This is a genomic window from uncultured Halomonas sp. (genome assembly GCF_947501415.1).
GTDB lineage: Bacteria > Pseudomonadota > Gammaproteobacteria > Pseudomonadales > Halomonadaceae > Halomonas.
On the sequence record NZ_CANMVL010000002.1, the window covers coordinates 1 to 57671 of the forward strand.

General features: G+C 55.8%; 47 protein-coding genes and 8 pseudogenes (1 of these 55 running past the window's edge). 12 read left to right on the top strand and 43 right to left on the bottom strand.

Annotated features, from left to right (window positions below; all coding sequences use genetic code 11):
- Positions 1-74: 74 nt before the first annotated feature.
- From Q0894_RS00775 to Q0894_RS00840, 14 genes and pseudogenes are all read right to left on the bottom strand, one after another.
- A complete protein-coding gene (locus tag Q0894_RS00775) occupies positions 75-422 on the bottom strand; it encodes a curli assembly protein CsgF (RefSeq protein WP_299230617.1) in 348 nt (115 codons plus the stop codon).
- A gap of 102 nt (positions 423-524) precedes the next feature.
- Positions 525-911 carry a CsgE family curli-type amyloid fiber assembly protein gene (locus Q0894_RS00780; protein WP_299230619.1) on the bottom strand — a complete coding sequence of 129 codons (387 nt, stop codon included), beginning with the start codon at positions 909-911 and terminating at the stop codon, positions 525-527.
- A 146-nt stretch (positions 912-1057) separates the two neighbouring features.
- On the bottom strand, positions 1058-1762 hold the full coding sequence (locus Q0894_RS00785) for a LuxR C-terminal-related transcriptional regulator (RefSeq protein ID WP_299230620.1): 705 nt from the start codon (positions 1760-1762) through the stop codon (positions 1058-1060).
- A 383-nt stretch (positions 1763-2145) separates the two neighbouring features.
- Positions 2146-4170: a nucleoside-diphosphate sugar epimerase/dehydratase gene (locus Q0894_RS00790; protein WP_299230622.1), complete on the bottom strand. Its 2025-nt coding sequence runs from the start codon at positions 4168-4170 to the stop codon at positions 2146-2148.
- Between the two features lie 227 nt (positions 4171-4397).
- A complete protein-coding gene (gene tviB / locus Q0894_RS00795) occupies positions 4398-5675 on the bottom strand; it encodes a Vi polysaccharide biosynthesis UDP-N-acetylglucosamine C-6 dehydrogenase TviB (RefSeq protein ID WP_299230624.1) in 1278 nt (425 codons plus the stop codon).
- A 281-nt stretch (positions 5676-5956) separates the two neighbouring features.
- Complete coding sequence (locus Q0894_RS00800) at positions 5957-6682, bottom strand: ElyC/SanA/YdcF family protein (RefSeq protein ID WP_299230626.1); 726 nt, start codon at positions 6680-6682, stop codon at positions 5957-5959.
- A 120-nt stretch (positions 6683-6802) separates the two neighbouring features.
- The gene (locus Q0894_RS00805) at positions 6803-8005 is read right to left on the bottom strand and encodes a DegT/DnrJ/EryC1/StrS aminotransferase family protein (RefSeq protein WP_299230628.1); all 1203 of its coding nucleotides are present in this window, start codon (positions 8003-8005) and stop codon (positions 6803-6805) included.
- Between the two features lie 152 nt (positions 8006-8157).
- Positions 8158-8772, bottom strand: a complete 615-nt coding sequence (locus tag Q0894_RS00810; RefSeq protein ID WP_299230630.1) for an acetyltransferase — start codon at positions 8770-8772, stop codon at positions 8158-8160.
- Positions 8772-9365, bottom strand: coding sequence for a sugar transferase (locus tag Q0894_RS00815; RefSeq protein WP_299230631.1), 594 nt, complete (start codon positions 9363-9365; stop codon positions 8772-8774). The genes Q0894_RS00810 and Q0894_RS00815 overlap by 1 nt, the downstream gene beginning before the upstream one ends.
- Before the next feature lie 62 nt (positions 9366-9427).
- The gene (locus Q0894_RS00820) at positions 9428-10681 is read right to left on the bottom strand and encodes a glycosyltransferase family 4 protein (protein WP_299230633.1); all 1254 of its coding nucleotides are present in this window, start codon (positions 10679-10681) and stop codon (positions 9428-9430) included.
- Positions 10682-10718: 37 nt separating this feature from the next.
- The gene (locus tag Q0894_RS00825) at positions 10719-11246 is read right to left on the bottom strand and encodes a hypothetical protein (protein WP_299230635.1); all 528 of its coding nucleotides are present in this window, start codon (positions 11244-11246) and stop codon (positions 10719-10721) included.
- Positions 11239-12387 carry a glycosyltransferase family 4 protein gene (locus Q0894_RS00830; RefSeq protein WP_299230637.1) on the bottom strand — a complete coding sequence of 383 codons (1149 nt, stop codon included), beginning with the start codon at positions 12385-12387 and terminating at the stop codon, positions 11239-11241. Before Q0894_RS00830 ends, Q0894_RS00825 begins: the two co-directional genes overlap by 8 nt.
- A 169-nt stretch (positions 12388-12556) precedes the next feature.
- Positions 12557-12868 (bottom strand): annotated as a pseudogene (locus Q0894_RS00835) (IS3 family transposase); the annotation flags it as partial.
- Between the two features lie 183 nt (positions 12869-13051).
- A pseudogene (locus Q0894_RS00840) lies at positions 13052-14171 on the bottom strand (ISAs1 family transposase).
- A 272-nt stretch (positions 14172-14443) separates the two neighbouring features.
- Between Q0894_RS00840 and Q0894_RS00845 the strand changes: the two are divergent.
- Both Q0894_RS00845 and Q0894_RS15730 read left to right on the top strand, forming a co-directional pair.
- Positions 14444-14896, top strand: coding sequence for a DDE-type integrase/transposase/recombinase (locus tag Q0894_RS00845; protein WP_299230639.1), 453 nt, complete (start codon positions 14444-14446; stop codon positions 14894-14896).
- A 90-nt stretch (positions 14897-14986) separates the two neighbouring features.
- Positions 14987-15223 carry an integrase core domain-containing protein gene (locus Q0894_RS15730; RefSeq protein WP_195687626.1) on the top strand — a complete coding sequence of 79 codons (237 nt, stop codon included), beginning with the start codon at positions 14987-14989 and terminating at the stop codon, positions 15221-15223.
- Between the two features lie 28 nt (positions 15224-15251).
- Here Q0894_RS15730 and Q0894_RS00850 read toward each other — a convergent pair.
- The 5 genes and pseudogenes from Q0894_RS00850 to Q0894_RS00870 all read right to left on the bottom strand — a co-directional run.
- Positions 15252-15449: pseudogene (locus Q0894_RS00850) on the bottom strand (transposase); the annotation flags it as partial.
- Positions 15450-15582: 133 nt separating this feature from the next.
- Positions 15583-15915 (bottom strand): annotated as a pseudogene (locus Q0894_RS00855) (IS110 family transposase); the annotation flags it as partial.
- A 106-nt stretch (positions 15916-16021) separates the two neighbouring features.
- Positions 16022-16156 (bottom strand): hypothetical protein, encoded by a 135-nt coding sequence (locus Q0894_RS00860; RefSeq protein ID WP_299230641.1) that lies wholly within the window; start codon positions 16154-16156, stop codon positions 16022-16024.
- Positions 16134-17348 carry an O-antigen ligase family protein gene (locus Q0894_RS00865; protein WP_299230643.1) on the bottom strand — a complete coding sequence of 405 codons (1215 nt, stop codon included), beginning with the start codon at positions 17346-17348 and terminating at the stop codon, positions 16134-16136. The genes Q0894_RS00860 and Q0894_RS00865 overlap by 23 nt, the downstream gene beginning before the upstream one ends.
- Positions 17349-17748: 400 nt before the next feature.
- Positions 17749-19128: an IS1380 family transposase gene (locus tag Q0894_RS00870; protein WP_299230645.1), complete on the bottom strand. Its 1380-nt coding sequence runs from the start codon at positions 19126-19128 to the stop codon at positions 17749-17751.
- A gap of 151 nt (positions 19129-19279) precedes the next feature.
- On the opposite strand from Q0894_RS00870, the gene Q0894_RS00875 reads away from it, so the two are divergent.
- From Q0894_RS00875 to Q0894_RS00885, 3 genes and pseudogenes are all read left to right on the top strand, one after another.
- Positions 19280-20536 (top strand): ISL3 family transposase, encoded by a 1257-nt coding sequence (locus tag Q0894_RS00875; RefSeq protein ID WP_299230647.1) that lies wholly within the window; start codon positions 19280-19282, stop codon positions 20534-20536.
- 85 nt (positions 20537-20621) lie between these two features.
- Positions 20622-20798, top strand: a complete 177-nt coding sequence (locus Q0894_RS00880) for a DUF1153 domain-containing protein (RefSeq protein WP_299230649.1) — start codon at positions 20622-20624, stop codon at positions 20796-20798.
- 56 nt (positions 20799-20854) lie between these two features.
- A pseudogene (locus Q0894_RS00885) lies at positions 20855-21076 on the top strand (IS630 family transposase); the annotation flags it as partial.
- A gap of 80 nt (positions 21077-21156) precedes the next feature.
- Here the strand turns inward: Q0894_RS00885 and Q0894_RS00890 are convergent.
- The 8 genes and pseudogenes from Q0894_RS00890 to Q0894_RS00925 all read right to left on the bottom strand — a co-directional run bounded on the left by Q0894_RS00890 (position 21157) and on the right by Q0894_RS00925 (position 27923).
- Positions 21157-22014, bottom strand: coding sequence for a glycosyltransferase family 2 protein (locus tag Q0894_RS00890; protein WP_299230651.1), 858 nt, complete (start codon positions 22012-22014; stop codon positions 21157-21159).
- A 1-nt stretch (position 22015) separates the two neighbouring features.
- Positions 22016-23137, bottom strand: coding sequence for a polysaccharide pyruvyl transferase family protein (locus Q0894_RS00895; RefSeq protein ID WP_299230653.1), 1122 nt, complete (start codon positions 23135-23137; stop codon positions 22016-22018).
- Positions 23138-23768: 631 nt separating this feature from the next.
- Positions 23769-24212, bottom strand: a pseudogene (locus Q0894_RS00900) (integrase core domain-containing protein); the annotation flags it as partial.
- 29 nt (positions 24213-24241) lie between these two features.
- A complete protein-coding gene (locus Q0894_RS00905; protein WP_299230655.1) occupies positions 24242-25321 on the bottom strand; it encodes an IS110 family transposase in 1080 nt (359 codons plus the stop codon).
- Positions 25322-25481: 160 nt separating this feature from the next.
- Entirely contained in the window at positions 25482-26243 is a 762-nt protein-coding gene (locus tag Q0894_RS00910; protein ID WP_299230657.1) for a DDE-type integrase/transposase/recombinase, read from the bottom strand.
- Positions 26240-26731, bottom strand: coding sequence for a transposase (locus Q0894_RS00915; RefSeq protein WP_213115374.1), 492 nt, complete (start codon positions 26729-26731; stop codon positions 26240-26242). Before Q0894_RS00915 ends, Q0894_RS00910 begins: the two co-directional genes overlap by 4 nt.
- Before the next feature lie 26 nt (positions 26732-26757).
- A complete protein-coding gene (locus Q0894_RS00920) occupies positions 26758-27738 on the bottom strand; it encodes an ISAs1 family transposase (RefSeq protein WP_299230666.1) in 981 nt (326 codons plus the stop codon).
- Positions 27739-27770: 32 nt separating this feature from the next.
- Entirely contained in the window at positions 27771-27923 is a 153-nt protein-coding gene (locus Q0894_RS00925; RefSeq protein WP_299230668.1) for a hypothetical protein, read from the bottom strand.
- Between the two features lie 70 nt (positions 27924-27993).
- On the opposite strand from Q0894_RS00925, the gene Q0894_RS00930 reads away from it, so the two are divergent.
- Together Q0894_RS00930 and Q0894_RS00935 are read left to right on the top strand one after the other, a co-directional pair.
- On the top strand, positions 27994-28284 hold the full coding sequence (locus tag Q0894_RS00930) for an integrase core domain-containing protein (RefSeq protein ID WP_299230679.1): 291 nt from the start codon (positions 27994-27996) through the stop codon (positions 28282-28284).
- 14 nt (positions 28285-28298) lie between these two features.
- A pseudogene (locus Q0894_RS00935) lies at positions 28299-28535 on the top strand (IS3 family transposase); the annotation flags it as partial.
- A 154-nt stretch (positions 28536-28689) separates the two neighbouring features.
- Here the strand turns inward: Q0894_RS00935 and Q0894_RS00940 are convergent.
- Positions 28690-30120 (bottom strand): lipopolysaccharide biosynthesis protein, encoded by a 1431-nt coding sequence (locus tag Q0894_RS00940; protein WP_299230681.1) that lies wholly within the window; start codon positions 30118-30120, stop codon positions 28690-28692.
- 217 nt (positions 30121-30337) lie between these two features.
- Here Q0894_RS00940 and Q0894_RS00945 point away from each other — a divergent pair.
- Positions 30338-30562 (top strand): annotated as a pseudogene (locus tag Q0894_RS00945) (helix-turn-helix domain-containing protein); the annotation flags it as partial.
- A gap of 135 nt (positions 30563-30697) precedes the next feature.
- Here Q0894_RS00945 and Q0894_RS00950 read toward each other — a convergent pair.
- The 6 genes from Q0894_RS00950 to Q0894_RS00975 all read right to left on the bottom strand — a co-directional run bounded on the left by Q0894_RS00950 (position 30698) and on the right by Q0894_RS00975 (position 38841).
- Positions 30698-31816: an ISAs1 family transposase gene (locus tag Q0894_RS00950; RefSeq protein WP_299230683.1), complete on the bottom strand. Its 1119-nt coding sequence runs from the start codon at positions 31814-31816 to the stop codon at positions 30698-30700.
- 240 nt (positions 31817-32056) lie between these two features.
- Complete coding sequence (locus tag Q0894_RS00955; protein ID WP_299230684.1) at positions 32057-33079, bottom strand: NAD-dependent epimerase; 1023 nt, start codon at positions 33077-33079, stop codon at positions 32057-32059.
- A gap of 51 nt (positions 33080-33130) precedes the next feature.
- Positions 33131-34738 carry an exopolysaccharide biosynthesis polyprenyl glycosylphosphotransferase gene (locus Q0894_RS00960; protein ID WP_299230686.1) on the bottom strand — a complete coding sequence of 536 codons (1608 nt, stop codon included), beginning with the start codon at positions 34736-34738 and terminating at the stop codon, positions 33131-33133.
- A gap of 188 nt (positions 34739-34926) precedes the next feature.
- A complete protein-coding gene (locus tag Q0894_RS00965; protein ID WP_299230688.1) occupies positions 34927-37152 on the bottom strand; it encodes a polysaccharide biosynthesis tyrosine autokinase in 2226 nt (741 codons plus the stop codon).
- Between the two features lie 68 nt (positions 37153-37220).
- The gene (locus Q0894_RS00970) at positions 37221-37658 is read right to left on the bottom strand and encodes a low molecular weight protein-tyrosine-phosphatase (protein ID WP_299230690.1); all 438 of its coding nucleotides are present in this window, start codon (positions 37656-37658) and stop codon (positions 37221-37223) included.
- A gap of 67 nt (positions 37659-37725) precedes the next feature.
- On the bottom strand, positions 37726-38841 hold the full coding sequence (locus Q0894_RS00975; protein WP_299230692.1) for a polysaccharide export protein: 1116 nt from the start codon (positions 38839-38841) through the stop codon (positions 37726-37728).
- Positions 38842-39882: 1041 nt separating this feature from the next.
- Between Q0894_RS00975 and Q0894_RS00980 the strand changes: the two genes are divergently transcribed.
- From Q0894_RS00980 to Q0894_RS00995, 4 genes are all read left to right on the top strand, one after another.
- Positions 39883-40206 (top strand): hypothetical protein, encoded by a 324-nt coding sequence (locus tag Q0894_RS00980; RefSeq protein ID WP_299230694.1) that lies wholly within the window; start codon positions 39883-39885, stop codon positions 40204-40206.
- Between the two features lie 64 nt (positions 40207-40270).
- On the top strand, positions 40271-40906 hold the full coding sequence (locus tag Q0894_RS00985) for a hypothetical protein (protein ID WP_299230696.1): 636 nt from the start codon (positions 40271-40273) through the stop codon (positions 40904-40906).
- 144 nt (positions 40907-41050) lie between these two features.
- Positions 41051-41911: a capsule biosynthesis GfcC family protein gene (locus Q0894_RS00990; protein ID WP_299230697.1), complete on the top strand. Its 861-nt coding sequence runs from the start codon at positions 41051-41053 to the stop codon at positions 41909-41911.
- Positions 41908-44088 carry a YjbH domain-containing protein gene (locus Q0894_RS00995; RefSeq protein WP_299230699.1) on the top strand — a complete coding sequence of 727 codons (2181 nt, stop codon included), beginning with the start codon at positions 41908-41910 and terminating at the stop codon, positions 44086-44088. Before Q0894_RS00990 ends, Q0894_RS00995 begins: the two co-directional genes overlap by 4 nt.
- On the opposite strand, the gene Q0894_RS01000 is transcribed toward Q0894_RS00995, so the two are convergent.
- From Q0894_RS01000 to Q0894_RS01040, 9 genes are all read right to left on the bottom strand, one after another.
- Complete coding sequence (locus Q0894_RS01000; protein ID WP_299230701.1) at positions 44074-45666, bottom strand: hypothetical protein; 1593 nt, start codon at positions 45664-45666, stop codon at positions 44074-44076. The two genes, Q0894_RS00995 and Q0894_RS01000, sit on opposite strands and share 15 nt — an antisense overlap.
- Positions 45667-46026: 360 nt before the next feature.
- The gene (locus tag Q0894_RS01005) at positions 46027-47214 is read right to left on the bottom strand and encodes a glycosyltransferase (RefSeq protein ID WP_299230702.1); all 1188 of its coding nucleotides are present in this window, start codon (positions 47212-47214) and stop codon (positions 46027-46029) included.
- Positions 47196-48179: a hypothetical protein gene (locus Q0894_RS01010; RefSeq protein ID WP_299230704.1), complete on the bottom strand. Its 984-nt coding sequence runs from the start codon at positions 48177-48179 to the stop codon at positions 47196-47198. Before Q0894_RS01010 ends, Q0894_RS01005 begins: the two co-directional genes overlap by 19 nt.
- Positions 48180-48181: 2 nt before the next feature.
- Positions 48182-49381: a glycosyltransferase gene (locus tag Q0894_RS01015; RefSeq protein WP_299230706.1), complete on the bottom strand. Its 1200-nt coding sequence runs from the start codon at positions 49379-49381 to the stop codon at positions 48182-48184.
- 81 nt (positions 49382-49462) lie between these two features.
- The gene (locus Q0894_RS01020) at positions 49463-51262 is read right to left on the bottom strand and encodes an ABC transporter ATP-binding protein (RefSeq protein WP_299230708.1); all 1800 of its coding nucleotides are present in this window, start codon (positions 51260-51262) and stop codon (positions 49463-49465) included.
- A gap of 73 nt (positions 51263-51335) precedes the next feature.
- Positions 51336-52658 (bottom strand): DUF4910 domain-containing protein, encoded by a 1323-nt coding sequence (locus Q0894_RS01025; protein ID WP_299230710.1) that lies wholly within the window; start codon positions 52656-52658, stop codon positions 51336-51338.
- A 13-nt stretch (positions 52659-52671) separates the two neighbouring features.
- Positions 52672-55074: a polysaccharide biosynthesis tyrosine autokinase gene (locus Q0894_RS01030; protein WP_366130952.1), complete on the bottom strand. Its 2403-nt coding sequence runs from the start codon at positions 55072-55074 to the stop codon at positions 52672-52674.
- A 365-nt stretch (positions 55075-55439) separates the two neighbouring features.
- The gene (locus tag Q0894_RS01035) at positions 55440-56816 is read right to left on the bottom strand and encodes a surface carbohydrate biosynthesis protein (protein WP_299230714.1); all 1377 of its coding nucleotides are present in this window, start codon (positions 56814-56816) and stop codon (positions 55440-55442) included.
- Positions 56817-56951: 135 nt separating this feature from the next.
- On the bottom strand, positions 56952-57671 hold the 3' portion of the coding sequence (locus tag Q0894_RS01040) for a polysaccharide deacetylase family protein (protein WP_299230716.1). Its footprint extends 264 nt past the window's final position; the window shows 720 of its 984 coding nt (coding positions 265-984); the start codon falls outside the window, past its right edge; its stop codon occupies positions 56952-56954.

Below are 57671 nucleotides of genomic sequence, written 5' to 3' on the forward strand. Positions count from 1 at the left end.
GGCGGCCTGACGCCGATGATGTCCCGATCCGAGCTTAGCTGACCTGTCAGGTGGTCCGAAGGATGGGGACCACTTCAACCCCCACCCAGGCTGCGAATCCTGATCTTCAGGTTGGAGCTGTCGATCACGCTGGTGCGCCCTGGCTCACCTTTCACGGCATCAGTAATGGCATCTTCCACCAGCCCCGCCCTCAGGTCCTGAAGAAACAGATCGGTTTCGGAAAACCCACCGAAATCCGGAGCATTGGGATCGGTGTTGTCATCCTGGGCCTGGGCCTTGCCCAACAGGTAGTTGCCCACCAAGGGGTCACCGCCGAAGGAGGGGTTGATGGGCCTGTAGATCATCTCCCCCGCATGGACCAGGCTCGCCGTGAGTGCCACGCCGGCGACGAGTGCTGCGGATACGATATGCTTCGCTTTCATTATTACTCTCCTATACCACTCGCCTTTACCACTCACCTATACCATTCACCTAAGCGAGTTAGCCTGTGCGAGATAAACCTGTGCGAGATAAGCCTGCGTAAGCTAGATTTCTTCGTCAGCTAAATCAGGATCATTGCCAAGCGCCTGAAGGATGGACTCTCTGATAACTCGCTGTTCCACCTGCTCGATGGCCACTTCGACATAGTCATCTATATCACTGAGCCGCGGAGGCATCGTTGCCTCGAACACCACCTGATTATCCAGAGTGATCCAGACCTGACTTCCCCATCTTGCCGAGGGCCTCTCGTAGACAGCGAGGTTGGCCTCCGAAATCACCGGCCTGGCGAGGCTCAATTGGCTAAACTGCCGAAAGAAGGTCTTGCCCGTCATGGTGATGGTGCGATCGATCAGCACTCCCGAAATCCCGGGCTCTCCAAGCCGAAACTGCTGCTTCAACTCCTCTTCCGCCTGGCCGGGCTCCTCCGCCACACCCTCCTCCTGGTTGGCGATAAGGCCCTGGCCCTGAGCCAGCCCCCCGGATTCAACCTGCCCCTGGGCAGGGGAACTAACAGCGACCATTCCCCCCAGGGTAACCATTGCCCCCAGGGTAAAGAGACACGGCAGAGAGCGAGACACTACTGAAGAGAGTCGCTGTCGCATCCTTTTTCTCCCCTGCGTGTATGCATTTTCATCAGCGGAGGCGGGGCCCCGATATTCTGTCTGGCCCAGTTAACCGCTTGAGTTCTGTTATGAACGTCAATTTTCTTGAAGATGTTGTACAGGTGGGACTTGACGGTGTGCTCACTGACAAAGAGGGTGTCGGCGATCTGCATATTGGTTGCCCCCGACCCCAGCAAGCCGATGATCTCCAGCTCACGCTGCGTAAGCCCACAGGCGGGTCGATAGGAGTTCAACGCCTGCTTTCTGAAGAACTCGATCAAGCGTGTCATCAGGGCCCTGGACATCCAGAGATGCCCCTCGAGAAGCCGATCGATTCCCTTGCAGATCATTTCTAGGGAGTCGTGCTGGTAGAAAACCCCCGAGAGATGCATGAACGTCAGTAATTCTGCCGCATGAGACTCATCCCGCATATTGAGGGCCGCCATACGCACATCCGGCGTTTCCATGACCAACTCATGCCACTTCAGCATCAGACTCTCGTCCATGTAGCCCGCATCGATGATCACCAGTTCGGTGCCTTCCGGAAGGCTGTCTGCTTTCTCATTCGGGGAGAGTTGTGAGATGGAGCAGCTTATATTGTTCTTGATAAATTCAATGAAAAGGGTTGACTGTGGATTTTGCTCCGAGACAAACACCACGCTTCCAGTCCTTAGGTTCATGCTTATCTCCAGTATGATCGGGCTCAACCATCGTTCCGCAAGTGACTTGAGGCCAGGTAGTAGGAAGTATGGTACGACGACCCAGCAACGTAAACCTTTGTTACTGAGTGTGTCTTATGGTCACTCAGAAAGCAATACCCTGTGAAAGCATTTGTCTATATGAATCATAATGTTGCCATTCTGATCTTTAGTTAAACTGCTAAAAAACAAGATGAAGATGAATAAAAATCATCTTTTGGCGCCGTGCCCATCGCCGCCATGTAACGATGACGGGCCCCTGTAATGACCCCCTGCTTTCTGGGCCCCCAAAACGCAAGACACCCGGCGCGGGTCTCCCCGGCCGGGTGTCTTGATTAATCAGCTCCAGTTAATCAAGGTAAATCTCACATCATCGATTGTTTCCTTGATCGAATGTCCACGACCGAGCCTGCCTGCTCCGGGTCGCCTCGCTCCTGCTCCTGCTCCTGCTCCTGGAGGCTCGCCTGCTGCGCCTGCCACAGCAGGTCCTCGATGCCATCGTTGGGCTGATAACCGGTAGGCGCTTCGAGCAGCAGTTCGCGCAGTGCCGGATAGTCGAAACGGTAACAGGCCTCCAGCAGGCGTTCGAGCAGCTGGCGCATCTCACCCCAGGGCATCGAGACCTCGTTGGCCGTCATGATCCGCGTGTGACAGGTCTCCCCCGGATCTTCCCCGATCAGCAGCTCTTCATACAGCTTCTCACCGGGCCGCAGGCCGGTGAAGACGATATCGATATCGCCCTGCCTGAAGACATCCTGCCCCTCCAGCATCTCATCGGGGTCGGGGAACGCCGGCTCCAGGCCAGAGAGGCGCACCATCTGGCCCGCCAGCTCGGCGATCTTGACCGGCTCGCCCATATCCAGCACGAACACATCGCCGCCACGCGCCATGGCACCCGCCTGTATGACCAGCTGAGCGGCCTCTGGGATGGTCATGAAGTAACGAGTGATATCCGGATGGGTCACGGTGATCGGCCCGCCCGCCTCGATCTGGCGACGGAACAGCGGAACCACCGAGCCGCTGGAGCCCAGCACATTACCGAAGCGCACCATGGAGAACAGCGTGGCATGCTGTTCGGCCCCCAGCGCCTGGCATACCAGCTCGGCCAACCGCTTGCTGGCGCCCATCACGTTGGTCGGACGCACCGCCTTGTCGGTGGAAACCAGTACGAAGGCCTCGACCCCACTGTTGATGGCCGCCTCGGCGCAGGCATGGGTGCCCATCACGTTGTTGAGCAGCCCCTCCACCACATTGTGCTCCACCATGGGCACATGCTTGTAGGCCGCCGCATGGTAGACCGTCTGCACGCCGAAGTGCGCCATTACCGCCTCGAGGCGGGCCTGGTGCTGCACCGAGCCCAGCAACGTCTTCAGCGGCACCGAGAGTCCCTCCCGTGCCAAAAGGGCCAGCAGGTCCTGTTCCACGTGGTAGAGGTTGTACTCCGAGACCTCCAACAGGACCAGCTGACGCGGCCCCTGACGCAGGATCTGACGACACAGCTCGCTGCCGATGGAGCCCCCGGCGCCGGTCACCATCACCACCTTGTCGCGGATATTGGCGCCCATCAGGGTGGCATCCGGCGGCACCGGATCACGGCCCAGCAGATCCTCCACCGCCACGTCACGCACCTCGTTGATCTTGGCCAGGCCCTGGATCACATCCTTCATGCCGGGGATGCTCTGCACCGGCACGCTGAGCGGCTCCAGGCTCTCGAGAATCTCGCGCCGCCTTGCCCGGCTGCTGCTGGGAATGGCCATCAGCACCTTCTGGATGCCGTAGTTTTCGATCAGGCTCGGTATCGCCTGGGGTGGGTAGACCTTCAGCCCTTCGATAAAGGCGCGATGCAGCCCCTGGGCATCATCCACGAAGGCGCAGGGTTCATACTCCTGCCCCTGACGCAGCGACACCACCAACTGACGACCCGCCGAACCGGCACCGTAGATCAGCACCCGGGTCTTGTGACGCAGCTGTCCGCGCAGATAGATCGCCCGCAGGAAGAACCGCACCCCGCCGATGGTCAGCATCGCCAGCATGGCGTAGATAAAGGGCACCGAGCGCGGCACCGGCAGATTCAGCAGCACATTGATCACCGCCAGCGAAATCGCCGAGCCGGCCACCCCCGCCAGCACCGCCTTCACCGCCTTCTGGTTCATATAGCGGATCACCGCGCGGTAGAACCCCACGCGAATGAAGATCAGCAGGCTCACCGGAATCATCACCGGCAGCACCAGCCACACCTCCGGCTGGGCCATGAAGGCCAGGCTATCCAGGCGCAGCAGCATGGCCGTGGCGAAGCTGAAGATGATCAGCACCACATCCGCCAGCAGCTGCACCAGGCGCTTCTGGGTGCGTGGCAGCCGGAACAGCGGGTAAAACAACTTTATCAGCACAGAACGGTCCTTCTCATTCCCAATCCTGGATGCACAGGATCCAGGAGACATGGGATGAGGTGAGCAAGGTGGGAAGTCGCGGAATAATAACAATCAGGGCGCCGGCATTCAGCCGCTAGTAACGCCACGGAAGTGACACGCCGTGTAAGAGATGTCTTACACGGCGTGCGAGAGTCGCCACAGCTGTGAGAAACGCTACAGCTACAGCTACGTTAACTGCTACATCATTACAGCCTGAGATCGACCTGGGTCTTGTCGAGGGCGTACTTCAGATCGTACAGCACCTGCTCGGGCTTGCCCCAGGCACGGATGCCCCCGGCACCCAGCTCGCAGAACTCGCGGTGAGCCACGGCCAGGATGGTGGCGTCATAGGCGCCCTCTTCCGGCGTTTCCACCGGGCGAATACCGTACTCCGCTTCGGCTTCATCGCCATTGACCTGGGGGTCGAAGACATCCACCCGGACGTTGTACTCGGCAAGCTCATTGAGGATATCAACCACCCGGGTATTGCGCAGATCCGGGCAGTTCTCCTTGAAGGCCAGGCCCAGCACCAGCACCCGGGCTCCATCCACATGGATGCGCCGCTTGATCATCTGCTTGACCAGCTGGCTTGCCACATAGGCGCCCATGCCATCGTTGAGCCGGCGCCCTGCCAGGATCATCTCCGGGTGATAGCCAACCTGCTGAGCCCTGTGGGTCAGGTAGTAGGGGTCCACGCCGATGCAGTGACCACCCACCAACCCCGGCCGAAACGGCAGGAAGTTCCATTTGGTACCGGCCGCTTCCAGCACCTCTTCGGTATCGATCCCCAGGCGATTGAAGATCACCGCCAACTCGTTGATCAGGGCGATATTCACGTCGCGCTGGGTGTTCTCGATCACCTTGGCGGCCTCGGCCACGGCGATGGAGCTCGCCTGGTGGGTACCGGCGGTGATCACCCGGCGATAGAGGGCATCCACGAACTCGGCCACCTCCGGCGTGGAGCCCGAGGTCACCTTCTTGATGGTGGTAACGCGGTGCTCCTTGTCGCCGGGGTTGATCCGCTCCGGGCTATACCCGGCATAGAAATCCTGGTTGTAGATCAACCCAGACACCCGCTCCACCACCGGGATGCAGGCCTCCTCGGTGGCACCGGGGTAGACGGTAGACTCATAGATCACCACATCGCCCTGACCCACCACCTGGCCCAAAGTCTCACTGGCACGAACCAGGGGCGTGAGATCCGGCCGGCGGCTGGCATCGATGGGGGTCGGCACGGTCACGATATAGACGTTGCACTCCCGCAGCGCCTCCAGCTCGCTCGAGAACGACAGCTGTGTCGCCTGCGCCAGCAGCTCCGGCTCCACCTCCAGCGTGTGATCCACCCCATCGCGCAGCTCACCGATGCGCCGGGCATTGATATCGAACCCCACGGTGGGCAGCACCTTCCCAAATTCCACCGCCAGCGGCAGCCCCACATAGCCCAGGCCAATGACGCCCAGGCGCACGTTATCCAGATTCAACATGCGTTACATCCTATGATCGAAAACTGTGTCTTAAAAAAAGATTCATCGCAGAGTGACGTGAAGCCTGTAGATAGGAGGCATACTCCTCTACCCACTGGGGGTTTCGCCACCTTGTGGGAGGCCGGCCCCCCGGGCGATGGCGCCGATAGGCGCCCGTTAGTCTTGTCGCACATTTACTTGAAGATGCCTTGTAAGAGCGCGGGTCCCCGGGCGATTGGTGCCGGAACCTGACAACAAAGCCGATGGGTATTGGCTACCAGGCCTATCCATGCAAACCTCGCTTACGGCTGCTCCCAGCGCACCGCCAGCAACCCCAGAGCCTCATATACCACACGCTCGGTCTTGCGCAGCTCACTGGCCGACGGTACCCAATCACGCAACGTGCTCCTGGGCGTGTGTTGCGTCAGATAGTGGGTAGGCGCTGCTACGGGATCGAGACCCGCCCGCTGGAAGTGGCGCATCGCCCGCGGCATATGCGAGGCCGAAGTCACCAGTACTATCCTAGCGCCCTCCCCCAGTTCATCCCGCACCGCCTGGGCCTCCTGGCCGGTATCGGTGGGCCAATCCAATAGGCGAAGCTGCGCCTCCGGCACGCCAAGATCCATGGCAGCGGTCGTATAGCCTTTCGCCACAGCAGGAACCGTCGAGTCACTGCTGGCACCGGAAACCATCAGTAGCAATTCAGGGCGCTGACGCCAAAGGCGAACTCCCTCCATCAAGCGAATGGCAGAACTATCGCTAAGTCGCCCCACACTGGAGCGTGGCGCCTCCGGCTGCCAACCACCGCCCAACACCACCACCGCGGCCAGCGAGTCATCGTTGGGCAACTCCATCAGTGCCGGATAGCACTGTTCCAACGGTGCCAGCAGCCGGTCAGTCACCGGCGGCCAACTGACCAACAGCAGTAGCAACAGGCCGCCCCCCACAACGCCGAGCCCCAGACGGCGGTGACGCGACGCCAGAAACAGTCCGAGCGTCACCAGCGAAAGAATGATTGGTAACGGCATTAACCAATGCGCCGCAACACTCTTGATCAGCTCATACATTGGTTAGCCTGGCAGCCAATGGACGGGAGCGGCCAGCGGCAGATAGCATGGCAGAGTCTACTAAAGAGGTGCACGCCACCATTAACTGATAGCCTCAGCCATCACCTCACGAATCACCTCGCAGGTCTTGTCGATCTCGGCCTCGGTTAGCGTGGGGTGGCACAGAAACATCAGGCTGGTCTCACCCAGCTCGCGCGCCACGGGCAAGCGGTGTTCGGGCCGCCAGCCGGGATTACTCGATAAGCCATCGAAGGCCTTCTCAAGATAGACCTCGGAGCAGGAGCCCGAGAAACATGGCACACCCCGCTCGACGATTGCCGTCTGGATACGATCGCGATTCCAGCCCTCAGCCAGCTGCTCCGGTTCTACAAACACATAGCACTTGTAGGCCGCATGCTCGATATGCTCGGGAATAAATGGCACCCGTAACCCGGGGCACTCGCTTGCCACCTTCCAAATCCGCTGCGCATTGACCTGGCGCGCCGCCTTCCACTGCGGCATGCGAGCCAACTGAATGCGACCGATGGCTGCCTGCATCTCGGTAAGACGCCAGTTGGTGCCGAAGCTTTCGTGAAGCCAACGGAAGCCAGGCGGATGTTCTCTCTCGTACACGGCTTCCCAACTCTTGCCGTGATCCTTGTAGGCCCACATCCTGCCCCACAGCGCCTCATCGCTTGTGGTGACCATGCCCCCTTCCCCGCCGGTGGTCATGATCTTGTCCTGGCAGAAAGACCAACAACCTATATGGCCGATGCTGCCCACGCTGCGCCCATGATATGTAGCGCCATGTGCCTGGGCGCAATCCTCGATCACATAGAGGCTGTGCTCCTCGGCCAGCGCCATCAAGTCATCCATCTCGCAGGGCCAACCTGCCAGATGCACGGCGAGTATCGCGCGGGTATTGGGAGTGACCTTCTCGGCCACCGTAGCGGCAGTAATATTCTGGGAGTCACGATCCACATCGGCGAATACCGGCACCGCCCCGGCGAGAGCGATGCTGGAGGCAGAGGCCAGGAAAGTACGCGAGGTGACGATCACCTCATCGCGGCCCCGACCATCGCCCTCTCCTATCCCTAGCCCCTTCAAGGCGAGGTCCAGCGCGGTAGTGCCATTGGAAACAGCGATGGCGTATTCCGTTTGGGCATACTTTGCGAACTCTCGCTCGAATGCACGCCCCTCCTGGCCAGTCCAGTAGTTAACCTGGTTGGAGAGCAGCACCCGCTGCACAACCTCGGCCTCTTCATTAGTAAAGGAGGGCCAAGGCGAAAAAGGTCCGTTTAGCATCTAAACCACCATGGTAGATAACCAAGCTAGCGTGTGCGGTGAGACCCACTTGTAACCGTCAAGCACGGCAATCGCTAGCCGAAAATGTTAGCTGATTGCGGGGGCTGACCCCAAAGGCGGGCGACCCGCAGGCTGCATGAAGAGTTATTTACTCACACCGGCCTGGCGGGCACACCAACTACAGTGCTACCAGCGGCCACATCTTTAATTACGGCTGCGCCGGCACCTACTACGGCATGCCTGCCAATACTAACGAGTTGCTTTACCGCAGCACCAATGCCAACCCACGCGCCCTCTCCCACTTTCACGTACCCAGCTAGGGCCGCACCGGGGGAGATATGTACCCCATCGGCCAGCGTGCAGTCATGATCTAACGAGGCTCGGGTATTGACGATGCAGGCCATACCCACGTAGCAATCTGCCTGAATTACCACACCGGCAAATACCACACTGCCGATACCTAGCTCAGCCTGTGCGCTCACCACCGCGTTGGGATGAATAATGGTGACCAAGGGTGCCCCGGAAGCCAGCAATTTGCGAGTCTTGGCGAGGCGAGTGGCGTTATTACCAATACCGACCACTACGCCGTCAAAATCATTGGCAGTATCGAATAGTGTTGCAGTACCTCCCGCTACCGACCAAGCGCCATTTTCACTAACCCGCGGCCAAGCATCATCAAAGAAGACCACCTCCTTCCAACCGGCTTGTAATGCCGTATCGGCAACTACCTTGCCGTGGCCGCTGGCCCCTAGAATCGCTAGCCTCACTACTCGTTTCCTCGGAAGTGCTCCGCCGTCACATGCCCTTCGGATGAAATACCATCACGCGCTACCACCTTTTTAATGGTTAACCACAGGATCTTCAGATCCAGTCCTAGCGAGTGGTTATCGACATACCACACATCCATTTCGAATTTCTTACCCCAGCTCAGCGCATTACGCCCGTTTACCTGGGCCCATCCCGTCACACCAGGTCGAACTTCGTGGCGCCTATACTGTTCAGCACTATAAAGTGGCAAGTATTTCATAAACAGTGGTCGCGGCCCGACAAGACTCATGTCTCCTTTAAGTACATTCCAAAGCTGTGGCAGTTCATCCAGACTAGTAGTGCGCAAAATGTTTCCAAAACGCGTTATGCGCTCCTCATCCGGCAGAGGATTGCCATTTTTGTCTAAGGCATCAAGCATAGTGCGAAACTTAATCATCTCGAAGGGTTTGCCATTTAATCCGGGACGCACCTGACGGAAGAAAACCGGGTAGCCAAGCTTTCGATAAATTTTGATAGCTACAACTAATATTAGTGGGGAGAAAATCACCAGGCCTACAGCAGAGGATAAAAAATCGAAAAGTCGCTTAATCATAGAGCACCTTCTTAAATATCAAATTTTAAACCAAAACCTAACATTTATTTGTTATATAAAAATCAATAACAACCTGGTGAAATATAAGCCGCCCTTTCAGGGCATTTATTTTTTACCGCTTGAAGTACCCGTATCAATTCGTCCGCTAGCTTTTCCCGGTCAAAATTTTCCTCTGCAAGCTGGCGAGCCGCACGTCCTGCTTTTTCTAGCCACTGAGGATCTTGCATTTTTGAATCTAATTCAACAGCAACATCCGCGGGCGATTTCTGCCACATCGCAAGACCACAACCAGTAGACTTTACCAGTTCATGCATCCATCCACCATGATTAATAAAAATGGGGGTGCCAGATGCTAATGTATCGAAGAACTTATTTGCAGAGTTTGCCCTAGCCTCAGGCAAATCAATTACTAGATTTGATGCCATAGTTGCCGCACTCAATAAACCAGGAATTTCACTTTTTGGCATAGCGCCTTCAATAAATACATTTTTCTCATAAACCTTTTTTTTCTTAGCCATCTGAATTGTTTTTTCACGTTCGGCCCCACTACCAACCAGCAAAATCTTAATTTCTGACTCTATTTTTAAAAGTTGTTCTGCGACATCAATTATATAATCAACACCATTAACCTTACCGAAGGTACCCGCATATACAAATAGAGGGCTACTCCCTAGCCAGTTTCGCTCCTTACGAAATCTTACTGCTGCGCTAGCATCGAATTGGAATTCTACATTATCACAGCCATTGGGAATCACCGCCACCTTCTCTGCCGGGAAGCCTGTACGGACCACACCTTCTTTCATGCCGGGAGAAAGAGCCACAACTGCTTGGGAGTTACGGTAGGCCCAAAGCTCTAACTTATGGGCTGCAAACTTTAAAAGGGGATTTTGAAGTGCGCCTACAGCAATGGGCATCTCAGGCCATAAGTCTCGTACTTCGAAAACTAGTGGGATCTTGTTTTTTCGAGATGCAGGAACAGCAGGCAAAGCGATAGTCAAAGGAGTACTACTCGCGAAAATAATATCACCACCCAGCTTCACAGCTTTTTTGCGAGCAGCCATGGCAAAGTCAAAAAACGCCTTAATCCGTTGTAAAAAACTCATATTGTTAGAATAGGGAACTGGATACCAGTGTACATGAATACCGGATTCCTCTGTTTTGAACCAACTCTTTTCAGGAGTATTCATCTCACGGTAGCTGGTGACCATGTGAACCTCATGCCCAGCGGCCACCATACGGCGAGCCATCTCATAAGAACGGGTGCCGCCAGACATTTCGGGAGTGGTGAAATATTGATGAAGATATATAACTTTCATTACATGGTGCCTTATTTTTTACAGTTTCAAAGCAAATTTAAAATGAAGTAATTTTCACCTCACCAATTTCCTTAGCTGGAGCACCTCCATAGACTTTCCTATCATTATGCATAGGTCGATTAAGTACTGAACCGGCAGCCAAGACCGATTCGCAAGGCAATATCGCACCTGTTGTAATAGTACAATTTGCGGCAACCCAAGAGCCCTGTTTTATGATAAGCGAGCCCTTTGATTTAGAAGGCAGCCACCTAAATGACTCGCCATCAAACTGATGATCACCACTGCTATACACACCTCCAGGCCCTAGAATAACATTATCTTCAATGTATATATCATCAGTTATAAATACGTTATTTGGCGCTATATAGACATTACTTCCCACTCGCATTCCCGATAGAGAATTTAAAATAACAGTTGAAGAGACCTGGAAATTACAACCGCATTCCCTCATCATTAACGAATATAGAAAACCTCTAAGCCTCATAAAGATAGGGTGATTGGGGAGAAAGCATGTTATTGTCCTAACAAACCAAGAATAAAGAATAGAAATTCTTAATTTATTCATAGAAAATTCTCTTTATGAACTTATCTAGAGTAAAGTTTTTTGACTTCCTGTAGGCATCAGCTCTTATTTTATTATAGCTCTCACTATCTTGCGAAAGCGAAATCATATTTTCATAAAAACTATTTGGGTCATTAAACTCCGCGAAGCATATATTTTTTTTATCTTCAAAAATATCTGGCAGACTTCCTACTGGTGTACTGATGACTGCGAGTCCGTTAGCCATTGCTTCTAATATAACTCTTGGAGAACCTTCAGATAAGGAGCCGAAAAGAAATATATCAGCAGACCTTAGCTCTTCGTTAATTTTTTTACGTTCTTCTATGTGGCCAAGAAAACGAACATTTTCAATGTTTACTTCTTTTACAACCCTCTTCAACCAGCTCTCTATTTCACCAGTTCCAATTATAGTTAATGAGCTACCAGGATTTTTATTATTAAATAGCGCGAAAGCACGCACAATAGTTTCAATACCTTTTGCAGTCCTCAGATATCCTAAATAAACAAATTTAGCTTTGTTAGGCAAGATGTTTTTATCTTTAAAATAAAAATCATCACTTGTTAAAGTTGAAGATATTAACGGGGTAGCTTTTATTTCTTTTCTACCCAACTTCTCAGACAAGTGATTACCATTTGTGTATACAGCAGCCCCTTTACAAGCCCACTTGTATAAAAAATTTTCAAAATAAAAACCTTTCACTAAAACAGTTTTTTTAATTTTGCTGAAATTTGGATTTTTTTTTGCAGCATCAACTGGATCACCAACAAAGTGTATTATCCGCTTTTTATTTTTCCCAAAAACTTTTTGGAGCCAACCAAAAGGGGCAGGATAGCGAGCATAATACTCATCAACGTTTCGAGTTAACCAATAACCCTTTACATATGAGAAAAAATGTTGAATCGAGCCGACATATCCATTGCTAAATGGAAGCTCATATACGGAAATCTCACTCTCACCGAGCTGACTAATCTCTATGCCAGTCTCATTTTCGTCAAAATCAAGTTGCTTACAAACGGAAAGCAGCACAACCTCATCGTAATATTTAATTATCTGATTTAGGTAAGCCCAATGACTAAAAGGCAAATAATATTGGCCGTTCTTTTTCTCTAAAGCCCATGCATGTAACAGTAGACTTTTACTCATATGATAAGATTCCATTGTGTAAGCGCTGTACAGATCTCATCGCAACTGCTTAATTGCCACTGGCGGGGTAAATTTTACCTACCTATCACCAGCTGACAGAGCCATCAGTAGAAGCAGATCTCGTTCGCCCAGGCAGAAAATCTGAACAAGAAGAAGGTCAACCGTCGAGTTATCCTACACAGCACTTGTGGACATCGATCTGAGCGATCATTCGGGCTTTGAAGGCCTCCAAGCTGATCACCCCCACTACACTGTGCCGGCGCTGCCGGTTGTAGTCCATTTCAATGTACTCGAACACCTGTCGTCGCATGGCTTCCCGGGTTGCGAATCGCTCGCCGTGAATGGCTTCGGCCTTGAGTCTGCGAAAGACGTTCTCCGCGCAGGCATTATCATAGAAGTTACCCTTGGCGCTCTTGCTGCGCCGGAGATCGTGCTGGGTCAGCAACGGCTGGTATAGGATCGAGCAATACTGGCTACCGCGGACGCCCTTCTATGTGTCAGGTGGCGATTTGTGCCTGGTCGATCTCTCGGTGACGGTGGCGCAGCACGTAGTATATCTCTCGCGCGATATAACGTTTCAGGCATCGAAGGGGTTACAGCTTGGAATACCCCTTCGCGTCCCACCGAGAGCCATACGCTAGGCAGGGAAAACGCATGAAAAAACCTACACCGCGAGAACGTCGGCAAGGTACGTCTCGTCCAGCGCGGCTTTCTTCTGTTTTCGCCGAATTCCACCCTTGAAAGACTTCTCACCTTTCAGGTAATTCAGCGCGATATGCCGGACCCTGGCGAGATTTTCTGCCGCCTGTCCGCGATGGATTTTGCAGGCATCCTCACGGAGAGCGACGTCTAAAGACCAATGGAGCTTATTCTCGACATACCAATGCTGGCGGGCCGCTTCAGCGAGCTTTTTAGCGCTGAGATCGGCTGAGCTGATGTAGTAGCGGATCATCGGCTCTTCAGGGGCTTCGTCACCCTCTTGGCGGAAGCTCATCACCACTCCCACCGTTTTCAAGCCTGGCCATTCATAGCTAAGCTCCTGAAATTCTTCGGTAAGCTCACTCACGATGTGATAGCGCGTCTCTTGTCGGCCGCGGTTCTTTTCGTCCGTGACATACGAGTCACCCGCAAAGCTCGCTACCTTGGCTATCGGGAATGCAGCCTCGAAGGCGTCAGCCAGGGCTGGCTGGTTGCCCTTCACCGATAGCAAGTAATCAGCCCCCTTCTGCAGGACCTGAGTGGCGATTTTCTTCTGGCATCCCATGGCATCGATCGTTACCAGACAGCCTTGCAGATTGAATAGCTTGAGCAGTTCGGGAATCGCCGTAATCTCATTGGACTTCTGTGCCGTCTTCACCTGTCCCAAGACGACACCATTCGCGGCGCTGAAGGCGCTGACCATGTGGAATCGCACCCTTGCCTTTACCACGGCAGTACGAGCCGCGCAGGGTCTTGCCATCGATGGCCACCACTGCTCCATCAGTGACGTCATGGCAGGCCTTCATCCACTCGGCGAACGCACATTGCAGCTGCTCGGCATTGACCAGAGCCATCACCCTGGCCAAGGTGTCGTGGCTTGGGACGCCAGCTTCAAAATCGCCGTACTGTCGCAGAAAATCGAGCTTCGCATGGCCAAAATCCTCTATCTCGTCCCAACCTTCAGCACCACAGATCACCGCACAGACGGTCAGGAACAAGATGTCTGACAACTGATGCTGCACTTTCCACGCCTGGCGGAAGTCGGGAACAATCGATAAATGGTGCATAAGAGACGGTGTCAGCATCGGATCATCCATGAGCAAAAGCTGCTAGATGACCACATAAGCTCCTACTGGTAAAGCGCTACGAAGCCCGTCGTAGAGCGGTTTTTCATGCATTTTCCCTGAGGCCCGTCCCAAGAATATCCGTGAGCAGTACGAGTTCGAGCTCCGAGAAACCAAGGAGGCGCTGGGCGAGGCCCATCTGCAGATCTACGCACTAAAAAGTGGCGCCGCCTGCTCGACGAGGACGAGAGCTCGTAAGGTCGCTGCAGGCGGAAATGGCCTAGGAAGGCCATGTGGTATCGCTCGTTAAGCTCTGCCGGTGGCTTGGGTTCCCCCGGCGAAGCCTGTATTACCGGCCCAAGCCGCGGCAGCGTGTCATCAATGACGATCTGGCGGCACGGGTGAAGCTGACCCTGGAGCGGTTTCCCACCTATGGCTATCGCCGGCTGGCGTGCGTTTTGGGTGAGAATCGCAAGCCAATACAACGCATCCTGCAGTTGAAAGGCTGGCAGGTGCGCAAGCGGCCGCAGGGCTTCCGCCCGCGAGCCAGGAGTCTGCCGTCCGTCGCCTTGAGGCCTGATGAGCGATGGGCGACCGATCTCACCCACGTGTGGTGTGGCAAGGATCGGCGAGCTAGCCTGGCTGTGGTCATCGACTGCTGCACGCGTGAGATCCTCGGCTGGCGATTATCGGACAATGGCAGCAGCAAGACCGCGGAGGCGGCGTTGGAGGAAGCGCTGATCTAACGGCTGGGAGCGCTGGGACGCGTTCAGCAACCGCTGGCACTACGCTCCGACAACGGGCTGGTCTTCAGCAGCCGGCACTACACGGGCACGGTGAAGGCGTATGGGCTGACGCAGGAGTTCACGACGCCGTATACCCCTGAGCAGAACGGGCTCGTCGAGCGCTTCTTCCGTTCCTTAAAGGAAGAGTGCATCTGGCTCCATCGCTTCGAGTCGCTGGGCCAAGCCAGGGTAGTGATCGACCGCTGGATCCGATACTACAACGAAGAGCGGCCACATCAGTCTCTCGATTATGTGGCACCCCGGGCACACCCAGCATTAGTTGCGTAGGGTGTGCAGAAACTAGGGGGTCATTACAATCGATGACCCATTGGCGGAGAATATCGCGGGCTGCGTCCGCACCCCAGCGGGCGCGATCCAACAGGTACTGCACCCCATCTGGGGTGGCATCGCCGAGCCACTCGGCAAGATGCCAGCTATTCTTACGTTCGCACTGACTGAGCAGACCCTGGAGGTAGCGTAGTGCGCGATCGCGCGTTTCCGAACCCGGAAAGAGCGGGCCTAACCGATCTGCCAGGTCATCCAACAATGCTGAGACAGAGAGATCCAGTTCTTGCATCCTTCACCCTGTGATCGCTTCCATATCAACCACATGCATTTTAGCTTATTCAGTTACGACTGTAGTACTAGGAGACTGGTATGAGACTGGCGCCACATAGCCCCGCAAAACTGGCTTCTGAACCAATTCGATCCAGATTATCACCCGCCGTGATCGACAACTGGGCTGCCAACTCATAGCCCACCACCGTTAGCGATACCAGCTCTGGTACCTGCTCATCGACGATGGTCTTGATCATTACATCCAGATCCGCGAACTCGTCATGCAGCTCCAGATAGCAGCGAGCGAAGGGTTTCAACGCGATGCGGTCAGCTATCGTGCCCCCCCGTTAGCCACTTATGTCAGGGCGCCATGCGGCCAAGGTACGAATCAACTACATCCGCGTCATTTTCCTCAACTGATCGCTGCACTGAAGCCTGTGCAGCTCTGAAGGGGGTCACCTCAATGCGGCCGGCCGGGGACTTTCGCGGAAGGTGTGTCAAGCTGCCGGTTACTTAAGCAGGGGGTCATTATACGGCCACAAAAACGGTGAGCTCATATTGCCGAGCCACTTCAGCAACCGTGGAATTTCCCTTAAGAATCTCCATGAACACGACTGTATTGCGCTTGGCGGACCAGCGTTTAACCGTGGGTTCGATGCTCATACTGCCCTCCTGATCGCTGCACTATAGTCTGTGCCGCTTTGGGCGGGGGCACTTCACGCCGAGGGTAAGCAGAGACAATAGAGAAAACAAACCACATTATGGAGTAAGTTAGCGCGCCCCCGGTTTTCAAAGAAACTAGGGTTACATTTAATAGCAAAAGAAAAGGCAAAGCATCATGACTTTTAAATATAACAACCGAATTAACAAGGAGTTTTCTATAAAACAAAGAAAACAAAAAGAATGATATAACTCCACCAGAAGCTAAAAGATAAATTATTAAATTATGTGCATCTACAGCCCTACCAGCTATTTTTTTCATCTCATTAAAGTAACCAGCTTCCCCAACTCCAAATATGGGATTATTATAAAAAATATCTAACGCATGTAACCAAATTTCTTCTCTTGCTCCTAAGCCGCCTTCATTAAAAGTTTCACTAAGACGATCAGCTATGCTTCCTGAATTAATAAACACATCAAGAACTTTGGGGGCAACAGCCATTAAAACTAAAGTTAACAATATTTTATACACTTTTTTCATATGTGAAAAATACAGCAGTATTATAAGGCTAAACACTAAAGAGATGACTGACCCGCGGGATCCTGATTGTAAAACAGTATACATTATTGGTAGTGACAAAATAAAAGAGAAGCTGCGAATCAAAGGCCATTTTAAAGGGTTATAGATTGAAATATAAACCAGATAAATAGCTGCTAGAGAAAATCGCGCGCTTGTAGAATTTGGATTTTCACCAAATATCCATAACCGTCCTTTGTTGAAAAGCATCTCAGATGATAAGGCAGTGTTCAATATGATTATCAAAGAAACCACACCAAAACTATAAGACAACAGGCTATAATGAATATGCCTAGGATTTTTTTTAAAATGAACTAATAAAGAAGAATACAAAAGAACCATGACAAACAACTTGAAATTAAAAACATATCTCCCATTATCAGAGTAACCATAAAATGATGAAGATACAAATAAAGCAACAACTAGCAGCGCTAAATAAACAACACTCTTATCTATTTTTTCAACTAACACCCTATGATAATAGATAAAAATAATTAAAACTAAAGATGCGGCTGAAAAATCAACTAACCCAAACCCAGGCCTTACCCCAAAAACCGGATCAAATACCCCAAAAGATATAATAAAAGAAAAAAACAAAACATTTATGAGCAGCAACATGGTTAACACTTTTTCTCACATTCCGATTCGAAATAATAAGGCAGGCTACGCTCAATTGATCATCGCAATACTGCCACCTTGTAGGGGGGAACATGGCAAGACAAGAGCACTCTCCTCAAGCCAAAAAAAGGGCTCTTCGTCGTTGGGTGTGGAATTCGTCCCCTGAGCCCGCCTCATTCACGAGGGCGCTGATCGGGCGGTCTTAAAGTGCTGGCTGGCAGCATCGCTCATCAGGACTGGCTTCTTCAGCGCGAATGGTCGTTGAGTAATGCCAGAATGCGGACCCTTTCCCGCTTTCTTATAGCTTTTTGGAATCAATTGCGGCCGCCCAAGCAGCCGTGATCGCCGCCCGCCTCTCCGGTCGCTTGCTTTCTGATGCTGTGGTGGTCTCGCAGAAGCGTCAGCTCAGTGCGGTCAGCTTCGGCAGCCCCTTCAGCAGCGTCGGCCACCACTTGTCGGCGGCGGCACCCAGATGAACGGTGATGCGCCGAGCGTGCAGCCTCAGCGTGGCGGCGACCTTCAGCACCTGCTCGCGCATCCGGCTGAGGCTCCAGCCTTGCCGGGTCTGCCGCTCCAGCAGGCAGCGCAGGCCATGCAGGACCTGGTAGGCATAGAGGCTCAGCAGCAAGCTCACCTCGTTGCGTGCCATCACGTCCTGGACGGTGGAGGCGCCGCGATCGGTCGACGAGAGGTGCACGTCGAGCGCCGACTTCACCTCGCCCATGTGCGCCTCGGCGCTGCCGCGCTTGCGGTAGAGCGCCAGAATTTTCTCCGGCGGCCAGTGAAACTTGCCGAGGTTGGTGACCAGGAAGAAAGCATGCAGCAGCAGATCATCGGGACGTTCCTGTACCACCAGCACCACGCGCCGTGGCGCCGGCCAGGAACCGGCTTGGTACTCAAGGTCGTGGCACCACTCCCGAGGCTGTTCGGGTGGCCGGCCTCGTGGCCGCTTCAGGTACGGTGCCGCCAGCTTCTGCAGGCCAGTATGGCTGCGCAGCCGGCCCAGATACTCGATGCTGCGATCTTCCAGGGCTTCCAGCGTCGCGTTGTCGGTGAAGCCCGCATCGATGCGCACGCGCACCTGGGCCCCCGTGCTCTCGTTGAGTCGCCGCACCAGATGCGGGATCCAAGTATCGGCGTTCTCAGCCGGGCCAGCGTTGCCCTCGCGCAGCAGGCCGCCCACCATGTCGCCGGTTTCGGCCAGCGAGGCGACCAGCGGCGAGTAGATGCGGGCACCGTAAAGTCCGTGAAAGGCCGACCCGCCTTGGTGGCCATGCACCTCGATCGGCAGGCCGTCGATGTCCAGGGTCAGATGCTTGGGACGCTCACCGTTCTGCAGCGCGGTCAGGCGCCAGACCACCAGCCGCAGCAGACCTTCGTGCACGGCATCGATATTGTCGTTGCGCCCGAGGCAGCTCAGCAGCCGCGACAACGTAGCTTGAGACGGTCGATCTTGTGCCAATGGCGTCGTCCCGCGAGCATCGCTGCAGGCCAGTTGCCAGAGCGGGTCACGACGCAATGTATCGGTATCGCTGAGGTCGATCCATCCCATCGCACGCTGCAACACGAGGGTGCGCAGCTGACTGGCCAGCGAGTGGCGGATACGCAGCGGGTGGCGCGGATCGACCAGGTTGTCCTCCAGCGCCTCGATCACGCCGCTGTTGTCGAGGGCTTCACGCAGCAGCAGAGCGCCGCTGTCGCTGGTGGTGCGATGGCCGTCGAGCTCAACGCGGATGGACCCGTTGCAGGACGGAATCCAGGGAGATACGCTTTCACCCATAGCGGATGGTCCTCTGGAATCAGGTTCTTGCCGGAACGTTCTGATTTCTCAAGAGAATATCATCCGCTATCTTTGTTTTCAGGCCGCCCTCATGAATAAGCCGGGCTGAGCTGGGCCAGGATATGACCTCCACGACGACAGGAGGTACGACATGGACGGCACCCAGATTCTGACCCTCGGCCTGGGCCTGGAAGCGCCCTGGATTCTCAAGGACCAGCACCTGGATACCTCCGTATCGCCCCACCGTCTGGACCTCTACGTCGAGGCCGAGCGTGGTAGCCTCTACCCCTGCCCTGAGTGCGGCGAGGCCTGTCCGGCTCATGACTTCGCTGACAAGACGTGGCGGCACCTGAACTTCTTCCAGCATCACTGCTACCTGCATGCTCGCGTGCCGCGTACCAAGTGCCCGGAGCATGGCGTCAAGCGTATCGAGGTCCCTTGGGCGAGGCCGGGCAGCGACTTCACCCTGCTGTTCGAGCAGGCGGCCATGTCACTGGTCAAGGAGATGCCGGTGTTGGCCGTCTCCCGACAGCTGGAGATCTCCGACAAGCGGCTGTGGCGCATCGTGCATCACTACGTCGGTCGGATGCTGGGGCAGCTGGATCTGAGCAACGTGGCCACCGTCGGCGTGGACGAAACCGCGTCCCGGCGCGGTCAGCGCTATGTGACGGTGTTCCTTGATATGCAACGCAAGCAGGAGCCGGTGATCTTCGCCGTTCCCGGCCACGGCAAGGATGCCATCGAGGCCTTTAGCGCCTTCCTGGCGGCCCATGGCGGCGATCCGGACAACGTGGTCGAGGTCGTCTGCGACATGTCACAAGCCTTCCTCAGCGGCGTGGCTGAGTACCTTCCCAAGGCCGAGGTCACGGTCGACTGGTTCCATATCGTGCAGACCTTCACCAAGCGACTGGACGAGGTGCGCAAGAAAGAGCGCCGCGAGCAGGAGCACCCCAAGTCGCTGCGCTGGGCCCTGCTGAAGAGCCTGGAAAACGAGAATCTGACACCTAAGCAACTGGCGGCGCTCCAGGAACTGCTCGCCGATCAGAGCGCCACGTCCGATGCCTGGGTGATCAAGGAGAAGCTGCGCTGGATCCAGAAGGCGCCGACGCCACGCGCGGCTCGATGGCGCATCACGAACTACCTCAAGGTCATGAAGGCGGCGGTCTCGGAGAAGCCATTGCTGAAGCCGATGGGAAAAGCCCTGGCGACGTTGGAGCGCCACGCCGATGCGTTGGTCAGGCGTTGGATTTCGGGACTGACGAACGCACGACTGGAAGGCATGAGCGGTCTGTTTCAGGCGGCTCGGTCACGCGCACGGGGTTACCGGAACGAGGCCAACTTCATCGCCATGATCTACCTGATTGGCAGCCCGGTGGGCCGCCTGTTCGATCAGGCCAAATCCACATGAAACGACGAAGAACCAAAAAAAGGTACTCTGTGACGTGCCCCCTTGAGAGCTTTCCAGACTATAGTGCAGCGATCAGGAGGACGCGATGAGCAACGAACCCACCGTCAAACGCTGGACCGCGAAGCGCAAAGCAGCCGTTGACATGGGCATTTTAAAGTGCAAAACCACGGCTGCTGAAGTGCCTCGCCAGTATGAACTCATAGTTTCTGAGAACGAAGGCTGGATCGAGGAAGCTCAGCGCAGCATTGTAATGACCCCCTAGTTTCTGCACACCCTACGCAACTAATGCTGGGTGTGCAGAGAAATTAGGGGGCATTTAAGTCCTTCAGACGGAGGATTATGGTGTGGATGTCGCACCATGTGCACTTTGACTACTTATCTGCTTACTCACCGGAGCAGAACCTGATTGAGATTCTATGACGGTAGATGAAGTATGCATAGCTGCCGTTGAGTGCGTACCTCATGTTTTATCATATCTGCAACGAGGTCAATCGACTACTCAGTGGCTACGGAGTCGACCACACGATTAATTTTGAATAACCACTTATCTAGGGATTCACTTAATATATGACCCCACGTGGTCATTCAACATTGATTGCACAGGCTTTACGACGGGTAGATTATTTATTTTTTATTATTTTATCTATAATTCGAAAAACAGCAAAAGCAACAACATTTTTATAGCTTATCTCTGGGTGCCTTTTTTTTAAAATTAAAAAATTTTTTATTTTATATCTTCGGATATATGCAACCATCCTCTCAAGAACAAGCTTCAATAAGTATTCTCTTTCTTCTTTTGTTTTTGCATTTCTTAAATCGATATGATACGCAACACTAGCTTTTACATTTTTCGCCAACCCTGCTCTGTTCTCCGCATCAATCCTGTAGGTAGCAGTTACCAACTTAGATTTTACAATATGGAAATCACATGCTAGCCGGGCCCAAAGATCTAAATCTTCACCATAATGAATTCTAGAATCGAACATACCAACTTTTTCTAAGCATGACCGATTAATTACAGCATTGCTTGAACAAATGATACTCTCTTTCAAAGCAATATCAAAATAATCTTCTACCTTATAAATGGATTTTTTGTGAGAATGATTAATAATAGGCTTTTCATCTGAGTATTTAAATGTTGTGGTGAAAACTTTTTCATCGGGAAATTTTTTTATCATTTTACTTATTTCTTCAAGATGATATTGCTCCCATACATCATCTGCATCTAAAAAAGCTATCCAATCATATTTAGCTTCTTTGATTCCAATATTGCGAGCAGTGGAAACGCCCTGATTATCTTGGTGTACTATACGTACTCTATCGTCCTCAATACCTTCAACCACACTAACACTATTATCAGTAGAGCCATCATTTACTATTATAACCTCAAACAACTGATAGCTTTGACAAAGAACAGACTGAACAGTCTCATTGATGCTCAATTCTTTATTATACAACGGTATGACAACAGAGAACATTTTAAATATCAACGCCTGTAAAGTTTAGCTCAGCTTTCTTTTTCATTTTTTCTAGGTTTTTTGGTTCGGAGTATATATCTTTATTTTCGATAATGTCTATTATCTTTTTTGCTTTTTCCTTAGGTTCATACTCATTATTGAACAATCTAAGACTTTCATCATGATCAATATCACTTAGGAAATTTGCGCACTTCCTATGATACTCATTGAGCATGAAAGGAGTATTTGAAAAACAAGCGAAGATAGCGGCATGAAGTCGTGTGGAAATCACGAAATCACATTTGGCTATTTGATTCCACATAGTGTATGTATTTTTGGAGTAAGGGATTATTTCAAAACTTTTAGGTGAAACAAGACTAACAGTTTCTCGTGTTAGCTTTTCATCGCCCAAACGTGCCTCCCCATTGATAACAAAAAATTTCATATGAATGTTACTTTGTCGATCTAGCAGTTTGAGCAGCTCCACCATGTTGGCATTTCTTTTATGCTCACTTTTTATGTCATGATTTTTTACAACACTTTCATAAGGGCACACACTTATTCCTATGACTTTTTTATCTCGTTTATCATTATTTTTCAAACCATATATATTGGGTAACAATGCTGCCAAGTCAAAAGAATTGACTACTTTATATGGAAGATTAAGGCTAGATGCATATTTAAAAGATTCTTCATCACGCACAGCTAAAAAATCAATACTCTTCAAATATTCAACAGTGGACAGCTCATCTTCCGCTGTAAAAAAAGGCCCAATTGAAACACCTATTGCACCTAGCTTTATATTACTGTTACTTTCTTTCATTTTTTTAGCTAGGTCTTTTATCTCGTATTTTCTAATTTTTTTATTTAAGGTTGACCCGCCAGCCGAAACAAAATAGTCGGTAAACTGGAGTAACAATCTACTCTGAACACGATACGACTTAGGAATGCTGAGCGGATAACCTCTAACTTTAGTACAAGTCAAAGGGAGCCTATTCTTATTACATAAAAATACATTATTAGATTTTCTCCAATATTTTAACGCTCCCCAAGAAGCAACCTCTATGAATGCATCATCCCCTGTGTTCATACGACCATAATAGCCATGAAACAATATATCTGATCGCAATGGGTTAGCAACCATATTATCCTCTTTTTTAGCAATTCCCACTAGCACTAACAGTGTGGTTCTATGCTCACACGCTGTGAATTCACAACTTTGAACACGGCGGTCTCAAGTTCAGGGAAAACGCATGAAAAAATCTACACCGCGAGAATGTCTGCCAGATAGGTATCATCCAGCGCCGCTTTCTTCTGTTTCCGCCGGATTCCGCCCTTGAAAGACTTCTCCCCTTTCAAGTAATTCAGTGCAATATGCCGGACCCTGGCGTAATGCCAGTCAGTTAAGCAGGGAAAACGCATGAAAAAACGGTTCTTCGTCGTTTCATGTGGATTTGGCCTGATCGAACAGGCGGCCCACCGGGCTGCCAATCAGGTAGATCATGGCGATGAAGTTGGCCTCAGGGAAAACGCATGAAAAAACCTACACCGCGAGAACGTCGGCAAGGTACGTCTCGTCCAGCGCGGCTTTCTTCTGTTTTCGCCGAATTCCACCCTTGAAAGACTTCTCACCTTTCAGGTAATTCAGCGCGATATGCCGGACCCTGGCGAGATTTTCTGCCGTCTGTCCGCGATGGATTTTGCAGGCATCCTCACGGAGAGCGACGTCTAAAGACCAATGGAGCGATGACTGTCAAGCTTGTTGGAACCTGGAATCAGGCGGCTTCTAATCGCTGATCCTTTTGAACCAGCGGGTCTTCCTGGTCGGGGTTCAGCCAGACCGACCGGCGCGGTGTCCAGTTGCGGGTGGCACTGCTCCACCGCCCGGGATGCTGCCGTTTCGCCTCGGCATAGATGGCGTCTCGCCTTGCCAGCACCTCGTTATCCAGGCCGGCATGCCGCTCACCTGGGGTGACGAACCGTATGGCGCTGTGGCGGTGTTCGTGGTTGTACCACTGCACGAAGCGCGTCACCCACTGCTGCGCCGCTAACAGGCTCTCGTAGCCGTCCATCGGGTAGTCGGGCCGGTACTTGCAGGTCCTGAACAGCGACTCCGAGAAGGCGTTGTCATTGGAGACCCGAGGGCGGCTGTACGACGGGGTGATGTTTAACCGCTGCAGCGTCGCCTGAAGCGTCGAGCCTTTCATGGCGGAGCCATTGACGCCCTTCTAAGTGTCAAGTAAAACATTCAAGCAATTTGTGTTTGGCTGATTTCCCGGCCTCGCCTACGCAGGATGTAGTAAACCTCACGCGCAATGTATCGCTTCAGGCAGCGAAGTATTTCCATCTTTGACAGGCCTTCCGTCAACCGGCGCTGTGCATAGTCCTGGGTCTTTGGGTCTACCCTAAGCCTGCCAATTGCGATGATGTGCAAGGCACTATTGGCCGCTCTATCGCCTCCTCTGTTGAGGCGATGGCGCTGCCGCATTCCTGACGATGCGGGGATCGGGCTCACGCCACACAACGCGGAAAAGCTACTCTCCGAGTGGAGGCGTTCTGGGTTGTCTCCGGCAGTAATCAGGAGCTGAGCTGCTGACTCATACCCAACACCTGTACGAGAAATAAGCTCCGGTGCCAGTTCGTCGATGATGGCCGCGATCATCACATCCAGGTCAGCAACCTCGTCACTCAGCTCCAGGTAGCGCCTCGCCAGGGATTTTAATGCAATACGATAAGCCGTCGTCACATCGCGATATCCATCGAGCTCAGGGCGCCAGGCGGTAAGGGTGCGAATGAGCTTCATTCGGGTCATTTTCCGCAGTGGGTCACGAAGAGCGTCGGGCGCTGATACGATCTGCGTCTGTATCATCTGCAATGCCACACGGCGAGCTGCAACCGCCATCTTGCGGCACACCTTGAGAACCCGCAAGGCTTCAACCATACCGTCGCGGGTCTTGGGCGTGACAGTACGGATACCGGCATAGGCCGTATGCGCCGCGTTCTCAGCGTCGATCGTGTCATCCTTGCCTCTCTTATGGCGTGACAACTTATCGGGCTTCGTGACCTCCAGAATGGTAACGCCTGCCTGCTGAAGGTATCGCATCAGTCCGGCGCCATATGTGCCGGTACATTCCACGCCCACTCGATCAATATTGCCGAAGGAGCGTATCCAATTCAGCAGCAACGTGTGGCCGTGCCTTGTCGAAGGAAAGCTGGCACTCCCAAGGACATGGTCTTGTTCATTGACAACAGCCGCCACATGAAAGTCCTTGTGGGTATCAACACCTCCAATGACCACGGCTTCTTCGAAACTTGTCTTCTTATTCATTGTCACGCCCTCACACTATCGGCAATCGTAGCAATGACATTTCACCGTGATCGATAGCATGGACAAGACAGTAACGAGACAGGCAGTCAGGCCCTTCTTGGGTCACAGGCATCGACGAGAGGTGAACCCTCGTCGTCGAAAAATCTGAGGTGCCGACGGGTCAATGGAAGGACATGGGTGTCAGTCTATCGGCGTGTGAGTCAGGCAACCTCAGAGTCTCAACGACACCAGACTTGCAAAGGTTAGCTTGGTTTTTAAGAACCGGTCTAATCCAATTAGATCTGGTATCTGTAGTATTACTATCAGCGTGTAATACCAGTGGCTGGTTGATGCAGCCTTCCCGCAGTACGGCACGCTGGATTACCTCGCTGCTGTTGGCCATGGACTCCTGATCGAAGACCTCGGCATCGACGATCTTGCGGCTGTAGATATCGACGATCATGTACAGGTAGTAGAACTGCCCTCGTACACGGGTTGGCAAGTAGGTCACGTCCCAACTCCAGCAGGCATTGGGGCGTGTCACGCGGTGCCGTTGAGGGTCGCCCTTGGGACGTGGAGCGCGAGCGCGGCCACGGTGGTGCTGCTCACCATGCTCCCGGAGGATGCGATAGTAGCTGGACTCTGACGCCACGTAGCGGCCTTCTTCGTCCAGCAGCCGCGGCACGATCTGCCCGGGCGGCAGGCTGGCGAACTCAGGACGATGACAAATCTCCAGCACCTGCTGACGTTCCTCCGGCGATAGGGCATGGCGCGGGACAGGCCTCACCGCTTGAGGCCGGCGATCCTGATCACCCCGCACCCAGCGGCGATACGTGTTGGTACCGATGCCGAGTTCTGCACACGCGGCTTGCAGGCGGGCTCCTTCGGCGCGGGCCTCATCGATCAGCTGTATGGCGTCCTGGCGATCTGAAGTGCTGATCATTCGTCCTCGTCCCCCCAGATCGCTCGGGCCTTTTTTCGCAATGTCAGTAGTGCAGCGGTTTCCGCCAGCGCGGCCTCCTTGCGGCGGAGCTCGCGCTTGAGTTCCTTGTTCTCCTGGCGCTCCGCCTTGCGTGCCTCACTCTGCTGCTTAGTGGCGGCATCACTTCGGTCGTTAGCGCCTTCACAGCTCGCACGCCAGCGCTGGACCTGCTCGGGATAGAGGCCACGCTGCCGGCAGTATTCAGCACGCTCAGCCTCGCTGAGGGCCGCTGTCTCCAGAACGGCGTGGAACTTGTCCTGCGAGCTCCAGCCTTCGGGATCATCGCTCTGGTCAGGTAGCAAACGGCCTGCTTGCCGAGCCTTCTTGCGCCAGTTGTACAGTGTCGCAGCGGAGATGCCTTCTTCCTGGGCCACTTCTGCCACCGTGCGGTTGTGCGGTGGGAGCAGCTTCTTGAGGATGGCTTCCCGGCGCTCGTCGGAGTACTTCATCGGAACCTCATCACGCCCCATATGGTTCAGAGTCTAACAGCCGCTGATACTCCAACTAGCGTGACAGTGGGGGGGAGCTTATTCTCGACATACCAATGCTGGCGGGCCGCCTCGGCGAGCTTTTTAGCGCTGAGATCGGCTGAGCTGATGTAGTAGCGGATCATCGGCTCCTCAGGGGCTTCATCACCCTCTTGGCGGAAGCTCATCACCACTCCCACCGTTTTTAAGCCTGGCCATTCATAGCTAAGCTCCTGAAATTCCTCGGAAAGCTCACTCACAATGTGATAGCGCGTCTCTTGCCGGCCTCGGTTCTTCTCATCTGTGACATAGGCATCCCCCTCAAAATTCGCCACCTTAGCTATGGGGAACGCTCTTTCGAAGGCGTCAGCCAAGGCCGGCTGATTTCCCTTCACTGACAACAGATAATCAGCACCCTTCTGTAGGACCTGAGTGGCGATCTTTTTCTGGCAACCCATGGCATCGATCGTTACCAGGCAGCCTTGCAGATTGAGCAGCCTTAGGAGCTCAGGAATCGCCGTAATCTCGTTGGATTTTTGTGCCGTCTTGACCTGCCCCAGCACAACGCCATTGGCCGCGCTGAAGGCACTGACCATGTGGATGGCACCCTTGTTCTTGCCACGGCAATACGAGCCGCGCAACGTCTTGCCATCGATGGCCACCACTGCGCCCTCACTCACGTCATGGCAGGCCTTCATCCACTCGGCGAACGCACATTGCAGCTGCTCGGCATTGACCAGAGCCATCACCCTGGCCAAGGTGTCGTGGCTTGGGACGCCAGCTTCAAAATCGCCGTACTGTCGCAGAAAATCGAGCTTCGCATGGCCAAAATCCTCTATCTCGTCCCAACCTTCAGCACCACAGATCACCGCACAGACGGTCAGGAACAAGATGTCTGACAACTGATGCTGCACTTTCCACGCCTGGCGGAAGTCGGGAACAATCGATAAATGGTGCATAAGAGACGGTGTCAGCATCGGATCATCCATGAGCAAAAGCTGCTAGATGACCACATAAGCTCCTACTGGTAAAGCGCTACGAAGCCCGTCGTAGAGCGGTTTTTCATGCATTTTCCCTGACCATCGGGCCAGCAAACAAGTACATCGTGGTAACGCTTGGCAATATCGATCGCGACATACACGGTGTCTGGCATAAGCTGAGTGGAGGCAGCCATCGTCGGTCTCCTTGTGATGATGTGGGTCACACAAGGATCTCTTTGGCCACGATGGCTGCCGCTAACCAGAATGTTCCGTAGGTACTACGGCTTGGTCTTCAGTAGCCGGCACTACACGGGCACGGTGAAGGCCTATGGGCTGACGCAGGAGTTCACGACGCCGTATACACCAGAACAGAACGGGCTCGTCGAGCGCTTCTTCCGCTCCTTAAAGGAAGAGTGCATCTGGCAACATCGGTTCGAATCGTTGGGCCAGGCCCGAGCGGTGATCGGCCGCTGGATCCGGTACTACAACGAAGTGCGGCCACATCAGTCGTTGGGCTATATGGCACCCCGAGCACACCCGGCATTAGCCGCGTAGGGTGTGAAAAAATCAGGGGGTCATTACAGTGCAGCATGAGCGCCAAGGGCAACTGCTACGACAAGGCCTGCGCCGGGAGCTTCTTTCACAGCCTCAAGGTCGAAGCCATTCACGGCGAGCGATTCGTAACCCAGGAACCCATGCCTCGCTAAGTGGTCGAGTACATTGAGTTGGATTACAACCGGCAGCGCCGGCACAGTGCTATCAGGATGATCAGCCCGGAGACCTTCGAAGCTCGAATGGTCGCTTAGATCGGTGTCCACCAATGCTGGGTAAGATCAAGATGGCGATAGCAGTGCTTTATGACAACACCGTACCTAATGAGCCATGTGTTGCGTTTGGCCTTAGTGGCTGCCATTTGATTGAATTTGTTGAACGTTTTTTTATTAATAGTATTAAGAAAGCTTATTTTCTTAAGCTCCAGACAATTCTTTTCAAGTCTTTATCGAAAAAAACACTAAGGCTTGCGCACAGCATTAAAGTTAGCATTCCAAACACTATAATCAACAAAAAATCAGGATAATTAAAACTTCCTAGCGCACCTTTAATAGAGTATATAAATAAATAAACTGCAAGACCAACCACCACAACAACCTGCATGTCTTTCAGTTGCGCCCATAGTGGATAATTAATTATACTTCCACTAACACTCGAGTTTATTATATATGAAGAAAAAGAGAAAAGAACTAAGGAGACAACTATGCCCATTACACCATAAGCCAGACCAGCCGCTAAAAAACAGACCCCTAAAGCTTTTTTAACAACTTCAATAATGAGTAGCAGATCGCTTCGTCCTTTTACTTTCAATATATTCAAGTTATATACACTAACAGGGCGTATAATGGATGCCGTTGCTAATATTTGAAGATAAGGAGCGGCAGGCAACCATTTTTCACCTAATAAAAAACGAATCAACTCTTCGGCTAGCAGTATCAACACTAACATGACAGGGAAAGTGACAGATATTACCAGTTTCATGGTTTTTTTGTATGCGCTTTTTAGGGAAGCATCGCTATTTATATTAGAAAAGTATGGGTAAGTAACCTTTCCCAGCACAGCACTAAGCTGCTGCACAGGAAACAATCGCAACATTTCGGCTTGATGAAAGTACCCCACCTGAACAGGAGAGTAAAATTTTCCGATCACAATTCGATAGACGTCGTTGAATATGGTATCGATAAGACTAGCCAAGGTTAACTTGTAACCGAACCGAAAGTGGTGTTTGAATTTTTCTTTATCGAAAACCAACGACGGCTTCCAGGGAATGAAAAGCCAGTTCTGGACAGTAAACACCAATGCTTGCGCGAGATTAAGCCACACTAGGCTCCATACTTCATACCCTGTGTAGGCCATGCTTACACCAACACCCCCCCCAATAATCGCCGATGGGATTTGCAGCTGCATTTGGAGCTTGAAGTTCATTTCCTTTGTAAGTTTTGCAACATGCACAGCAACGAATGAACGGATAACAAAGCTTAATGCTAGCACACGGACTATGTCGGTTAGAACGGCCTGTTTGTAAAAGGCTGCGATATAAGGCGCAGCTATGAAGACCAATCCATAAACAGAACAACTTACAATCAAGTTGGTTACGAACACAGTGGAATAATCTTTTTGCTCTGGCGTTTTGGTGCGGATGAGAGAGCTGGTCATACCACTGTCCATCAGCGTCGCCCCGATAGATACGAAAACGATGACCATAGCAATCAAACCGAACATTTCGGGTGTCAGCAGCCTTGCTAGAATTACTTGTACACCGAAGTTAATTATCTGTACGCTAAGTTGCTGTACAAAACTCCATTTCACTCCGGTGATAGCTTGTCGCTTGAGACTCACTGAAATTAGTTCTCTTTGATTTCTGTCACTTGCAGATGGATAGTCACTGAACCCGCCTCACTCATAGGAGCGCTGATCGATCCATGCCTGGATTCATAGAATAACCGCAGCCCTTTGGACCGTACGTGTAGGGTCCCGGATGATCAAATGAGCTATAGGAGTTATCCTTTGCTGGCAGCCAGAGAGCTTCTACAGCAATTCATCCGGGAGCAGGTTCATGGACATCAAGCTGCATAAGCAAGCGACCACGACACCGAAAATCCGTGCCGAGATCCAGGCAGCACCCTCCAGCATCACGGATAGCGAGTTGGCCCGTCAGTATGGCGTATCCGACTCGACCATACGCCGCTGGCGATACCGCGACGATGTCCATGACCGGCCGCATACACGCCACAACCTACTGGCCACGCTCACTACCGAGCAGGAAGACGTGCTGATCGCCCAGGGAAAACGCATGAAAAAACGGTTCTTCGTCGTTTCATGTGGATTTGGCCTGGTCGAACAGGCGGCCCACCGGGCTGCCAATCAGGTAGATCATGGCGATGAAGTTGGCCTCAGGGAAAACGCATGAAAAAACCTACACCGCGAGAATGTCTGCCAGATAGGTATCATCCAGCGCCGCTTTCTTCTGTTTTTGCCGAACTCCGCCCTTGAAAGACTTCTCCCCTTTCAAGTAATTCAGTGCAATATGCCGGACCCTGGCGAGGTTTTCTGCCGCCTGTCCGCGATGGATTTTGCAGGCATCCTCACGAAGCGCCACGTCCAAGGACCAGTGAAGTTTTGCCTCAATGTGCCAGTGCTGCCGGGCCGCTTCGGCGAGCTTTTTAGCGCTGAGATCAGCTGAGCTGATGTAGTAGCGGATCATCGGCTCCTCAGGGGCTTCATCACCCTCTTGGCGGAAGCTCATCACCACTCCCACCGTTTTTAGGCCTGGCCATTCATAGCTAAGCTCCTGAAATTCCTCGGAAAGCTCACTCACGATGTGATAGCGCGTCTCTTGCCGGCCTCGGTTCTTCTCATCTGTGACATAGGCATCCCCCTCAAAATTCGCCACCTTAGCTATGGGGAACGCTCTTTCGAAGGCGTCAGCCAAGGCCGGCTGATTTCCCTTCACTGACAACAGATAATCAGCACCCTTCTGTAGGACCTGAGTGGCGATCTTTTTCTGGCAACCCATGGCATCGATCGTTACCAGGCAGCCTTGCAGATTGAGCAGCTTTAGGAGCTCAGGAATCGCCGTAATCTCGTTGGATTTTTGTGCCGTCTTGACCTGCCCCAGCACAACGCCATTGGCCGCGCTGAAGGCACTGACCATGTGGATGGCACCCTTGTTCTTGCCACGGCAATACGAGCCGCGCAACGTCTTGCCATCGATGGCCACCACTGCGCCCTCACTCACGTCATGGCAGGCCTTCATCCACTCGGCGAACGCACATTGCAGCTGCTCGGCATTGACCAGAGCCATCACCCTGGCCAAGGTGTCGTGGCTTGGGGCACCAGCTTCAAAATCGCCGTACTGGCGAAGAAAATCGAGCTTCGCGTGGCCAAAATCTTCGATTTCGTCCCATCCTTCTGCACCACAGATCACCGCACAGACGGTCAAAAAGAGGATGTCGGATAGCTGATGTTGCACTTTCCACGCCTGGCGGAAGTCAGTATCGATCGATAAATGGTGCATTAGCGACGGTGTCAGCATTGGATCATCCATGCGCAAAAGCCGCTAGATGACCACATTAGCCCTACTGGTAAAGCGCTACAAAGCCCATCGTAGCGCCGTTTTTCATGCGTTTTCCATGGCCAAGACGGTAGGCAGCTTGGGTCAGACCCCCGGCCATCCCTGGCCGGTGTCTGACCCGGCGCGAAATAGCCATTGCGGTCGCCGCAGCAAGCTGAGCTTTTACAGTTCGGATTGTTGACGTTTAGCGATAAGGAGTGTTTAAACCTTGTAGTAGTCTCGGTACCAGGCAACAAAGTTGGCGACACCCTGCTTTACGGGGGTAGCGGGCTTGTAGCCTACGGCACGCTCGAGTTCGCTTGAATCGGCGTAGGTATCGGGTACATCACCGGGCTGCAACGGCAGCAGCTCCTTGATGGCCGGCTTGCCCAGCGCCTCTTCGATGGCCTCGATATAGGCGGAGAGCTTTACCGGGTCGTTGTTGCCGATATTGAAGATCCGGTAGGGGGCGTTGCTGGTGGCCGGGTCGGGGCTGTCGCTGCTCCACTCGGGGTTGGGGGCGGCGATATCGTCGCTTGCGCGAATCACCCCTTCGACGATGTCATCCACATAGGTGAAGTCCCGGGTGTGGTTGCCGTGGTTGAACACCGGGATTGGCTCGCCGGCGAGCGTCTTCCTGGTGAACAGGAATAGCGCCATATCGGGCCGGCCCCATGGGCCGTAAACGGTGAAGAAGCGCAGCCCGGTGGTGGGAAGCTGGAAAAGATGGCTGTAGCTATGGGCCATCAGTTCGTTGGCCTTCTTGGTGGCGGCGTAGAACTGCAGCGGGTGGTTGACCCCTTCATGCTCGGAAAACGGCATGCTGGTGTTGGCGCCATATACGCTGCTGGTGCTGGCGTAGGTAAGGTGCTCCACCTTGTGATGCCGGCATGCCTCGAGGATATTGGTAAACGCCACCAGATTGCTCTGCACATAAGCGTGGGGGTTCTCCAGGGAGTAACGCACGCCGGCCTGGGCAGCCAGGTGGATAACCCGATCGGGCTTGTGGGCCTTGAAGGCCTCATCCACCGCTTGAGTATCGGCCAGGTCCTTACGGATAAAGGTGTAGTCGGCACCGGTGCGCGAGGCGGTGGCGTCCAGCTCCGCCAGGCGAGCCTCCTTGATGGCGGGGTCGTAGTAGTCGTTGACCACATCGAAGCCGACCACGCTGTCGCCGCGCTCTAGGAGGCGTTTGGCGGTGTGGAAGCCGATAAAACCGGCGTTGCCTGTCACAAGAATCTTCATGAGTGCCTTTTGTCTATCCGGGATCAATATTTTGGGGTCAATACTCTTGCTTCATCGTGAACCAAAGCCGGTAAAGATGGTGCGTAGGGTGCGGATCACGATCAGCACATCGAGCCAGAACGAGAAGTGCTTTATGTAGTAGAAATCGTACTCCAGCTTGCGGTTCATGCCATCGACCTCCGCCGCGTAGCCCTGCTCCACCTGGGCCCAGCCGGAGATTCCCGGGCGCACCACATGGCGATAGTGAAAGAAGGGAACATCGTCGCGGTACCAGGTCGAGAGATCCATCGACTCCGGGCGTGGGCCAATCAGGCTCATGTCGCCCTTGAGCACATTGAATACCTGAGGCAACTCATCGATGCGGTACTTGCGAATCACCCGCCCTACCCGGGTAATACGCGGGTCGTGGCCATCCTGGGTGAAGCCGTCACCTTTGCGATCGATATACATGCTACGAAACTTGAAGACGGTAAAAGGCCGGAAGTGAAGTCCCATGCGCGGCTGTGTGAAGAACACCGGCCCCGGGGTCTCCAGGCGAATGGCCACGGCGGTTACCGCCATGATCGGCAGCAGTAGCGGCAGCAGCAGCAGCACCCCCACCACATCGAGAAATCGCTTGAGGATCTCGTAGCCCTCGTCGGGCTGCAGGTTGCCCATGCGATTATCCTGCAACGAGACTCGCCCGGTCAGCGTTTCAAAGGTGCTGCTGGCGTGGTAGACCGGAATGCGATGCAGGGTGCAGTCGGAGAGAAAGCGCTGCCAGGGCTCCGAAAGGCCGCAACGCAGGTCGGCCACCACGCCATCAACATGCAGGCCCTCCAGGCTGGGAGACTCCAGCACGTGCCACTCCGCCGTGGTGTGCTGGCTAAGTTCACGGGCTCGACCGTGGGGCACCACGGCGTAATGCAGCCGTCGGTGCGGTTCCGTCAACAGGTAGGCCGCGCTGAGGACGATCGCCGCTACCACATAGCTGAAGAGCAAGTGCCAACCATCATGGGGAACAGCCAGCAGCTCCAGCCCACCCCATAACACGCCGTAGCAGACGCTCAATGCCGGAATGACCAGCTGATGAGCACGGGTGCCGGGCAACTGCGAGAGGTGTTGCACGGCCATGAGAGGCACCAAGCAGGCGGCGATGGCGCCACCCAGCGCCACCCACTGTGCGCTTGTCGCCTGTTGCCAGAAGCCCCAGCCCCAAAGGAGACCAGCGGGCAGCACGACGGCCACCAGCAGCCCCACCAGGCGCTGAACGCGCCAGCTATGCAATAACCGCTGGTGAAGGCTGGCGTGGCGGCGGCGACGATCCATGTCGCTGTCTTCATCGCTGGGCTGAACCTGACGAAAGTGGCGAACCGGTTTGCCAGACTGGCGGGGCCAGCCCCCCTGTGCTGGGCCGGCTTCGTCTAGCCTGGCCTGGCTTGGCTGGTCCCGATCTAGCGTGGCTTCGCTTGCCTGGGCCTGGGCTAGGGTGGCTTCGCTTGCCTGAAGCTGGTCTTGGCCCCGCGCTGCCACCTGGCTAACTCTGGCGTGGTTCACCATGGATGGAGGACCGAAGCTGGAGATCGAGGGAGCGCCTTCCCGAGCCATGTTGATCATGGATTCGGGGGCTTCGCCTACCGCTCGGGGTTGCTGTTCCCCATCCACGAGACTCTTTGCCATGTTCGGCCCCTTGCGCCCTTTGACGTCTGCTGTGACCTCAGGTCACCGAATGTTGTACTCTCCTTCTTATCCTGCCACTTTGTAACAAATTGTTATGCTGCTTTTCCTGGTCACTTTTCTCTATGTGACCCACCCCGCTCGTCGTTCGAACATATGAGCAAGGGTCCCTTCAAGTAGTAGAAAATTACTTACTTGTACGAGTACTGGTAGTACCCATAGCCATAGCTGGCGGCGGCCTTGCGCTCCATGGCGTTGAGGATGGCACCCTTGACGGTGACCCCGCCGGTCTCCAGCCGCTTGCGGGCGATCTGCAGCTCGCGAATGGGGTTGGCCTGGAAGCGGGCCACCATCAGCGTGGTGCCGCTCTGTGCACCGATCAGCACCGCATCGGTCACCGCCAGCACCGGCGGCGTATCGAGGATCACCAGGTCATAGCGACGGCTGGCCTCTTCGAGCAGGTCGGTGAAGGTGGCCGTCATCAACAATTCAGAGGGGTTGGGCGGGGACACACCGCGTGACATATAGTCCAGCCCGTCGATTTCGGTCGAGCGAATCGCTCCATCGATAGTCAGGCGGCCACTCAGTAGCTCCGAGAGCCCGCCTTCGCTCTTTTCATTGAACGAATGATGGACATGGCCCTTGCGCATATCGGCATCGATCACCAGCACCCGCTGACCAGCCTGGGCACAGATGGCCCCGAGGTTGATGGTGACAAAGCTCTTGCCGATGCCGGGGCTGGGCCCGGTGATCACCAGGCGGTTATCGGTGGCCTCGAGCATGGCGAAGTGCAGGCTGGTGCGCAGGCCGCGCATCGCCTCGGTGGCGGTATCCGCCGGGGCACGCTCGGCCAGCACGCCACTGACGATTTCGCGGGAGCCGCTCTTGCGTGAGCCCTTGATGCGGCGAACGAGCTTGCGTTGCTCATCGGAGAGCGGCACGGTGGCATAAACCGGCAGCCCGGCATCCTCGATCTGATCGGGAGATTCCACACCACGATTGAGCAGCCCGCGCACCAGCACGATGCCCACCGCCAGCATGCCGCCGAGCAGGGTGGCCAGCACCACGATCAGCGGGCGCTTGGGTGCGATGGGAAACTCGCCGGCCTGGGCGCTGTCGATGATGCGAACGTTGCCCACGGTACCGGCCCGGGCGATCTGCAGTTCCTGCATCTTGTTGAGCATATTGACGTAGATGGCCTGGGAGACCTCCACATCACGGGTGCGACGCACCACCTCCTGCTGGGAAGCGGGCAGACGCTCGACCCGCTGGTTGAGCTCGGCACGACGCTCCTGAAGCTGGTTCTTTTGGCGCAGCAACGCCTGATAGTTGGGGTGGCTGGTGGTGTAGCGCTGGGCCATCTCCGCTTCCTGGAACTCCAGCTCGCTCAGTCGGCTATCGAGTTCCACGAACTGCTGGATTGCGGCCTGAGCCTCGGAGGTGAGGTCGACGCTATCCTGCTCCACCCGGTACTGGCTAAGCCGCTTCTCGGCCGCGGCAAGATCATCGCGCACCTTGGGTGCCTGCTGCTCGAGGAAATCCAGGCTGCGCTCGGCCTCGGCCGACTGGCGCTCGACGTTCTGGCGCAGGAAGGTCTCGGCAACACTATCGAGGCGCTTGCTGATCTCCTGGCGGTCGGTGCCGGTCAGGGTCAGGCGCAGCATGCCGGTGCTGGCGCTGCGGCCACCGCCCACTTCGCTGACACTGAGGCGCCGCCCTAGATCGCGGATGGCGGCATTGCGCGAGCGCTTGAGCACGGTGAACTCGGCCCCCGGTGCGGCCTGAAGCTCGGCGAGGCGCAGCTGAATCTGACCCTCCTCGAAGCTGGCAAGCTCACCCACGCGCGCCTCACCCAGCTCACGAGGGGCCTCCTTGTCCATCAGAGTCAGGCGATAGCGTCCCTTGTCGAGGGCGGTCACGGTCAGCGGTACGCCGAGCAGCGGGCCGGCGACCTCGAGGCGTCCCAGGGTAAGAAACTCGTTACCCCATACATAGGCGTTGCCCTTGAACAGCTCGGGTCGCTCGATTCCCTTGCGGAGGATGAAATCGCCGACCAGCGGCACGCTATTGGGCCTCACCACGTTATCCAGATCGGTGCGCTCCACTACCTGCCCGAGCACCATGCGCGACTGCAGGATCTGCACCTCGGCGGCGGTGTTGCTCTCAGGTGTGGGCCCCACCGCATCGCCCATGACATTGGCGAGGTCCCCCAGCGGGCTCAGCGACGAGCGCTGCTCCACCTGAACCAGTGCATCACTCTGGTAGACGGGGGTGGCGATCAATGCATAGACCACGCCGCCCACGGTGAACAGCAGGGTGATAAACAGGATCATCCACTTGTGATCCAGCAGCAGCCCGAAGAGCCGACCGAGGTCGATCTCGTCGCTTGGTGGGGTGTTGGGTGTGTTCTCGGTCATGGGAGCCTTGATGAATATACGAGTGAACGGGGAATGCAAGGCGCGGCGCACCGCTGCCCGGGCTGCGGTCAGATTCGCTGGGCCCAGGCGGCGGTGGCGTCGGTAAGCAAACGGTGCACGTGGGCGAAGGCCTCATCACTCTTGCGGTAGGGATCGGGGATATCGCGACCCTTGCCCTGGTCGAGCCAGCGCCCCAGTAGCAGGGTCTTGCCCAACGCCTCCGGCGCCAGCTCGCCCACCGCACGACGCTGGCCTTCGCTCATGACCAGTATCAGATCATGGGCGCTGAGCATCTCGCGCGTGAGCTGGCGGGCACTATGGGCGTTGACATCAAGCCCGTCGGCTTCGGCCAGGCATTGTGCCTGAGACGCCACGCCATGCCCTTCCAGGGCACCCAGCCCGGCAGAGGCGATTTCGCGCTGCGGCAGGTGCCGCGCCAGCATGGCGGCGGCGACCGGGCTGCGGCAGATGTTGCCGGTACATACCACCAGGATGCGCTGAAACATGGTAGCGGCGATATCCTCGTTTGACTTACACCTTGAGTTTAACAGTCACCAATATTCGCTATCCGATTTACAGATCGCGAACATCGCTAGCACTGGAGGCCACATTACCCGGCAACACCAGTGAAGGCAGCAACAGGCTGATCACGCGGTTCCAGCGGGCTACCGGCGCGGTGGTCACGTAGACCACATCCTGGGGCTGCAGCTCGAAGTGGTTGCCCATGCTGAAGGAGACGGCGTTGCTGATATCGAGCTGGAAGACGGTGGCCAACTTGTCTGCCTGCTGCACATCATTGGTGCGGATAACGAAGATGCCGGTCGGCTCGGCGCTCTCCTCATTGACGCCACCGCTTCGCGAGATGGCATCGGTGAGTGACAGCCGCTCGTTGCCGAGTTCAAGGTTACCGGGCCTGCGCACCTGCCCCATCACCGCCACGCCCTGGTTGGCAGCGCTGGGCACATGGAGCACGTCGCCGTCGCGCAGCAGACGGTTCTGGCTGTGGTCACCCTGGCGCGTCAGCGCATACAGCGAGATACGCTCTTCCACCCCATCACGGGTCAGGATCACCTCATGCCAGTTGGCATCGGGCTGGGCGCCGCCGGCCTGGCTTATGGCATCCAGCAGGGTCATGGGCATATTAGTGATCGGCAAGGCACCGGGCTCCTGCACCGACCCGCTGACGTAGACCTTCTTGGCGTTGTAGGAGGCGATACGCACATCGACCTGAGGCTCGGCGAGGTAGCCGGCCAGGCGCCGCGCGAGCTCGTTGCGGATCTCATCCAGGGTACGCCCCGCCACCTTAACTCGACCGATGTAGGGGTAGAAGATGGTGCCATCACGGCGCACCTTGTTACCGGCCTGCTCGGGGCTACGCTCGCTACCGGCGGGAATGGTCAGCTCGGGGTGATCGTAGACGATGATGGTGAGCACATCGCCGGGGCCGACATGATACTGGTAGTTGTCGATCGCCTGACGCAGATCATTCGGCATCGGCGTTACACGACTGACCGTTTGACGATAATTGGCGACCAGCGCCGGGGTAATCGGCTGGATCTCGACCAGGTCATCGATCGGTGCGATTTCGGCGTCGTAATCGATATGCCCACCCGGCGCCAGGGAGCAGCCGGTAAGCAGAACGGTGCCCGACAGGGCCAGGGACTGGGTGAATCGGCGAATTCGGCGCATGCGTAACGACCTCTGCTGTTCGACTGTTGTTCGTCCGTTGCTTGACTGATGGTTCGGTAAATCGTGGTGATGCTGCCACAAGGTTACACCATGTAACCAAATGTGAACAGAAGATGTGGGCTGAGGTTGTGGGCTGAGGTTGTAGGCTTAGCTCGTAGGATGAGCTTGCAGACTGAGTTTGTGATCAGAGGGCATGCGTGACCAGGAACTGCGCCTGAACCCAAGCCACGCTTTAACAAATCCAAACCTAAGGCGGCACGCTGGCCATTGGCCTCACCACCCGCCCTGCCCTTCCGGGCACGCTACCGCCCCGGGGTGACTGGCGCATCCCCGAGGCCGGCATAACATCTCTCAGCAATTTTTAGATTCATCGCAGACTGGCGTGAAACCTGTGGGGAGGAGGGATGCTCCTCTACCCACTGGGGTTTCGCTACCTAATCGCTCACTGCCGATCACTCACTGCCGAACAGCTTCACGCCAGTTCGTGTTGAGCCAATTTTTTGCGCCTGGACAGGTCGCCTAGATCGGCCATGTAATCAAGTGTAACCAAAAAAACACACCATAGACTAGGTCAAGCTATCTGGCTACAAGAAACACTCCCCTCGGGGCACGCTACCGCCTCAGGGTGACATGGCACATCCCCGAGGCCGGCACGATGTCTCGCTGGGTGGCTACACTTCAGGCGTCGACTCGTCACACAGACGAGATCGAGACGAGGCTCCAGCACACCGGAACCGTTGGACGAGGCTCCAAAACACCGGAACCGCTGATAGTTGAACTGCGGCTTTATTCTTGGGAAGGCAGTGCCGTGAAAATCGTCGGGTATGCTACACAAACCTGGCTTGGCGAACCAGCACACCAGCCCAGATGCGACTATTGTCGGCAATCTCTTACATGCATGGGGCGAAGAACGGGGTACGAAGAGCGAGGAGCGAGGGGGCTAGGGGCGGGGAACGGGAGGCACAAGACAAGTCTTGCGGGCTATACTCTAGTGACGCATAACGTTACGATTCGTATCCAAGTTGACCATTGGAGCTCACCATGAAGAAGCAGATTGCATTGATAGCCATCGCCGGCATGCTGACTGCCCCACTTTCTCTGGCTCAGGGGACCGAGTCGGCGGGTGGCAGCGGTGCCGCCTCGGGTGCCAGCGCAGGAGCTGGTGCTGGAGCTGGTGCCGGTGCCGGTGGTTTTGCCGGGTTTGCCTCCGCCACCGGTCTCTCCACGGTAGCACTGACCAGCATCGGTATTGTGGCGGGGCTGGGTATTGCCGTGGCGGCGACCGCCGGTGATGATTCCGGCAGTGGCTCAGGCACGGGTACCACCGGCACCACGGGTACCACTGGCACCACCGGCACCTTCTAGGTCGATGCGCATGATACCAAGCCGCCTTGTTCACTCATTCCGGCCGAGGCTGCGTCTTTTGGGCGTGGCCCTGCTTGCAGGGTTGACCGGCTGTGCCAACGGTGGAGCCTCACCGCTGGGTAGTGCCATCACTTCCTTGCTCCCTGACGAGAGCAGTGCCGCCGAGCGCGCCGAGTCGCTCGAATACGCCACCCTGGTGGTGGATACCGAGGATCGCGCCGGGATGGTGGTGCTGGCGGCCCTGGCCGGCCCGGCCAGCTACTGGCCCACCGGTCATCAGGGCATGCTGGTGCTCTACCATGAGGGTCTGCAGGCTACCGCGGGGCTCTCTCAGGACCTGCTGGATACCCGCTACCTGCCGCTGGATGGCAACTCTCCCCAGGTGGCGGACTTCGTACCCTGGCGCCAGGCATCGCCAGAACCATTCCGCATCGAGCGCCGCTGGCAAGCCGCCGACGGCCTGCCGCGCCAATTGGCCGCCCAGGGCACCCTGAGCTGTGATCAGTCATCCCCGCGTGACCTGTCACTCGGGCCACGCTCGCTGGAGCCCTGCACCATGCAGCTGGCCTGGGAGGATGGCAGCCAGACCCGCACGCGGCTGTGGCGCGATGCCGAGACGCGACGCCTGTGGGCCGGCGACGGCGTGGCATGGCCCGATGGCCCGAGGATTCGCTGGGAGGTTGCCCGTGCCTGGTGGTAACGCCCCCCACACGCCACACCACTGGCTTCTCGCAAGCCCGATGTGCGACCGCGTCGCCATCCTGTTCAGGCTTCAGTGTCGCCACGCCATACACGCTTAGAAACAGGTCACGAAGCAGGCCAACCACCGGGGATCAGGGAACCGATGAAGCAATATAAGACCGGCTGCGCCACACGTCTGGCGAGCGCCCTGCTGGCTACCCTTTGGCTGGGAGCGGCGGCAACGGGCGCCATGGCGCAACCCACGGATAGCGAGACAGCTAGCAAGGCCATCGCTAGTAAAGCCGCCGATACCCAAGCCGCCGATACCGAAACACTGATCGATGCCTGGTTGTGGTGGCAGCAGGCGCACCCTGGCCCGGTGGCGTGGCAGCAGGCGTTCGCCCTGCGCCATGATACCGCCTCCAAGCTGGGGGAGCGTCGTGAACGGATGGTTGGCGAGCTTGCCACGCTGGCGGTAAGCGCGCGGGTCGCCGGTGACACCAAGGGCGCTGCGGCCTTGATGGCCTGGCGCCGTGAGCTCGCCGAATGGCCCCTCGCGGAGGCGCGCACCCCCGGCCGCATGGATCTGCCATGGCTGGGCGCCCACCTGCGCAATAATCCGCCTCTTTCGCGTATCGCTCAGCTGGGCGTTTGCAGCCGCCCGCAGTGGGTCGAGTTGTGGAGTCGTGACGGGGTGACGCGAATCGATTGGGTGCCGGAGCTGTCTCTGTCAGCGGCCATCGAAACGCTTTCATCCGCGGCCGCCGACAACGTCGACCATGCCGCCTTGATTACCCCCATGGGGCAAATTCATCGGCGCGGCGTGGCCGCCTGGAACCACCAGCATACGCCGCTGGTGCCGGGTTCACGCGTGGTGCTGGAGCTGCCGACTCGCCAAGGCCTGCGCGGCGCCCTGCCCTTCCCCGGCACCACCCATGAAGCCGATCTGATCAACACGCATCTGCCGGAGCTGTTGGCCTCGCGCCTGCCCGGCGACGATTGCCGCATACGGAATGTGCCATGAGACACACGTCAACGCTGGTCACGTCACGACACGCCCCTTCACGCCACGCTCGCCTGCTGACTGTCGTGCTGCTCGGTGGAGCGGCAGTGCTGACGCAAGCAATGTCGGCCCAGGCAGATGGTCTGGCCGGCAAGCTGGGCGCCGGCCAGAGTGACTTCGGCGGCGTCGGTCTGATGCAGACTCCCACGGCGCGCATGGCGCCCGTGGGAAGCATGTCGATCGCCGCCAGCCGCACCGAGCCCTTCCGGCGCTACAGCATCTTCTTGCAACCCGCAGAGTGGCTTGAGGGCGGTTTTCGCTATGTAGAGATCGAGGACCGGCTATACGGCGAGGCGATCGCCGGGGATCGCACCTTCCTCGACAAGGGCTTCGACCTGAAGCTGCGGCTGCTGGAGGAGAACCGTTACTGGCCGGAGCTGGCGCTGGGCTTTCGCGACCTGGGCGGCACCACACTGTTTGGCGCCGAATACCTGGTGGCCAGCAAGCGCTGGTATGACCTGGATTTCAGCCTGGGCATGGGCTGGGGGTATTTGGGCAATGCTTCTGACGTCGATTCGCCCCTGGGCTGGGTCTCCGATAGCTTTGACACTCGCCCACGACGGGCCGGCGGCGATCGCGGCGGTGAGTTCGCCGTGGATGCATTCTTCCGGGGGCCCATGGCCCTGTTCGGTGGCATCGAATACCAGACGCCCTGGCAACCCCTGGTGCTGCAACTCGAATACGAGGGCAACGACTACACCAACGAGCCCCTCGATAGCGATCAGGAGCAGGACTCTCGCTTTAATATCGGTGCGCGATTGGCACTGACCGATAATCTCGAGCTGCGCGGCGGCTGGCAGCGCGGCAATACCGCCATGGCAGGCCTCAGCTACAATATCGACCTGGCCGGGCTTAGCCAGGTCAAGCACGACCCGCCGCCGGCCAATATCGATGCCGCGCCACGCGAGAACTGGACCGAGGTGGCCCAGGAGCTCGAGGAGAATGCGGGCATGCGAGTGGCCAGCATCTCCCAGCAGGGGAAGGCCTTGCGTGTGGTGGCTGAGCCCGAGACTTACCGCTCACTCGCAGAGAGTGAAGGGCGTGCTGGGCGTATCCTGCATGCCCAGGCGGACGAGGAGGTCGAACGCTTCCACTTTCAGTGGCAAAACCGTGGCATGGACCTGCGCGAGGACGTCCACCAGCGAGAGGCTCTGGTCGCTGCGACACGCTCCAGCGAGCACGAGGCCCAGCATCGGCACGGCATCTATGCCCATACCAACTATTCACACACCAACTATTCACACACCGACCATGCCAATCTGGACAATGACGGCATGCCCCTCTACCGCGGTGAGCCGCGGCGCTTCGACTGGCGGCTGGGCCCACGCCTCGACCAGAACCTGGGTGGCCCGGACGGCTATCTTTACCGCCTGATGGCGGTGGCCGGCGCGGAGTACCATACCGCCCCAAATGCCTGGCTGTCGGGCACGCTGGCGTTGACCGCCGCCGACAACCTGGATAACTACGACTATCGCGGCCAGTCGGAACTACCTCGCGTACGCACCTTCATCGGTGACTACCTCGCCGAATCGGATGTGGGCATCGAGAACCTGCAGTACACCCATAGCGGACAGCTGGGCAAGGACTGGTACGTCATGGGCTACGGTGGGCTTCTGGAGATGATGTTCGCCGGTGTTGGAGGCGAACTGCTCTATCGCCCCTTCAACAGCCCCATCGCCGTGGGGGCCGATATGAACTGGGTGCGTCAGCGCGATTTCAGTCAGGATTTCGAGATGCGCGACTACGATACCTGGACGGGCCATCTGAGCGCCTATATGGAAACCGGCGTGGAGGATGTTCTCGCCAAGGTCAGCGTGGGGCGCTACCTGGCCGGTGACTACGGCACTACGGTGGATCTGTCGCGGGAGTTCGACTCGGGTGTCAGGGTTGGCGGTTGGGCGACCTGGACCGATGCCGGCGACGACTTCGGTGAAGGCGACTTCGACAAGGGACTATATGTCTCGATCCCGCTGGATGCTTTCTTCACGCGCTCCAGCCGTAAATGGGCCAATCTCTCCTGGCAGCCCCTCACCCGTGACGGGGGAGCAAGGCTGAACCGGCGCTATGCGCTCTACCCCTTGACCGAGGAGCGTCAGCTCGGACGCTACTGGGAGGAGCTCGGCTCAGGCTATCCGTGATTCGGCGATGGGTGATTCTGCGATAAATGATTTGGCGATGGCACCAGTGTCGTCGCCTTCCGCCAGGTCCTGGATACTGCCCTCTTGCAACGCATTGCGACCGATGTATTCTTTCGCCGCCGTAAGGCCATCACCCTTCTCGTTTTGCGTGAACCGATGCAGCAGGCGCGTCATAAGCCGACGGTAGCCGGCGAAGAGCGCGACCTGCTCGGTAAAGAAGTGCATCTCGACCCGATCGCCATGGATATCGATAGACTGGGGGCCGAACGCATCGCTGAAGGCAAGCTTGCCTACCCTCTGCTCACGGTACTCCTGCGGCGACAAGGTCAGGATCTCACTCACCGTCAATCCTCCACCGTCGCCTCGGCAGGTATCCCGACCAAAACGATAGAGCCGGCCTTCATCGACATGGATCCTGCCCCCCATCCACGCCGAACAGGGGTCGATCACGATGGGGGACCTGGGATGGACGACATAGGGGCCCCTCAGCTCATGGCTGTAATAGAGGTTGAGACAGTGCTCTGACGCGCCCTCATCATCGTTGGCGAACAGATAGAAGACGCCGCCATGCCAGAACAGGGTGCCATCGGGCACGCCTCTCGCCCGAAATGCCTCGCCCTGGAGCATGCCTCGCCCACGGCACTTGCTCGCTCTCGCTGTGCCTGAAAGGCTGGTATGCGCATCGTGACCCGGTAGGGATATAGGGCGAGGGGGACCGACATTGTCACGCAGGGAACCGCCCGTGTGCGCCAGTACACCGGGGCGGATGCTGAGACTGGTTAGCTCTTGCAGGTTATCGAACCGGGTGGAGATGCTATTCCTGTGCTGCTCCATCAGCGTTTGATGGAGGAGCCCGCGAAAGTAACGGCTCGAGGCCTTGATGACGACGGATGCAACCGTCAAGTTATCGGGGATGACAGGGTCTGGGTCAGAGCCTTGCAGCGCCTCGGCGATATCGTGGCCGCCTCTGCTGCGTAGACTCTCCAGCGCCGGCTTGAGCAGCAAGGCGGCACTCCGATAGAACTCGCCAAGCGTTCGCACCAGGGAGTCGCCGTGGACCCGGGAGTAACCTCGCGCTAGCACGCCTCGCTCTGGGGCACTCTTGGCATGACGCTCGATACAAATCTCGATGCGCTCGGCGTTGTGGCGAAGCGCGTGAAAGCCTGGCAGCCCCTCGCTCTCGTGCAAGGGAGCATTCGTTTGATAGCTGATGATATCGATGCCGGGAGGCGGCTCGAGAGGCACGCCGAAGTTGATGATCCACTCGACGCCCTGCTGATGCAGGAGCTCGACCTCAGCGTCCGGCAGGCGGCTGGTTGCTCTCCCCTGCTCCAGTGAAACGCTGCGCTGAGCGAGATGAGCAATAGGCAGGTGCACTGGCTTTAATTCATCGCCCCGACGATATAGTGCGCACATCAGGCGATAGCCAACGGGGTGACAACGAGGCGGCTGGCCTGCGCATTTTACTCGCATCAACTGCGAGACCTGCAGATAGCGCGCCACACTCTCCAGTGCATCGGCCTGCCACTGCTTGATGCCGTCATACGGAATAGCCAGCGCTGCCACTGTCTTCTGCATTGCTCTGCCCCCGGCTTGCCTGGCCTGTTGTGTGCCGACGAGACACGCCGTGTGATTACCGTTACATGCGACTATTCTATATATTTAATCGCTCTCTATATTGTTATTATTTATCCACGAAGCTTTTTATATAGAAAACACCTATCTAAACAAGTTAAAAATCTACGACTCACTTGAATAGTAGGCGCTCTGCAACAGTAATGTGAAGCATGATTTTATTGATAAAGATCGCTCACAATTACTTAGCAATCGGAAACACCCTGCTGCTAAAAATAGAAATTGACGCATTGAACAAGCAAAAAAATACAAAAGCCAACAAGGAGGAAACTAGCATCGTAGGGGACAAGAAACCTGTAATGATTACTGCAGAAAACTCGTGCTGGTGGTCGTGTCTTCGACGCCCCTACTGCCCTCATGCCACACTCGGTCATAGTTCGCGATCATGGAGGCCAGGGAGAAGCAATCAGCGATGCGTGCAACCGCGGCCGCCTGGCGCTGTTGCCAGCGCTGGGGTTTCGACCGGCACTCTTCGATTAGCTCTTGAAGCGCAGCCGCGATGGCCGCCGGTTGACGCGGCGGCACCACGCGACCGATATCCGCAACGATCTCGGCAGCATCCCCCACATCGGTAGTCACACAGGGCGTGCCGCAGGCCATGGCCTCGGCGAGCACATTGGGAAAGGCCTCCGACGAACTGGATAGAAGATGAATATCGAGGGCATTCATGACCGCGGGAATATCCGTTCGCTGGCCGAGGAGCCGAATATAGTCGCGTAGCCCATTCTCGTCGATCCAGGCCGCAAGCGTCGGGTTATCGGCCGTCATCTGCTTGCCGACCAGCAGGCAAGTAAACTCGACTCCCTGATCTCGAAGGCGCTGCAGGCTTTTTATCAGGGTGGCATGATCTTTCTGCTCATTGAAGCGTCCTACCATGCCCAGCACCAGTGCATCCTGAGCCAGACCGAGTTCTTCCCTCAGAGCCTCTCGTTGACTTGGATCTCGTCGGAAGATGGAGAGGTCATAGCCATTGCCGATAATGGTGAACTTCGCCGCTCGGTATCCCAGCGCCCTGTGCACGCTTTGAGCCTTGGAAGCACAGCAGATGATCCGCTGTGGGATAAGGCCACTCAAGCGCGCACAGAGCTTTGCCACCAGGATCGTTGCGCGCTTGGCATCGCCGGGCGCCAGATCCGAGTGACGTATGTTCCAGTAGATATGCTTGACTCCGGCCAGGCGGCCGATGATGCCGCCCACCAGATCGGCATGGTACATCCATGTCTGAAGGAGATCAGGCCGCTCGCGTTTCAGCAGACTGAACAGGCCCGTTACCCCTGACCAGGTAAGACGTCCGGCGGGCATATGCAGGCAGTGAACCTCAACACCCGCCGCTTCGAGCATGGGGCCATACTTTCCACGGCCCTGCATGGAGATCACGATATGCTGGTTCTTCCTGTCATTGGCGCACAGCCGGTAAAGCACCGCCTCCGCCCCGCCATCTTCCAGTATGGTAATCAGGTGAAAAATTTTCATCAGAATGTTCCCATCCATCCCAGGCCCTCAACGCCAATGCGAGGAAGCCATTGCATAAAGAAAAACAAGAAGAATGCCGGCAGAAACAGCAGAAAGCGACCAGGCGACAGGGAGAGTGAGGCGAGTAGCACCAGAATAATGCCACTCTCGAAGACCCTGGCGGCCACTGGCAGGAAGGTGTAGGACACCAGGTAGAACAACAGCACACTCATGGCAAGAAGATTCTTTTGGATAAAAGCCCCACCTTGTGAGGCAAATAGTGAAAATATCGCGAGCCAAAACACGAACCCCTTGCCCGAAATATCAGCACCGAAATACTCATAGCTGGTCTGCCGGGCTCCCAGTGCCTCGGCGATAACCAGAGCGGCAAGGCTCATTCCCGTGATGATGATAAAGTAAAGAATCATCCTTGGTGCGATAGTGATATTGATATATGAGAGCAACTTCTGTGTCGCCAGGATAAACATGAAAAAGAAGAAGGATGCATGTATAAAGGGGGTCAGCATGATAATGAAAATCCGCCGCTTTCCCGAGAACCCGAACCACCCTAGCAGGAAGACACTGATCGCCACTCCCTGTCGCAGGTGGGCTATGTAATTCTTGAGAAACTGAGGCAACAAAATGAAGGCAAGAAGCAGAAGGAAGTAACGGGAATCGTGGCTTAATACGATATAGGCGCTGACGAACGAAGCAATAAACACATAGAACTTGATTGCATCAAGGGGGTCATCGAAGGCCAGGTTCAAGGCATAGTTCATGAATTTCCACAGGGGCTCATTAACCAGATAAGCGGTAAGCCCTTCGGGGAGGTAACGAAACAGTATGACGTCAGCAGCAGCAATATGTACAACATAGCGGGAACGATCGGTGATCTCAATCGACTCGAACGAAACCGCAAAGAGTGCGAAGGCGAGGGAAACTATGGCGATCGAAATCGACTTGAATGAGCTCGAGTACAAACTAAAGGAGTGGGCATGACTCATGTTCACCTCCCTACTCCACTCTCGCTCCGCCCTGTTGCCACTGGGGTCATACCGGAGCTTTCGATCGCTCGCATCTCTTCCAGATAGCGGGTGGCGATAAGTTGGGGTGAAAAGTCCGCACAGCGTGCCTTACGGGCTCTGCGTGTGCCGGCAGGCTTAACCAGTGATTCGTCGATGGCCTCGGCAAGCCGTGCCGAATCGTCTGGCGGCACCAGATAGCCATGCCGCCCGTTCTCGAGGATCAGGCCTGATGCCCCTGGGCACGAGGTCGCCACAACGGGGGTACCAGCCGAAAGCGCCTCCATGATCGCGTTGGGAAACCCCTCCCAACGCGATGACGACACGAACAGGCGCGAGTGCTGAAGGATGTTCTCGGGATGCTGCGTAAACCCCAGAAAATGGATGCGGTCAGCAACGTTCGCCTTCTGCGCCTTTACTACCAGTGCTTCCATGAGTGGTCCATCCCCCAGGATGGCGAGGTGCAGTGTTTTGTCATTCAACCGGGAAAATGCCTCGATCAGGACATCGAAGCCCTTCTGGGGTACCAGTCGTCCCATGGCACAGAGGTATTCCCTACCGCACAGTATCTCGGGCAACTCGGTGTCCTCGACCGTGTGCTCCGTGGGTCTGACCGGATTGCCGATAAAGAGCTTTTTGTCACATGTATTGATGCCAGCCGCGTGCAGTGAATCCAGTATGTCTGTCGCAATCACGACCATGGCATCGGCGCGCGGGTAAAGAAGGCTCATCAGCCTCGCCCGGACCTTCTCGCGAACCCCCGCGCCTTGCATGGAAAACACGTTGGCCTCACGGATAAGCACACGACAGCGCCCACCGGCGAGCGAACGGGCAAGCAATGCCACCACATTGGCGTCGGCCATCGTCGACAGAATGACGCTTGGCCGTTCTTTTCTGATATAACCGACGAGAGCGGGCAAGGCATGAGTGGTCCGGCGCTTGCCAAGATCCACCACTCTTACCGCTGGCGACACCTGGTTGCTGTAAGCGCTGCCTCCTCGCGCCAGGACGAGATGGATGGGGCGCTCCGTAAGACGGGTGAACTCATTGGCCAGGTTGACGAACACGCGCTCTGCACCGCCTCCATTGAGGGAGGGAAGAAACAGCGTGATCGGCCCCGCCTGTCGATTGTTTTCGAAAGAGACCATGCCCGCCCCTGTTGTTGTCATCGGTTCGCTAATCATCGAGTCTGTTGTCATCGAGTCAGCGTGATGCGATTCCTGTCACCCGGCCGATAATACGGCTTCCTAATGGCCGGCTCGGTTTCAGGCATGCTCTGTCATATGCTTGAACAGAGCATTCCTTTCCACCAGATCGTTATAGCTTCCTTGATCGGCGACCTCGCCCTGCTTGATAAGGTAGATGCAGTCGCATTGCTTCACGGTGGCCAGGCGGTGGGCAATGATGATGATGGTCTTGTTGCTGGAGAACTCATGAATGGTATCCATGACCCGCTTCTCCGTGATGCCATCCAGGGAACTGGTCGCCTCATCCAGCACCAGCACTTCAGCGTCGTCATAAAGCGCACGGGCGATACCGATCCGCTGCCGCTGGCCTCCTGAAAGCTGAATGCCACGCTCGCCCACCCGGGTATCCAGCCCCCTGGGGAGGTGCTTGAGAAACTCATCCAGCTGGGCCATTCTGGCGGCCCGTTTGATACGCGCCTCGTCGATCTCTTCCGGTGGCAGGCCGAAGGCGATGTTCTCGCGTATGCTGGCATCCGCCAGAAAGATGGCTTGAGGAACGAGTCCCAGGTTGTTCTGCCAGGCGCGAGTGCCCTCCTGCGTCAAAGGTTTCCCATCAATCAGAAACTCGCCGCTGTCGGGTCGGATCAACCCCAGCAGCATGTCAATCACCGTCGACTTGCCGGAGCCGGAAGGCCCCACCAGCCCGATGACCTTCTTGGCAGGAATAGTCAGCGACAGGCCTTTCAGGACCTTCTCTTCCTTGCTGGGGTAGCGGAAATGTACATCTGCCAAGGAGATTGTCTCCTGCGGCGAGATGATGCCTGTCGCCGGCAATAGGCTGTTCTCGCCCTGGCGCCCCTCCTGGCTTGCATAAAGGTCGTCACGTATGGCATCGAAGGCCGAAAGATTGCCACGTATGGTCGAGATGCTGGTGTAGATCTGCTGGAAGGCTGGCAACAGTTTGAAGCTTGCCAATGCATAGACCGAGACGAGAGGCAGTATCGCCGTCAGGTTTCCTGAGTGCGCCTTCAGCAGAAAGAGCACGAGAAAGATAACGGCACCAAACGCTACCAGCTCCATGGCGTAACGCGGCGCCATGGCCAGCGCCTTGGTAGTCCCCTGGGCACGGCCATAGCGTCGGCTGGCCTTTTCGAACCGGTCGTTGAAGACCTTCTGCCGGCCCAGCAGCAGGACATCCTTGATGCCGCCGAACCCCTCCTGCATCAGATTGAATCGCTCGGCCTGCGCAAGGGTGACCACCCTGCCATTGGACACCAGTTTTCTCCGCACCACCCGGTAGAGCACCAGATATGCCAGGCCGAAGATGGTAACCCCGGCCAGCGCCACCAATGGGTTGAAGCTGAACACCGTAATGACCATGAACGTGGCCATCACCAGCTTGGCGTTCATCTGCATCAGGGGTGCCAGGATGCTCTCTGTCACCCGATTGCACTCCTGGGCAATCTTGTTGGTCAGGTCGCTGCTGCTGCCACTGGCGTGGAACAACCAGGGCTGCTGCATATAGCGTCGGTAGAGCCGCATACTGAGTTCGGCCCCTACCTGATGTCCATAGAGCGACAGGCGCCATACGGTGAAGATCGAGACGCCGGCTGCCACGGCCAGAGCTATCAATACACCGTTCCCCAACCAGAAGAGGAAGCTCTCCTGGCTCATGCCGGTCATCCGGTAGAGATTGGCCAGCACACCGCTTCCCTGCAGATAGCTCAAGTCACCCACCAGGGCCATGAAGGGTCCGACGGACATCACACCCGCGACTTCGGCAAAGGCCATGACCACGACCAGCAGTTGCAGCCGCAGCAGTCTCTTGCGCTGTTGCCGGGTTAACAGCGAGTAAAGCTCTTTGATGTTGGCGAGCATAGTCGGATCGTGCCTTGTTGATATCCACTCGATGGCATCCAGCCCATGAAGACTGGGGCGTGGCCTCGCGACGCTAGCAGGGCGACGCGGCCGTTTCCCTGGATGTGACCAGCTCCACCAGGCCATGCTCGGCCCACTTCTCGAGATAGTCTTCTACTGTGCCGGCGGAGAGGCCAACGCGCTTGGCCAGCAGGGCGATGCTGGTTGGCCGGTCGAGTGTGGGAACAAGCTCCATCAACTTGCGTAGCCCTCGCCGCTCGGCATCCGGTATATCGCCGAAAGCGACCTGCCCCGGATCGATATAGAGGTCATACCTGCGATTGGAGAGGCAGATGTTGCCAACAAACCGCTTGCTGACAATCGCACTCGACTCCAGCTCCTCGATCGCCTCGACCAGTACGTCGACGGCCTCTTCAAGGGCCTGACGATCCATCAGTTCATAGTTGTCGAGGTCGGTGTGGTATTCGGGATAGGGAAAGCGTGACAAGGACGCCATGGGAATACCATAGGCTTCCCAGATGTATTCGTCGTTGATCAATGCACTGGCAAACTCACCGGTACGATGACGAGCCCCCTTGCTCTCCAGCGCATGAACCAGCGTCTGTTCGATATTTGCCTGCTGCTGGCGAGAGAACTGAAGGTTGAGCTCGGTCGGAGAGCCGAGCATTTCCAGCATCACCCCTTCCAGCATCCTATCGCGCTCCGATGCATCCAGATGGCCGAGATAGTATTCGTTGCCAATGATGCCGGGTGCCAGCACCAATCGATAACTGAAATTATACTGTTTCCCTGACTGGCGCAGCTTCTCGAAAAGCGCCACGCCTACCGCCACTCCCGCCAGGCCATCGTTGGCGACGCCCGGGTGGTCCAGGTTGGCGCCAAAGACGATGGTGTTCGATGAGCGGCCCTCGAGGGTGTAGTCGAGTACACGCAGGGTGCCGGGCCCCTCCGAGGTCTCGATTAGAACATCGTATTCGCCCTCCTCGAGGCTATCGTAGAAGTTCCTGGGCACACAGAAGCCCCAGTCACGCTCATAACTACGAAACAGCTGCCTGAAGTGAAAGGGAATCGCTTCGGGATACCGATGATCATAGTGAAGGTGTCGACGCAACTCCTCCCTGCTTACCCTCCCCTCGAAGGGTGCCGAGAGAGCCATCACCGCCATGGGGTGATGGCAGCCATCATAGATAATCTCACCCTGGTAGGCGATTTGCGCTCGTGTCACGTCCCAGCTGGGGGGAATGACCCATCCGTTGTAGTCGTTACCCGCCGAATAAGTGATTTCCCGAAACGGCAGCAGCCTCTTCATATATTGAATGGTTCTGTCATAGTCGCTGGAGCAGATCACGCGGTTAAGCGGTGTCAGATCTTCCAGCAGCTTCATCATCCTATCCATAGCATCCTCTTTTTTATGTATAGGCGTACTGGTAATAGCCGTAGGAGTAGCTGGTGGCGGCCTTACGCTCCATGGCATTAAGCACCGCTCCTTTTACTGTGACGCCCCCATTTTCCAGCCGCCGCCGGGCCAGTTGGACCTCGCGTACCGGGTTGACCTGATAGCGGGCCACCATCAGCGTGGTGCCGCACTGCGCCCCGATCAGAGCGGCATCGGTCACCGCCAGCGTCGGTGGCGTATCAATGATCACCAGATCGTAGCGGTCGCTGACTTTCATCAGGAAGAGGGTGAACTCTTCATTCATCAGCAGCTCCGAGGGGTTGGGCGGAGCGATACCCCGCGCCACATAGTCGAGGCCTGGGATACCGCTGGGACGAATCACACCGATCAGGTCGCGGCGGCCGCTAAGCAGCTCGGACAAGCCTCCATCGCTCTTGCCCCCCAGGGCGGTATGCAAGTGCCCCTTGCGCATGTCGGCATCGACCACCAGCACTCGCTGGCCGGCCTGGGCGCAGACGGCTCCCAGGTTGAGTGCCACGAAACTCTTGCCGATGCCCGGACTGGGCCCGGTGATCATCAGTCGGTTATCGGAGGCATCGAGCATGGCAAAGTGAAGACTGGTACGCAGCCCGCGTAGCGCTTCCATTGAGGTATCCGTTGGTGCCCGTTCGGCGAGAACGCCATGGACCAACTCGCGGGAACTTCGACCGCTACGCTGCTTGAAACGCTTGATAAGCTTCGTCTGTTCATCGGAGAGCGGTATGGTCGCGTAGACCGCAAGACCGACCTCCTCGAGCTCGTCGGGGGCTTCGATGCCCGTGTTGAGCAAACCACGTACCAGGACCACGCCTGACATAAACAGGCCGCCGAGCACGGTGGCCAGTGCCACGATAAGCGGCTTGCGTGGCTGGATCGGCTGTTCCGCCACCACGGCATCGTCGATGATGCGCACATTGCCCACCGTGCCGGCACGTGCCACCTGCAGCTCCTGCATCTTGTTGAGCATGCTGACATAGATGGCTTGATTGACCTCCACATCACGCGTACGTCGCACTACCTCTTGCTGGGCTTCGGGCAGCTGATCCACTCGCTCGTCAAGCTCGGCTCGTCGTGCTTGCAGTTGACGCTTCTGGCGCAGCAATGCCTGATAGGTGGGATGCGAGGATGTATATCGCTGCGCCATCTCGGCTTCCTGGAACTCCAGTTCGCTGAGGCGACTGTCCAGCTCAACAAACTGCTGGATGACGGCCTGGGCCTCCGAGTTCAGGTCGACACTGTCCTGTTCGACACGATAGCGGTTCAGGCTCTCCTCTGCGGCAGCCAGGTTGTCGCGCAGTTTTGGGGCCTGCTCATTGAGAAAGGCAAGACTCTGCTCGGCCTCCGCCGACTGACGCTCAACGTTCTGGGTCAGAAAGGTTTCGGCCACGGCATCCAGCGAACGGCGAATCGCCTCAGGGTTCGGGCCAACCAGCGACAAACGCAATATGCCGGTGCTGGAACGGCCGGAACTCCCCCCCTTTTCGCTCACCGACAGGCGCGCCGCGAGATCGCGAATGGCCTGCAGGCGGGATCGCTTGATCAGGATAAACTCGGCCCCCTCGGGAGCCTGAAGCTCCGCTACACGCAGCCGGATGGCGCCATTGGCGAAATTTGCCAGTTCACCAACTCGTGCCGAACCGAGCTTCTGATAGCTCTCCCCATCAAGTGTGAGGCTATAGTCGCCCTCGTCTCCGGCCTTGAGTGTCAGCGGCTGGCCCAGCAGGCGCTGATCGGTCACCTCGAAGAGACCGATGCGTAGGTGTTCGCCACCCCAGACCGAGGAGCGCCCTCCCAGGACGTCAGGGACAGGGATCGAGCCCTTGAAGATGTCCGGGATGCCGATGCTGCCCTTGAGCATGGCAGGTAGCATCTCGCTCTCCCTCAGCGGCTCTGGTAGCGCCAGGGTGTCAGGCAGCCACCCGGTAAGCTCTAGCCGACCTGTCAGAATACCCGGCCGGGGAATCTCATGGCGTTGTATGAAGCCTCCCACCAGAGGCAACCGCTTGGGCTGGACCAGCGTGTCGAGGCCAATGCGATCCACCACCTGGCCAAGCACCATGCGCGATTTGAGAATCTGCACTTCAGCGGCCGTGCTGTTGCTACTATCGCCTTGAAGAGAGCTATCCCCCATGATGTTCGCAAGATCGCCCAGCGGACTGACCGAGGAGCGCTGTTCCACCTGGACCAGGGCATCCCCCTGATAGATCGGTGTTGTCAGAAGCGCGAAGACAAGACTGCCCAGGGTACACAGCAGGGCGAACCCGAGAATGGCCCACTTATGGTCGATCAACAGGCCTGCCAACCGTCTCAGGTCAGCTTCTTTGCTTTTCTGGCTAGGCGTTGGTTTGGCGCTCATCTGTGTAACCCATGGCTGCATTGGCAGATCGTTGATCTCGGTGGCGCTGAAGGCACCTCAACGGCAGGTTCTGTGATCCGAGGTTCGAGGTTCGAGGTTCGAGGTTCGAGGTTCGAGGTTCGAACCCTTTGTAAGTGTTCAGCCCTATTAAAAAAACACAATATTACATAAAGTAACAATTTCGAGGCGTGGCAGAACACTATTTTCCCTGTTCGCAACGATGGTTTTTCTAATGCTTGAATTTCGGTGAGGTGGAATTCACCACTCCACCTAAACTCAATTACCTGAATTCAAAAAATATGATCATCCACTCCAATCATCACTTGACCGAAAATTCTGAGTGCAGAATCTGACCTGCCGAAGGCAGGTCCAGTTATTCATACTATTTAATTAATACTTAACCTAAAGGATTTATGGGAAAGCACTTCCACCTCAATCTTGCTCAGGAGGTGTGTATCGCCCGATAGCCGACAGGCCTTCTCGATAGAAGCATTGATTTCATTTAACGTGATTCTAGGGTACGCTCTATCATACTTATCGTAGGTCTTTCTCAAGTCGAGAAATTTATCCAGCCCTAGAAACTCTGACTTGAACACCGACTTAACAGGAAACCATTTATATAGAGCAAGCGCCGCCTTGTGGGAAAACTCCTTCTTGCTTCTACAGCTGCTGGAGTCAACGAGCTTCACCTCTGGTATTTCATAACCATCAATGGTATCGAGGATTTTCTTGAAGGAGTCGCCCGAGCTGAAGTTTGCGATCTTACTGGCCGCGAGGTCCAGACCTTCGCCTCTTTCTTCCCGTTTCCAGGGCTTTTTCAGGTAGGCAACCAGTGCTCGTGGCGTCTCAAAGTTGATAGAGAACTGATTGGCGAGAGTGCCGTAGTCGTAATCAACCCAAGGTGGCCTCAGCCCCAGCACCTCCTTGCCCATCGCCTTTCCTTCAATAGCGGTAGTACAACCATCATGTATCAGGACATCGCACCAGGCCAAGTGATCGACGAGACTGGATTCAAAGTCGACGACTATATTGGGGTGTTTTTCTGCAACTTTTTCATAGGTATCCTTCAGTTCTTCAGGATGCGGACGAACTATTACGTCCAGCTCCTCTTCACCACCGAGCATATCTATAAGGTTGATAAATTCGTCAAAAATAATCCTTTCATTTTTTTTGAAGTTTTCCCACTCCCTCACATCATCTTCAGTATCCAGTTCTCCGCAGTTCCTCATGTTTTCGACATACTGTTCTCCTATTGCGCTGTTGATAGAGCCAAACCGTGTATTGACAAGCACCTTTCTCTTGCTTGCAACTTTACCATCACGGAATCCCCTAGCGTTATTCTGAAGATAGAGCAAATCAAAGCGAGGATTACCTGAAACGACGATTTTCTTCTCGACACCACATCTTTGCAGCAGGGCTTTCTGGTCATCTCCCCATGCAAATACTACCTCTAGCTTGCTGATCGCTTGGTCATTTACACGGGACTGCTTATACAAATTATCGGACTTTCTTATTAACCCCTCTTCATCAAGCGCTGCTACGACACAATCATCTTGATACCATTTATTGACCAGCCGCACGGATCCCCTGCCATGGTCCTTGTACAAATAAAACCCAACCGGCGTCTTGAGCAACACGGGGTCCTTATGATGCCCTATCACAACCTGATAACCACGCTCGACTGCCTTTACCCCCAAGAAAACCTTGGCATCAAACTCTCTTTTAAAGACTTCCACCGGCAGGCAAACCAGCTTCTTCTTCATGCTACTCTCCAAAATCCGTAACTTACGGGTATCGTGTGAATGATTGAGGCTACTGCGTTCCATGCCATTGGCTTCAGGTTAACGCTTGTGTGCAGAATTTAGTGGCGCTTATTTTCTGAGTTCAGGTGCTTGAGTTCAGGGTTCAGGTGTGGCGATATGCGACTGACGGCGAGGGGTGCCTGCCGACATCGGCAGGTCATTGGTATCCAGGCGTGGCAGTGTCAGGGGGTCGCAATCTGCCAGGTTGGCGACCTTCACCTCGGTGGTCAGGCCGACCGCACAGCCGCGAGAGCGAAGAATGCCGAGTAGCGATTCGTCATAGCCGCCATAGGGATAACACATGACCCAATCCTTCCTGGGAACTCCAAGGCGCTCCAGGAACGCCAGGCTATTGTCGATCTCCTGGATCTGGGCATCGCGTTCGAGGCTGTTGAGCCAGTAGTGCTGGCAGCCATGGCTGCCGATAAACATGCCGGCATCGAGCAGGTGGGTCAGCTCCCTCTCGCCCATGTAGAGCTCTGCGGCGAAGTCCTGTTCGTCACTGGAGACATACCGGCTGAACAGGCTGTCGACCAGTGACTTGCGAAATGCCTCGGGCAGCTCCCTCTGCAGGGCACGCTTGACGAAGGTGGTGGCGGGATCGTCGTAGCGGCTGTCATGAGCGATTCGAGCAAACATCGCTTCATTCCGCTCCAGGCCGTGGTCTTCCCGCGCTTCATCCATGGCGCTGAAGACATACCTGACCAGGGTTTCGGGATCGGCAACGCTGGCCAGAACGAAGTGCAACTTGTTGACATCCAGCACCCGCCGATCGATGACCGAACAGGCCGGGGGGAAGAAGCTGCCTTGCCAGCC

What these genes read in the sequence shown, in the direction of transcription:
- Q0894_RS00930 (WP_299230679.1), top strand. Translation starts at nt 27,994, where the DNA reads ATGTTCCGTAGGTACTACGGCTTGGTCTTCAGTAGCCGGCACTACACG.
- Q0894_RS00875 (WP_299230647.1), top strand. Translation starts at nt 19,280, where the DNA reads ATGGACGGCACCCAGATTCTGACCCTCGGCCTGGGCCTGGAAGCGCCC.
- Q0894_RS01000 (WP_299230701.1), bottom strand. Translation starts at nt 45,666, where the DNA reads ATGCAGAAGACAGTGGCAGCGCTGGCTATTCCGTATGACGGCATCAAG.
- Q0894_RS00800 (WP_299230626.1), bottom strand. Translation starts at nt 6,682, where the DNA reads ATGCCGTTACCAATCATTCTTTCGCTGGTGACGCTCGGACTGTTTCTG.
- Q0894_RS00820 (WP_299230633.1), bottom strand. Translation starts at nt 10,681, where the DNA reads ATGAAAGTTATATATCTTCATCAATATTTCACCACTCCCGAAATGTCT.
- Q0894_RS00785 (WP_299230620.1), bottom strand. Translation starts at nt 1,762, where the DNA reads ATGAACCTAAGGACTGGAAGCGTGGTGTTTGTCTCGGAGCAAAATCCA.
- Q0894_RS00960 (WP_299230686.1), bottom strand. Translation starts at nt 34,738, where the DNA reads ATGGCAAAGAGTCTCGTGGATGGGGAACAGCAACCCCGAGCGGTAGGC.
- Q0894_RS00865 (WP_299230643.1), bottom strand. Translation starts at nt 17,348, where the DNA reads ATGTTGCTGCTCATAAATGTTTTGTTTTTTTCTTTTATTATATCTTTT.
- Q0894_RS00915 (WP_213115374.1), bottom strand. Translation starts at nt 26,731, where the DNA reads ATGAAGTACTCCGACGAGCGCCGGGAAGCCATCCTCAAGAAGCTGCTC.
- Q0894_RS00955 (WP_299230684.1), bottom strand. Translation starts at nt 33,079, where the DNA reads ATGAAGATTCTTGTGACAGGCAACGCCGGTTTTATCGGCTTCCACACC.
- Q0894_RS00805 (WP_299230628.1), bottom strand. Translation starts at nt 8,005, where the DNA reads ATGCTAAACGGACCTTTTTCGCCTTGGCCCTCCTTTACTAATGAAGAG.
- Q0894_RS01025 (WP_299230710.1), bottom strand. Translation starts at nt 52,658, where the DNA reads ATGGATAGGATGATGAAGCTGCTGGAAGATCTGACACCGCTTAACCGC.
- Q0894_RS00910 (WP_299230657.1), bottom strand. Translation starts at nt 26,243, where the DNA reads ATGATCAGCACTTCAGATCGCCAGGACGCCATACAGCTGATCGATGAG.
- Q0894_RS01020 (WP_299230708.1), bottom strand. Translation starts at nt 51,262, where the DNA reads ATGCTCGCCAACATCAAAGAGCTTTACTCGCTGTTAACCCGGCAACAG.
- Q0894_RS00815 (WP_299230631.1), bottom strand. Translation starts at nt 9,365, where the DNA reads ATGATTAAGCGACTTTTCGATTTTTTATCCTCTGCTGTAGGCCTGGTG.
- Q0894_RS00965 (WP_299230688.1), bottom strand. Translation starts at nt 37,152, where the DNA reads ATGACCGAGAACACACCCAACACCCCACCAAGCGACGAGATCGACCTC.
- Q0894_RS01010 (WP_299230704.1), bottom strand. Translation starts at nt 48,179, where the DNA reads ATGAGTCATGCCCACTCCTTTAGTTTGTACTCGAGCTCATTCAAGTCG.
- Q0894_RS00860 (WP_299230641.1), bottom strand. Translation starts at nt 16,156, where the DNA reads ATGAGCATCGAACCCACGGTTAAACGCTGGTCCGCCAAGCGCAATACA.
- Q0894_RS00825 (WP_299230635.1), bottom strand. Translation starts at nt 11,246, where the DNA reads ATGAATAAATTAAGAATTTCTATTCTTTATTCTTGGTTTGTTAGGACA.
- tviB (WP_299230624.1), bottom strand. Translation starts at nt 5,675, where the DNA reads ATGTTGAATCTGGATAACGTGCGCCTGGGCGTCATTGGCCTGGGCTAT.
- Q0894_RS00775 (WP_299230617.1), bottom strand. Translation starts at nt 422, where the DNA reads ATGAAAGCGAAGCATATCGTATCCGCAGCACTCGTCGCCGGCGTGGCA.
- Q0894_RS00980 (WP_299230694.1), top strand. Translation starts at nt 39,883, where the DNA reads ATGAAGAAGCAGATTGCATTGATAGCCATCGCCGGCATGCTGACTGCC.
- Q0894_RS00920 (WP_299230666.1), bottom strand. Translation starts at nt 27,738, where the DNA reads ATGGATGATCCGATGCTGACACCGTCTCTTATGCACCATTTATCGATT.
- Q0894_RS00905 (WP_299230655.1), bottom strand. Translation starts at nt 25,321, where the DNA reads ATGAATAAGAAGACAAGTTTCGAAGAAGCCGTGGTCATTGGAGGTGTT.
- Q0894_RS00925 (WP_299230668.1), bottom strand. Translation starts at nt 27,923, where the DNA reads ATGGCTGCCTCCACTCAGCTTATGCCAGACACCGTGTATGTCGCGATC.
- Q0894_RS01005 (WP_299230702.1), bottom strand. Translation starts at nt 47,214, where the DNA reads ATGGATGGGAACATTCTGATGAAAATTTTTCACCTGATTACCATACTG.
- Q0894_RS00975 (WP_299230692.1), bottom strand. Translation starts at nt 38,841, where the DNA reads ATGCGCCGAATTCGCCGATTCACCCAGTCCCTGGCCCTGTCGGGCACC.
- Q0894_RS00970 (WP_299230690.1), bottom strand. Translation starts at nt 37,658, where the DNA reads ATGTTTCAGCGCATCCTGGTGGTATGTACCGGCAACATCTGCCGCAGC.
- Q0894_RS01035 (WP_299230714.1), bottom strand. Translation starts at nt 56,816, where the DNA reads ATGAAGAAGAAGCTGGTTTGCCTGCCGGTGGAAGTCTTTAAAAGAGAG.
- Q0894_RS01030 (WP_366130952.1), bottom strand. Translation starts at nt 55,074, where the DNA reads ATGCAGCCATGGGTTACACAGATGAGCGCCAAACCAACGCCTAGCCAG.
- Q0894_RS00890 (WP_299230651.1), bottom strand. Translation starts at nt 22,014, where the DNA reads ATGTTCTCTGTTGTCATACCGTTGTATAATAAAGAATTGAGCATCAAT.
- Q0894_RS01015 (WP_299230706.1), bottom strand. Translation starts at nt 49,381, where the DNA reads ATGATTAGCGAACCGATGACAACAACAGGGGCGGGCATGGTCTCTTTC.
- Q0894_RS00995 (WP_299230699.1), top strand. Translation starts at nt 41,908, where the DNA reads ATGAGACACACGTCAACGCTGGTCACGTCACGACACGCCCCTTCACGC.
- Q0894_RS00990 (WP_299230697.1), top strand. Translation starts at nt 41,051, where the DNA reads ATGAAGCAATATAAGACCGGCTGCGCCACACGTCTGGCGAGCGCCCTG.
- Q0894_RS00895 (WP_299230653.1), bottom strand. Translation starts at nt 23,137, where the DNA reads ATGGTTGCTAACCCATTGCGATCAGATATATTGTTTCATGGCTATTAT.
- Q0894_RS00870 (WP_299230645.1), bottom strand. Translation starts at nt 19,128, where the DNA reads ATGGGTGAAAGCGTATCTCCCTGGATTCCGTCCTGCAACGGGTCCATC.
- Q0894_RS00830 (WP_299230637.1), bottom strand. Translation starts at nt 12,387, where the DNA reads ATGAGTAAAAGTCTACTGTTACATGCATGGGCTTTAGAGAAAAAGAAC.
- Q0894_RS00950 (WP_299230683.1), bottom strand. Translation starts at nt 31,816, where the DNA reads ATGCTGACACCGTCGCTAATGCACCATTTATCGATCGATACTGACTTC.
- Q0894_RS00880 (WP_299230649.1), top strand. Translation starts at nt 20,622, where the DNA reads ATGAGCAACGAACCCACCGTCAAACGCTGGACCGCGAAGCGCAAAGCA.